Annotated in this window: 44 protein-coding genes (2 of these 44 only partly in view); 7 read left to right on the top strand and 37 right to left on the bottom strand. The window is 68.7% G+C overall.

What is annotated here, in order from left to right:
• Positions 1 to 855 carry the 3' portion of a GAF domain-containing protein gene (locus tag ACFWO8_RS22040; protein WP_378954080.1) on the top strand. Its footprint begins 129 nt before the window's first position, so only the last 855 of its 984 coding nucleotides appear in the window; its start codon lies off the left edge, out of view; it ends in the stop codon at positions 853 to 855.
• On the opposite strand, the gene ACFWO8_RS22035 is transcribed toward ACFWO8_RS22040, so the two are convergent.
• On the bottom strand, positions 856 to 1,662 hold the full coding sequence (locus tag ACFWO8_RS22035; protein ID WP_378954077.1) for an S-methyl-5'-thioadenosine phosphorylase: 807 nt from the start codon (positions 1,660 to 1,662) through the stop codon (positions 856 to 858). It abuts the gene before it with no gap.
• A 134-nt stretch (positions 1,663 to 1,796) separates the two neighbouring features.
• Here ACFWO8_RS22035 and ACFWO8_RS22030 point away from each other — a divergent pair, with 134 nt between their 5' ends.
• Complete coding sequence (locus ACFWO8_RS22030; protein ID WP_063004986.1) at positions 1,797 to 2,132, top strand: metal-sensitive transcriptional regulator; 336 nt, start codon at positions 1,797 to 1,799, stop codon at positions 2,130 to 2,132.
• Positions 2,133 to 2,163: 31 nt separating this feature from the next.
• Here the strand turns inward: ACFWO8_RS22030 and ACFWO8_RS22025 are convergent, their stop codons facing one another.
• The 14 genes from ACFWO8_RS22025 to infA form a co-directional block, all read right to left on the bottom strand.
• On the bottom strand, positions 2,164 to 3,039 hold the full coding sequence (locus ACFWO8_RS22025) for a nitrilase-related carbon-nitrogen hydrolase (RefSeq protein ID WP_378954070.1): 876 nt from the start codon (positions 3,037 to 3,039) through the stop codon (positions 2,164 to 2,166).
• Between the two features lie 110 nt (positions 3,040 to 3,149).
• The gene (locus ACFWO8_RS22020) at positions 3,150 to 4,115 is read right to left on the bottom strand and encodes a helix-turn-helix domain-containing protein (protein WP_378954065.1); all 966 of its coding nucleotides are present in this window, start codon (positions 4,113 to 4,115) and stop codon (positions 3,150 to 3,152) included.
• 217 nt (positions 4,116 to 4,332) lie between these two features.
• Positions 4,333 to 5,283 (bottom strand): nitrilase-related carbon-nitrogen hydrolase, encoded by a 951-nt coding sequence (locus ACFWO8_RS22015; protein ID WP_378954061.1) that lies wholly within the window; start codon positions 5,281 to 5,283, stop codon positions 4,333 to 4,335.
• Positions 5,284 to 5,603: 320 nt separating this feature from the next.
• A complete protein-coding gene (locus ACFWO8_RS22010) occupies positions 5,604 to 6,551 on the bottom strand; it encodes a helix-turn-helix domain-containing protein (RefSeq protein ID WP_378954057.1) in 948 nt (315 codons plus the stop codon).
• A 245-nt stretch (positions 6,552 to 6,796) separates the two neighbouring features.
• On the bottom strand, positions 6,797 to 7,774 hold the full coding sequence (locus ACFWO8_RS22005; RefSeq protein WP_378954053.1) for a helix-turn-helix domain-containing protein: 978 nt from the start codon (positions 7,772 to 7,774) through the stop codon (positions 6,797 to 6,799).
• Positions 7,775 to 7,784: 10 nt separating this feature from the next.
• Positions 7,785 to 7,940, bottom strand: a complete 156-nt coding sequence (locus ACFWO8_RS22000) for a hypothetical protein (RefSeq protein WP_378954050.1) — start codon at positions 7,938 to 7,940, stop codon at positions 7,785 to 7,787.
• A gap of 222 nt (positions 7,941 to 8,162) precedes the next feature.
• On the bottom strand, positions 8,163 to 8,975 hold the full coding sequence (gene truA / locus ACFWO8_RS21995; RefSeq protein WP_378954278.1) for a tRNA pseudouridine(38-40) synthase TruA: 813 nt from the start codon (positions 8,973 to 8,975) through the stop codon (positions 8,163 to 8,165).
• 102 nt (positions 8,976 to 9,077) lie between these two features.
• Positions 9,078 to 9,593: a 50S ribosomal protein L17 gene (gene rplQ, locus ACFWO8_RS21990; RefSeq protein WP_378954046.1), complete on the bottom strand. Its 516-nt coding sequence runs from the start codon at positions 9,591 to 9,593 to the stop codon at positions 9,078 to 9,080.
• A gap of 21 nt (positions 9,594 to 9,614) precedes the next feature.
• Positions 9,615 to 10,673 (bottom strand): DNA-directed RNA polymerase subunit alpha, encoded by a 1,059-nt coding sequence (locus ACFWO8_RS21985; RefSeq protein ID WP_056818293.1) that lies wholly within the window; start codon positions 10,671 to 10,673, stop codon positions 9,615 to 9,617.
• Between the two features lie 91 nt (positions 10,674 to 10,764).
• On the bottom strand, positions 10,765 to 11,370 hold the full coding sequence (gene rpsD / locus ACFWO8_RS21980) for a 30S ribosomal protein S4 (RefSeq protein ID WP_067448178.1): 606 nt from the start codon (positions 11,368 to 11,370) through the stop codon (positions 10,765 to 10,767).
• Between the two features lie 24 nt (positions 11,371 to 11,394).
• Positions 11,395 to 11,808, bottom strand: coding sequence for a 30S ribosomal protein S11 (gene rpsK / locus ACFWO8_RS21975; RefSeq protein ID WP_019045110.1), 414 nt, complete (start codon positions 11,806 to 11,808; stop codon positions 11,395 to 11,397).
• A gap of 9 nt (positions 11,809 to 11,817) precedes the next feature.
• Positions 11,818 to 12,189: a 30S ribosomal protein S13 gene (gene rpsM, locus ACFWO8_RS21970; protein ID WP_378954032.1), complete on the bottom strand. Its 372-nt coding sequence runs from the start codon at positions 12,187 to 12,189 to the stop codon at positions 11,818 to 11,820.
• Between the two features lie 180 nt (positions 12,190 to 12,369).
• On the bottom strand, positions 12,370 to 12,483 hold the full coding sequence (gene rpmJ / locus ACFWO8_RS21965; protein ID WP_056818299.1) for a 50S ribosomal protein L36: 114 nt from the start codon (positions 12,481 to 12,483) through the stop codon (positions 12,370 to 12,372).
• A 145-nt stretch (positions 12,484 to 12,628) separates the two neighbouring features.
• Positions 12,629 to 12,850 carry a translation initiation factor IF-1 gene (gene infA, locus ACFWO8_RS21960; RefSeq protein ID WP_003418601.1) on the bottom strand — a complete coding sequence of 74 codons (222 nt, stop codon included), beginning with the start codon at positions 12,848 to 12,850 and terminating at the stop codon, positions 12,629 to 12,631.
• 367 nt (positions 12,851 to 13,217) lie between these two features.
• On the opposite strand from infA, the gene ACFWO8_RS21955 reads away from it, so the two are divergent.
• Positions 13,218 to 16,859 carry an AAA family ATPase gene (locus tag ACFWO8_RS21955; protein ID WP_378954023.1) on the top strand — a complete coding sequence of 1,214 codons (3,642 nt, stop codon included), beginning with the start codon at positions 13,218 to 13,220 and terminating at the stop codon, positions 16,857 to 16,859.
• 42 nt (positions 16,860 to 16,901) lie between these two features.
• On the opposite strand, the gene ACFWO8_RS21950 is transcribed toward ACFWO8_RS21955, so the two are convergent.
• Positions 16,902 to 17,402, bottom strand: coding sequence for a DUF4254 domain-containing protein (locus ACFWO8_RS21950; protein WP_378954019.1), 501 nt, complete (start codon positions 17,400 to 17,402; stop codon positions 16,902 to 16,904).
• Between the two features lie 173 nt (positions 17,403 to 17,575).
• Here ACFWO8_RS21950 and ACFWO8_RS21945 point away from each other — a divergent pair, with 173 nt between their 5' ends.
• On the top strand, positions 17,576 to 18,385 hold the full coding sequence (locus ACFWO8_RS21945; protein WP_378954015.1) for a GntR family transcriptional regulator: 810 nt from the start codon (positions 17,576 to 17,578) through the stop codon (positions 18,383 to 18,385).
• Complete coding sequence (locus tag ACFWO8_RS21940; RefSeq protein WP_378954010.1) at positions 18,382 to 18,969, top strand: GNAT family N-acetyltransferase; 588 nt, start codon at positions 18,382 to 18,384, stop codon at positions 18,967 to 18,969. Before ACFWO8_RS21945 ends, ACFWO8_RS21940 begins: the two co-directional genes overlap by 4 nt.
• Position 18,970: 1 nt before the next feature.
• Here ACFWO8_RS21940 and eccCa read toward each other — a convergent pair whose 3' ends face one another.
• Genes eccCa through eccD form a run of 3 tightly spaced genes read right to left on the bottom strand, consistent with a single transcriptional unit; the run spans position 18,971 to position 25,910 of the window.
• The gene (eccCa, locus tag ACFWO8_RS21935; protein ID WP_378954004.1) at positions 18,971 to 23,032 is read right to left on the bottom strand and encodes a type VII secretion protein EccCa; all 4,062 of its coding nucleotides are present in this window, start codon (positions 23,030 to 23,032) and stop codon (positions 18,971 to 18,973) included.
• Between the two features lie 11 nt (positions 23,033 to 23,043).
• The gene (gene mycP / locus ACFWO8_RS21930) at positions 23,044 to 24,453 is read right to left on the bottom strand and encodes a type VII secretion-associated serine protease mycosin (protein WP_378953996.1); all 1,410 of its coding nucleotides are present in this window, start codon (positions 24,451 to 24,453) and stop codon (positions 23,044 to 23,046) included.
• Positions 24,450 to 25,910, bottom strand: coding sequence for a type VII secretion integral membrane protein EccD (eccD, locus tag ACFWO8_RS21925; RefSeq protein ID WP_378953991.1), 1,461 nt, complete (start codon positions 25,908 to 25,910; stop codon positions 24,450 to 24,452). Before eccD ends, mycP begins: the two co-directional genes overlap by 4 nt.
• A 157-nt stretch (positions 25,911 to 26,067) precedes the next feature.
• Here eccD and eccA point away from each other — a divergent pair, with 157 nt between their 5' ends.
• A complete protein-coding gene (eccA, locus tag ACFWO8_RS21920) occupies positions 26,068 to 27,894 on the top strand; it encodes a type VII secretion AAA-ATPase EccA (RefSeq protein ID WP_378953985.1) in 1,827 nt (608 codons plus the stop codon).
• A gap of 7 nt (positions 27,895 to 27,901) precedes the next feature.
• Here the strand turns inward: eccA and eccB are convergent, their stop codons facing one another.
• A complete protein-coding gene (eccB, locus tag ACFWO8_RS21915) occupies positions 27,902 to 29,401 on the bottom strand; it encodes a type VII secretion protein EccB (protein ID WP_378953979.1) in 1,500 nt (499 codons plus the stop codon).
• A 117-nt stretch (positions 29,402 to 29,518) separates the two neighbouring features.
• Here eccB and eccE point away from each other — a divergent pair, with 117 nt between their 5' ends.
• Positions 29,519 to 31,345, top strand: a complete 1,827-nt coding sequence (eccE, locus tag ACFWO8_RS21910; protein WP_378953971.1) for a type VII secretion protein EccE — start codon at positions 29,519 to 29,521, stop codon at positions 31,343 to 31,345.
• Positions 31,346 to 31,394: 49 nt separating this feature from the next.
• Here the strand turns inward: eccE and ACFWO8_RS21905 are convergent, their stop codons facing one another.
• From ACFWO8_RS21905 to ACFWO8_RS21825, 17 genes are all read right to left on the bottom strand, one after another.
• Positions 31,395 to 31,688 carry a type VII secretion protein EsxR gene (locus ACFWO8_RS21905; RefSeq protein ID WP_378953967.1) on the bottom strand — a complete coding sequence of 98 codons (294 nt, stop codon included), beginning with the start codon at positions 31,686 to 31,688 and terminating at the stop codon, positions 31,395 to 31,397.
• A 49-nt stretch (positions 31,689 to 31,737) separates the two neighbouring features.
• Entirely contained in the window at positions 31,738 to 32,076 is a 339-nt protein-coding gene (locus ACFWO8_RS21900; protein WP_378953965.1) for a WXG100 family type VII secretion target, read from the bottom strand.
• Positions 32,077 to 32,116: 40 nt separating this feature from the next.
• On the bottom strand, positions 32,117 to 32,908 hold the full coding sequence (locus ACFWO8_RS21895) for an ESX secretion-associated protein EspG (RefSeq protein WP_378953962.1): 792 nt from the start codon (positions 32,906 to 32,908) through the stop codon (positions 32,117 to 32,119).
• Positions 32,905 to 33,879: a PPE domain-containing protein gene (locus tag ACFWO8_RS21890; RefSeq protein ID WP_378953954.1), complete on the bottom strand. Its 975-nt coding sequence runs from the start codon at positions 33,877 to 33,879 to the stop codon at positions 32,905 to 32,907. The genes ACFWO8_RS21895 and ACFWO8_RS21890 overlap by 4 nt, the downstream gene beginning before the upstream one ends.
• Positions 33,879 to 34,181 carry a PE family protein gene (locus ACFWO8_RS21885; RefSeq protein ID WP_378953948.1) on the bottom strand — a complete coding sequence of 101 codons (303 nt, stop codon included), beginning with the start codon at positions 34,179 to 34,181 and terminating at the stop codon, positions 33,879 to 33,881. Before ACFWO8_RS21885 ends, ACFWO8_RS21890 begins: the two co-directional genes overlap by 1 nt.
• Positions 34,182 to 34,195: 14 nt before the next feature.
• Positions 34,196 to 35,539 carry a hypothetical protein gene (locus tag ACFWO8_RS21880; protein WP_378953943.1) on the bottom strand — a complete coding sequence of 448 codons (1,344 nt, stop codon included), beginning with the start codon at positions 35,537 to 35,539 and terminating at the stop codon, positions 34,196 to 34,198.
• Between the two features lie 2 nt (positions 35,540 to 35,541).
• Entirely contained in the window at positions 35,542 to 35,853 is a 312-nt protein-coding gene (locus tag ACFWO8_RS21875; RefSeq protein WP_378953937.1) for a type VII secretion target, read from the bottom strand.
• A 94-nt stretch (positions 35,854 to 35,947) separates the two neighbouring features.
• Positions 35,948 to 36,250 (bottom strand): YbaB/EbfC family nucleoid-associated protein, encoded by a 303-nt coding sequence (locus ACFWO8_RS21870; RefSeq protein WP_378953931.1) that lies wholly within the window; start codon positions 36,248 to 36,250, stop codon positions 35,948 to 35,950.
• 32 nt (positions 36,251 to 36,282) lie between these two features.
• Positions 36,283 to 36,615: a hypothetical protein gene (locus ACFWO8_RS21865; protein WP_266296720.1), complete on the bottom strand. Its 333-nt coding sequence runs from the start codon at positions 36,613 to 36,615 to the stop codon at positions 36,283 to 36,285.
• A gap of 8 nt (positions 36,616 to 36,623) precedes the next feature.
• Complete coding sequence (locus ACFWO8_RS21860) at positions 36,624 to 37,403, bottom strand: ESX secretion-associated protein EspG (RefSeq protein WP_378953922.1); 780 nt, start codon at positions 37,401 to 37,403, stop codon at positions 36,624 to 36,626.
• Positions 37,400 to 39,199 (bottom strand): hypothetical protein, encoded by a 1,800-nt coding sequence (locus tag ACFWO8_RS21855; RefSeq protein ID WP_378953918.1) that lies wholly within the window; start codon positions 39,197 to 39,199, stop codon positions 37,400 to 37,402. Before ACFWO8_RS21855 ends, ACFWO8_RS21860 begins: the two co-directional genes overlap by 4 nt.
• Positions 39,200 to 39,356: 157 nt before the next feature.
• Positions 39,357 to 40,115 carry a toxin-antitoxin system YwqK family antitoxin gene (locus tag ACFWO8_RS21850; protein WP_378953914.1) on the bottom strand — a complete coding sequence of 253 codons (759 nt, stop codon included), beginning with the start codon at positions 40,113 to 40,115 and terminating at the stop codon, positions 39,357 to 39,359.
• Positions 40,112 to 41,254 (bottom strand): hypothetical protein, encoded by a 1,143-nt coding sequence (locus ACFWO8_RS21845; RefSeq protein WP_378953911.1) that lies wholly within the window; start codon positions 41,252 to 41,254, stop codon positions 40,112 to 40,114. Before ACFWO8_RS21845 ends, ACFWO8_RS21850 begins: the two co-directional genes overlap by 4 nt.
• Positions 41,247 to 42,653 (bottom strand): hypothetical protein, encoded by a 1,407-nt coding sequence (locus tag ACFWO8_RS21840; protein ID WP_378953908.1) that lies wholly within the window; start codon positions 42,651 to 42,653, stop codon positions 41,247 to 41,249. The genes ACFWO8_RS21845 and ACFWO8_RS21840 overlap by 8 nt, the downstream gene beginning before the upstream one ends.
• Positions 42,650 to 43,141: a DUF6301 family protein gene (locus tag ACFWO8_RS21835; protein ID WP_378953904.1), complete on the bottom strand. Its 492-nt coding sequence runs from the start codon at positions 43,139 to 43,141 to the stop codon at positions 42,650 to 42,652. Before ACFWO8_RS21835 ends, ACFWO8_RS21840 begins: the two co-directional genes overlap by 4 nt.
• Positions 43,142 to 43,143: 2 nt before the next feature.
• Positions 43,144 to 43,410: a hypothetical protein gene (locus ACFWO8_RS21830; protein ID WP_378953897.1), complete on the bottom strand. Its 267-nt coding sequence runs from the start codon at positions 43,408 to 43,410 to the stop codon at positions 43,144 to 43,146.
• Positions 43,411 to 43,438: 28 nt separating this feature from the next.
• Positions 43,439 to 57,671, bottom strand: partial view of a T3SS effector HopA1 family protein gene (locus ACFWO8_RS21825; protein WP_378953892.1) — the 3' portion only. It continues 1,853 nt past the right edge of the window; the window shows 14,233 of its 16,086 coding nt (coding positions 1,854-16,086); its start codon lies off the right edge, out of view — the gene reads right to left on this strand; the stop codon is at positions 43,439 to 43,441.

Raw genomic sequence — 57,671 nt, 5'->3', positions numbered from 1 at the left:
TTGATCGCGGCCGCGCACGATACCGGCGCACCGGTGGATGAGGTGCTGCCGAAGTCGCGTAATCCGTGGTCGGAGTTGCGGTTTCGCGCTGTGCCGGTGCTGTGGCCCGGATCCCCCGCGCATGCGGTGAAGGTGTGGGTTGGGCCGGAGGTGCCGGCGGACGAACTACGCGTCGCCCCGTTCCAGGTCGACGCGCACGCCCGCGTCATGCGCACCCATCCCGCCGGGCTCGGACCCCATTTCGGTTCCGCACCAGTCGACTACAGCGGTGCCGAGCCGTTCCAGCGTGTCGAGCGGTTCGATCGCGCCCTGGAATTCGTTGCCGCGCTGTACCGTTCGGAACCCCGGAGCCGATGGTCGGGAGTCGCCACCGTGCATTCGGGGATCGGCCCGCGCTCGCTGTTGGTGGCCGCGCGCAACGGCAGCGGCGATCAGCAGCGGTTCGCGTGGCGTGGGGTCGCCGTCGATGTCACCGACAGTATTGCCCCACAACACAAGTCGTTCGAGGCCACGACGCTCGAGTTGCTGCGCGAATCGCGGCCCGGCCTGTATCTGGTCATCCTCGACACCGCGCAGGTCCGCGCGGTGCGGTGGGTCACCGAGCCGATGCCGGGGCTCACGTGGCGCGGGGTCGACGAGCGGACCGTCCCGCACCCCGACGATCGCCCCAGGATCGCCGCGCTGCGCGCCGAGGTACTGGCCGGTGCCACGCACGCCGGGCTGAGCGGGTTGCGGCTGGCGGCCGAGGCGGGCGGCTGGCTCACCGTCGACGTCGAGGTGTCACCGCTGCCCAGCGCCGGCGCGGCCCCTGCCTTCATGCTCGCTCAGTTGCAGGTCACCGCGCCGCCGGGATGATCAGGGCAGTTCGAAGGGCAGCGATACCCCGGCATGCACCTGGCAGCGCTCGCAGGTGTCGGTGCCGTCGACCGCGCTGATCGCGCGCCGCATGAGCTCCTTGAACGGTCCGAGGTTCTTCTTGAACTCGGCGAACACGTCGACCGCGTGCACGCCGGCACCCTCTTCGAGACCGGCGTCCAAGTCGGTGACGAGAGCGACTGCGGCGTAGCACATTTCGAGTTCACGGGCGAGGACGGCTTCGGGATGTCCGGTCATATTGACCAGGTCCCAGCCCTGCGCGGCGAACCAGCGGCTCTCGGCGCGGGTGGAGAAGCGCGGGCCCTGCACCACGACCATCGTGCCGGAATCCTCGACTCGGAGCCCACCCGCCGACTTCACCGCCGCGGCGCGCAGATCGTCGCAGTAGGGATCGGCGAAGGAGACATGGACGCCGCCACCGTCGAAGTAGGTCTGCGGACGACCCGAGGTCCGGTCGACGAGCTGATCCGGCACCGCCACGGTGCCCGGACCCCAATCGGCGCGCAAGCTGCCGACTGCGCACGGCGCGAACACCCGGCGTACCCCGAGTGCCCGCAGCGCCCACATATTCGCCTGGTAGGGCAGGGTGTGCGGGGCGAACTCGTGCTGCTTGCCGTGCCGCGGCAGGAAGGCGACGGCGCGGCCTTCGACCTCCCCGATCGCGACCGGCGCACTCGGCGCGCCATACGGTGTGTCGACCTCGACGTGCACCGCGTCGTGGTCGAAGAAGTCATAGAAACCGCTGCCGCCGATGACGGCGAGTGCGGGCCGGGGAAGCGAACTCATAGCGCCGATTCTTCCGTCCTGGCCGACCGCGCGCAGCACCGGGGACCTGCCATCTGACAATTCCACCGCGGAACTGTACCCTAGGGGGGTATTAGTTCGCCACGCGAGCTACCAGGCAGGCGAGGAGACCTACGGTGACAACACCCACCCCCGACACCGCGACCGGCGACGAGCACGCGGGCCACGCAGGCCACGGCTACATCACCGCCAAGGACGACTACCTCAAGCGATTGCGCCGCATCGAGGGCCAATCGCGCGGGCTCCAGCGGATGGTCGAAGAGGAGAAATACTGCATCGACATCCTCACCCAGGTCTCCGCCATGACCAAGGCGCTGCAGGCCGTCGCGATGGGGCTGCTCGAGGACCACATCTCGCACTGCGTGGTCGATGCCGCGGTGGCCGGTGGACCCGAGGCCGAGGCCAAGATCAAAGAGGCCACCGACGCGATCGCACGGTTGGTCAGGTCCTGAAGCCGGGTAGCACCGAACGCGGGGCGAATCGCTAGCCCGCACGCAGGCAATCCTGTCCGTCGGTCCACGGATTGGCCGCCTCGTCGATGACGAAGTCGGCGAACAGCAGCCCCGACTTGCCCGGCGGCAACGGCCGCACCAGATCACGGCCGTCCGGGCCGAGGATCCTGGCCACCCCACCGCCGCCGCTGAGCAGCAGATGTTGCGGCGAACGCGCGTCGACGACCGACCAGCCCGTCATCGGAACGAGCGCCGTCGGCGCGATCACCACGACCCCACTGTCGCGCGCGTACTGTTCGGCGACCTTGCTGTTCACCGCGAGCACGATGTCGTCGCTGACCTCGTGATACACGGTGAATCCAGAGAACGCGGCAACGTGGACCTGCTCCCGCCACAGGTCCACGCGCCGGTCCGGGCACAGATGATCGGCTCCCCCCAGGACGCCGACCCGGCCCAGTTCAGTGTGGTAAACCTCCGACGGCGCCACACCGTCGGCGAAGACTTCACGTTCCAGTGGCGTCGGCCATTGCTTGCGCGCCACCTGCACCTGCCCCTCCGGGCTCACCATCGCCTGCGACATATAGATTTCGTCGCCGGCCCGCTCGGCGAACCCGAGCACCACCCGCACCTGGGCCCACTGTGCCGCGTCCGCGATGGCAGCCATCTCGGCGCCATCTCTGGTCATCGAGTTGGCGAGATACCGCGACTGGAACTCCGACCCCCAGTCCACCGAGTTCAGCCACAGCCACCAGGGATACCCCGGCAGAAAGACCTCGGGAAACGCGATGAGCTGCGCCCCACCGGCGCCCGCGTCCTCGATGAACCCGATCGTCTGCGCGACACCGGCAGGCAGATGCAGCCACGCAGGTTCGGCCTGCACTGCTGCCGCCCTGATCCGAATCGACATCGTGGATCGCCCCTCGCACCGCACTGTTCCAACGAAATCCAGTGTGATGCAAGAACGATCGTGCTTACAGCCCTACCGCGCCAAGCCGCTGACAATCGGTGCCACGTTGATCACCCGAAGCGCGACTGCCGATATGCACCGGGCGTCATTCCGGTTTCCCGCTGGAACACGCGATAGAAGTGCCGTTCGGAGGCGAATCCCGAGGCGAAAGCGACCGCCGCGGGCTGGTGGCTTCTGCTGCGGGCCAGCAGCTTCTGCGCATGCGCGACTCGCAGTCTGCGCAGGGTAGTGCTGAGGCTGTCGCCGGTGCCGTCGAAGATCCGAAACAGTGTGCGGCGCGAGATGTGGCAGGCTGCCGCAACCTCGTCGACGGTCAATTCCGGTTCGGTGCAATGCTTTCGGAGGTAGACCATGACGTGTTCGCGACTGAGCGCGTCGGCGGGGGCCTCGGTAGGTTCGCTCCCCGAAGCGAGCAGCACCGCCGAGCCGAGGAGGTCGAGCGCGCTTCTGGCCAGGATGTCGGCCTGCGCGGGCGATTGCGCGCGGACCCGGGCGAGCTCACGAAAGTAGGTGGCCACCACACCCGCCGGGCTGTCCGGAGCAATCACGGTGGCGGTCGGTATGCGCACCTCGCCGAGCCCCGGCTGCAGGCGGAGCAGCCGTGTCGGCACTCGCACGCACACCTGCTCGTAGGACACGCTGTCGTGCCAGAGCGAGGGTCGCGCGGTGTCGAGGAACGTCATCTGGCCCGGCTTCAGCAGCACCGAGCGGCCGTCCTGCGTGAGCCTGGCCTGACCGGCGACCTGAATGCTGACCAGCAGGTATTCCTCATCCGCACATGCCACATGGGTCTTGGTGCGCCGGAATTCCTGATTCCCACCCGCGAGCGCGGTCAGCGAGAAGTCGGCGACACCGGGCAGCGCACTGCTGGTGAGCCTGCCGAACGTGGGTGCGTCCAAGGTGGGGTCGAGTGCGAGCGGGAAATAGGTCTGCGTCATCAACGCTTCCCATTGCTCGAACTCCACGCTCCGGGGCGTCGTCGCCGAGAACTCGAGCGTCGTCGGTTCGTTCGCCATCGGCAGCCAACCTCCGCCAGCTCAGACATAGCCGCCTCTACGACATCGGCCAACAATAGCCCCTTCGGCACACCCTCTCAATGGGAACATTTGATGCACGCCACCAGCGAAGATACTTCTGCGAAAGCCCCTTCAGTAACCTGCGATTCGCAGCGATCACGGCGAATATGCCGCTGCGAAACAACCATCGACAATGCGGTACGCCGCGGCCATCGCCTTATGCCCCGGCCAGTCCGGCGCGCACCGGCTCGCGCCGCACGACCCGACCGCTCGACACCCGCATAGGCTGCAAGCGCTCGCCGCGCGGCGCAGCCGCGGTGGCCTTGCGAAGGGCGCGACCGAGATCGAGATCGGCGTAGAGCAGCCCCTCCTCGCCTTCCGCGAGTGGCGTGGCGAGTTCGAGCCCTCCGGGTCCGAAGATCCGCGAGACCCCGCCACCGCCACGGAGCAGGCGCCGCTCGGGCGTGCGCGCGTCGACAACCTCCCAGCCCGCCACCGGCACGACCGCGACGGGCGCGATGACATGGGTTGACCCGTCCATCGCGTAGCGGACACTGGCGGCGGTATTGAGATCGGGCCCCCACTCCTTGCCCTCGCCGTAGTACACGGTGAAGCCCGACCACGCCGACACGTGGATCTGCTCGCGCTGATCGTGCATCTGTCCGCGCAGGTCCGCGCGGAGATGATCGGCGCCGCCGAGCACACCGATCCGGCCGTGCACGGTGTCGCGGACCAGCGGTCCCCCGCCTGGGGAAACGCTGAAGACAGTGCGCTCGAGCCCGGTCGGTTCAGCCTTGCGAGCGACGGCGATGGTGCCGTCGGCATCGATCAAGGCCTGAGACATGAAGACCTCACGGCCGGCCCGCTCGGCGAAGCCGATCGAGACGTGCAGGCCCTTACGGCGGGCCGCGTAGGCGATGGCACGCAGTTCCGGGCCGTCGGCGGTCAGCGCGTTGGCCAGGTATCTGGCCAGGAATTCCTCACCCCAGTCGACCGAATTGAGCCACATCCACCACGGAAATCCGGGCAGGAAGGTCTCCGGAAAAGCGATCAGTTGCGCGCCGCCCCGTTCGGCCGACTCGATATATTCGATTGTCTGTTCGACTCCTGCGGACAGATTCAACCACTTCGGCTCGGCTTGCACCGCTGCCACGCGTACCCGACTCATCGTGCCCCCTTGTCGCTCAACCAGTGAAGATTGTTCAATTCACTCTCTCGCAGAATGGCGCCACACAAACTGTCATCCTGTGCCAGGCAACTGACCGTCTGTGCCAATCCGCCGTTTACGGCCGGAAATCGGTTTCGGCGCACGCCATTGGGTTCGATGCAAACCTCGACATGAGTCTTGCTAAGAGCTTGCCGAAGCGCCGACCATTATTCAAGGGTGCTCGACACCAGCGGACAGTCGAATACCCCTCGCGGCCCGTCGAACCCGTCGACGGAAAGGGCGTGGCGATGGCCAGACGGTCTTGTGAGGAAAAGGCGCGATCAGATAAGCGCACTCGTCGCGATCATGCGGAATTCGCCGGGCGTCATCCCGGTCTCCAGCCGGAAGGCACGGAAGAAGTGGCGTTCGGACGCAAAGCCTGACGCGAGCGCGACGGTCGCTGTCGCCCGGCTGGGATAGCGGGCGAGCAGCGTGCGCGCGCATTCCACCCGCATACGCCGCAGCACGGCGCTGAGCCCGTCCTCCACGTCACCGAACAGCCGGTACAGCGTTCGTCGCGACACCAGACAGGCTCGGGCGATGTCGTCGATCGTCAGGCTCGGATCGGCGCATCTGGTTCGCATGAAAGCGAGCACCTGCTCGCGGGACAACGCCTGCGCGGGCTCACCCGACGGAATGTCCCCCGAGGCCAGCCGGACCGCGGAGGCGAGCAGTTTGACACCGCTGTCGGCCAGCACGGTCGCGTGGCCAGGGGCGCTCTGCTGGACGCGGGCCAGATCGCGGAAGAAGCCGGCGACCACCCCGCCCGCGCTGTCGGCGGTAACCGTCACCGCGGTCGGCAACGGGGAATTGCCGGAGCCCAGTTGCTGGCGCAGGACCTCGAGCGGTGTCTGCACCACGACCTGCGACCACGGTCCGCCGAGATCCCAGTGATACGGGCGAGAGGTGTCATAGAAGACCATGTCGCCGGGCCGCACCAACGCCACCCGATCGTCCTGGTGCAGCAGGCCGGAACCTTCGGTCAGGATGGAGACCAGGAGGAATTCGCCCTCGGTCTTCGCGATTCCGCGAGGGGTGCGGCGGATGCGCTGGGCGCCCGCGCTGACCGTCGACAGATCGAAGCCAGGCTGGCTGGTGCGTTCGATCCGGCCGTGGAAGCCGCCCTCACCTCTCGGGTCGACCATCAGCGGGACATAGCTCTCCGAGAGCAGCGACTCCCATTCGGCAAACGATTCGCTTCCCCCGGCGCGGGTCTCCGCAACCGCCATGCCAACCACCTCGCTCCCTATCCGAACCGAACAGCAAACAGTTGGCGTCGCACAATCGGCGAGCTCGCCCTGAACAGAGCCTGCCAGATCGACCGACTCGTTTCCATCGAAAGTTTCCGAACGGGATGGTTGGACGTCACCCTAAAGGCGTCTATCACTGGCAATTCCAGCGGGTATCCAGTGCGAGTCTTTCAAGGTAAATACTCCATGTGAGGCATGTCACTATACCGGGCGTGGCGCCAGTGTCAGCCGATGTGAGTGCCGGAACGGGCAACTATTCGGTATTCGCCCGGCGTCATGCCCGTCTCCGCCTGGAACGCTCGATAGAACTGTCGCTCGGTGGCGAATCCCGACGCGGTTGCCACTGCCGCCACCGACCGGAAATCGGCGGCCGCGAGTAACACCCGAGCCCGTTCGAGCCGCAAGCCGCGCAGCACAGCCCCGAGTCCGCCCTCGAACTCCGCGACCACCCGATAGAGCGTGCGCCGCGACACCCCACAGGCGTCCGCGATCCGCTCGATCGTCAAACCTGGGTCGGTGAAGTTGGCCCGCAAGAAGTCCAGCACGTGCTGTTCGTTCACCGCCGCGGTCTGCGCCCGGCCGGGTCGCCCGCCCGCCGCGATGGTGGCCGCCGCACCGAGGAGATCGATGCCGCTGCCCGCGAGCACTGCCGCCGCCGCCGGGTCCGTGCTGTGCAACTGTGCGACCCGCTGGAAGAATCTGGCCAGCATGAGCCCGACGCCACCCTCCCCGAGAACCATCCCGGCAGGCAGTACGTCGGCACGAACCCCCAGATAGTCGACGACCTGCTGCCGGGGCACCCGGACGGTGAGATCCTCGATCAGGCCGTCCGAGCGCCACCGGATCGGCTGCGCAGTGTCGTAGAAGATCATCGCGCCCGGCGTCAGCTCGACGCGGTGTCCCGCGTGCTCCACCTGGGCGCGCCCGGCGAGGACGACGCTACCGATGACATGGAAATCGTCGGCCCTGGCGATGTGCCGTCGCGTCCGGCGCAATTCGTGCCCCTCGGCGAGCACTGTGCCCACCGCGACATCACCGAAATCGGCCGACCTGATCCGCCCCTCGAACGCGCGCGGCACGGTTGGCGCGATCGACACCTCGGTGAGCGCGCCGGCAACCAGCTGTTCCCAGTACCCGAACGCGTCCGGCTCGGCGATCTGCGCAGTCGAGCAGATCTCGGGAAAACCCTCGAACGCCGTCATCGCCCGATCGCTATTCCACCGCGACAGGGCGCAGGCTCGCCCGGAGGCGCCTACCGTCGACGAATACGATTTCGCCCGGCCGCAATTCGGCCATTCGGCTGCCCTGCGTGATCCGCCCGCTGCCCGACAGACAGATACCGACGTACAGCACTTCGACACTCGCCATTACCGTTTCCCATTCATCGAATGACGCGGCCGAGGAGGTATCCATCGTCTGAGAGAAACCTAGCATCGCCACCATTCACCACACCGATAAGGTGAGCGCCACCACCGAAGACCAACACAGTTGCAAAGAAGCCGCCTTCTTTCTATCGGCCGGAATTGTAGTGAATAACAATCGAATCGCCACTCGGCCGATGCGATGTCACTGCGAGAACGGATACGGCAATCAATCGCCGCAGCAGCCGCCTTCGGGTGCCGGCACAGTTCTGGTTTCGCGGGTTTGGATGTTGCGGGCGGCGAGGTCGGCGTCGGCGGGGTAGTCGACGGCGATCAGGCTCAGCCCGTGGGCGGGGGCGACGGTGACCGAGCTGGATCGTTCGGTCTCGGCGAGCAGGGCCTTCGTCCATTCAGGCGTTCGGCGGCCTTCGCCGACCGCGAGGACCGCGCCGACGAGGCTGCGAACCATCGACCAGCAGAAGGCGTCGGCGCTGACGTAGGCGGTGAGCAGGTCGCCGTCGCGTTCCCAGTCGAAGCGCTGGAGTTCACGGATGGTGGTCGCGCCCTCGCGGCGGCGGCAGAAAGCGGCGAAGTTGTGCAGGCCCAACAGGTTTCGGGATGCGGCGCGCATGGCCTCGAGGTCTACGCCGGGCTTGCACGGCACCACCCCGCGCGCCTGCAACGGCTGCGCGCCGTAGGGGGCAGCGGTGAGCCGGTAGGCGTAGTGGCGGCGCATCGCGGAGAAGCGCGCGTCGAATTCGGGAGGGGCGGTGCGGATTTCGGTGATCCGCACGTCCTTGGGCAGGAACTTGGCCATGCGGTACATCAACTTGTCGGCGTCGAATTCGGCCACCGTGTCGAAGTGCGCGACCTGACCTTCGGCGTGCACGCCCGCGTCGGTACGTCCGGCGACCGTCAGCGCAAGTGGCTCACGCAACACCTTCGACAGCGACTCCTCGAGCACACCTTGCACCGTGCGCAACCCCGGCTGACGTGCCCAGCCGGTGAAATCGGTGCCGTCGTAACTGATCCCGAGCCGCACCCGAGTCGACGTCTCATCCATGGCATTCTCCTGAATTCGCGCACAGAAAGAACCGAGCCCGCCACCCACGAAGGGTGACGGGCTCGGCAGAACTCCTGAGAATCAGGCGTCCTTCTTGTCCTCGGTGGCCTCGTCGGCGGCCGGGGCATCAGCCACGGTCTCGTCGGCGACGGTCTCCTCGACGACCTCAGCGGCCGGAGCCTCTTCGGTCTTCTGCGAAGCGGCGACACGACGAGCCCGATCGGCCTCGTTGGTCACGGTCTTCTCGCGGACGAGCTCGATGATGGCCATCGGCGCGTTGTCACCCTTGCGCGGCAGCGCCTTGGTGATACGCGTGTAGCCACCCTCGCGACCCTCGAACGAGGGACCGATCTCCGCGAACAGCACGTGGACGATGTCCTTGCTGCGGATGTCCTTCATGACCTCACGACGGTCGGCGAGAGTGCCGCCCTTCGCCTTGGTGATGATCTTCTCGGCATAGGGACGAACCGCCTTGGCCTTGGCCTCGGTGGTCGTGATCCGACCGTGCTCGAAAAGCGCCGTGGCCAGGTTGGCGAAGATCGCCTTCTGGTGCGACGCCGAGCCGCCGAACCGGCGGCCCTTCTTGGGCTTGGGCATTGTGGGTTTCTCCTGGGCGTATTAAAGCTGTTCGGTTTCGGCGTAGTCCTGCTCGCCGCCGTCGGTATCACTGAACGTGCCGCTGTCGCTCCACGTTCCGGTGCTCGCGTCGTAACCCACCACGGAGGACGGGTCGAACGACGCCGGGCTGTCCTTGAGCGAGAGGCCCAGCGTGTGCAGCTTGACCTTCACCTCGTCGATGGACTTCTGGCCGAAGTTGCGGATGTCGAGCAGGTCCGACTCGGTACGGGCGACAAGCTCGCCCACCGTGTGCACACCCTCGCGCTTGAGGCAGTTGTAGGACCGGACGGTGAGGTCCAGGTCCTCGATCGGCAGGCCGAACGAGGCGATGTGATCTGCCTCGGCCGGGCTGGGGCCGATCTCGATGCCCTCGGCTTCGACGTTGAGCTCACGGGCCAGGCCGAAGAGCTCGACCAGGGTCTTACCCGCCGAAGCGAGCGCGTCCCGGGCCGTGATGGAGTTCTTGGTCTCCACGTCGAGGATGAGACGGTCGAAGTCGGTGCGCTGCTCGACACGGGTGGCCTCGACCTTGTAGGTCACCTTGAGCACCGGGGAGTAGATCGAATCCACCGGGATCCGGCCGATTTCCGCGCCGGTCGCCTTGTTCTGCACGGCGGGCACGTAACCGCGACCCCGCTCGACGACGAGCTCGATCTCGAGCTTGCCCTTGTCGTTGAGGGTGGCGATGTGCATGTCCGGGTTGTGCACGATGACGCCGGCAGGCGGGACGATGTCACCAGCGGTGACGGTGCCCGGGCCCTGCTTGCGCACGTACATGGTGACCGGCTCGTCCTCTTCGGAGGACACGACCAGACCCTTGAGGTTCAGGATGATGTCGGTGACATCTTCCTTCACGCCGGGGACGGTGGTGAACTCGTGCAGGACGCCGTCGATGCGGATGCTCGTGACCGCGGCCCCCGGGATGGAGGACAGCAGGGTACGACGCAGCGAGTTGCCGAGGGTGTAACCGAAGCCCGGCTCGAGGGGTTCGATGGTGAACTTCGAGCGGTTCTCCGCCACAACCTCTTCGGTCAGTGTCGGACGCTGGGAAATCAGCATGAGGATCTACTTCCTGTTCAGGGCATCCGCTATTTGATGCCTCGTCAGTGATTGCGGGGGCCGCCGCGTGACGGCCCCCACCGTTAAGCGATTACTTCGAGTAGTACTCGACGATGAGCTGTTCCTGCAGCGGCACATCGATCTGCGCGCGCTCGGGCAGCTGGTGCACCAGGATGCGCAGGCGGCCGGGGACGACCTGCAGCCAACCGGGAACCGGACGGTCGCCGACGGTCTCGCGAGCCACCTGGAACGGCAGCGTCGGGAGCGACTTCTCCTTGACATCGATGATGTCGTACTGGGAGACCTGGTAGCTGGGGACGTTCACCTTGACACCGTTGACGATGAAGTGACCGTGGCTGACCAGCTGACGGGCCTGACGACGGGTACGGGCCAGACCGGCGCGGTACACGACGTTGTCCAGACGAGCCTCGAGCAGACGGAGCAGGTTGTCGCCGGTCTTACCCTTGAGGCGGTTGGCCTCTTCGTAGTAACGACGGAACTGCTTCTCCATGACGCCGTACGAGAAGCGAGCCTTCTGCTTCTCCTGCAGCTGCATGAGGTACTCGGATTCCTTGATCCGCGCGCGGCCGTGCTGGCCGGGCGGGTAAGGACGACGCTCGAACGCCTGGTCGCCTCCGACGAGGTCGACGCGCAGACGACGCGACTTGCGGGTGATGGGGCCTGTATAACGTGCCATTTTAAGCTTTTTCCTTTCCCGCTGTTAGACGCGACGCCGCTTGGGCGGACGGCAGCCGTTGTGCGGCTGGGGAGTGACATCGGAGATCGAGCCGACCTCCAGGCCAGCGGCCTGCAGCGAACGGATCGCGGTCTCGCGGCCCGAACCCGGACCCTTCACGAACACGTCGACCTTCTTGACGCCGTTCTCCTGCGCCTTGCGGGCAGCGTTCTCGGCAGCGAGCTGCGCGGCGAACGGGGTGCTCTTACGCGAACCCTTGAAACCGACGTGACCCGACGACGCCCACGAGATGACATTGCCCTCGGGGTCGGTGATCGAGACGATCGTGTTGTTGAACGTGCTCTTGATGTGCGCGTGGCCGTGCGGGATGTTCTTCTTATCCCGGCGACGCGACTTCTGAGTCTTCTTCGGGCCAGCGGCCCGGCTCTTCGGAGGCATACGCTATCCCTACTTCTTCTTGCCGGCGACGGTCTTCTTCGGACCCTTGCGCGTACGCGCGTTGGTCTTGGTGCGCTGACCACGAACGGGCAGGCCACGACGGTGGCGGATGCCCTGGTAGCAGCCGATCTCGATCTTGCGGCGAATATCGGCCTGAACCTCGCGGCGCAGGTCACCTTCGACCTTGTAGTCGGTGCCCTCGATGTAATCGCGGAGCTTCGACAGGTCGTCGTCGCTGAGATCCTTGGAGCGCAGGTCCGGGCTGACGCCCGTCTCGGCCAGGATCTGAGTGGCGCGGGTGCGCCCGATTCCGAAAATGTAGGTCAGCGCGATCTCCATGCGCTTTTCGCGCGGGAGATCAACGCCCATCAGACGTGCCATGTGGCAGGTTCCTTAATGGTTGCGGAGGTCTGCTCCCCGTCCGTCCCCCCGTCTTCACCAAAGTGGGGGCACCGGCCTCCGTGCCGGTGGATGGCGCGCACAAGTACGTGCGTGCTGGAGCTGGGAGTGCTTCTTTCGGTCAGTCCGATCAAACGATCGGTGCCCGGTGGTGAGGCTGGATCAGCCCTGGCGCTGCTTGTGGCGCAGGTTGTCGCAAATCACCATGACCCGACCATGACGGCGGATCACCTTGCACTTCTCGCAGATCTTCTTGACGCTCGGATTAACCTTCACGTCAGTCCAATCTTTTGTTGGTCCACACAGGTGGTGTGAACACAGTTTTTCCCCAGCCAGAGGACTGGGGAAGTCTGGGGTGCGTCCCGGTGCCGGGACACTGTGCGACGCCGCGCGCCGGTAGGGCTCGCGACGCCGTCAGGCATCACTTGTAGCGGTAGACAATCCGGCCGCGTGAGAGGTCGTACGGCGACAGCTCGACGACCACGCGGTCTTCCGGAAGGATACGAATGTAGTGCTGCCGCATCTTTCCGCTGATGTGCGCGAGAACCTTGTGACCGTTCTCGAGCTCGATCCGGAACATCGCATTGGGCAGCGGCTCGACAACTCGACCCTCGACCTCGATGGCCCCGTCTTTCTTCGCCATATCCTCCGCGATCCCGGTTACGCTCAACCTGAGTTTGGATTACTCGTGCTGTTCACACACGAGGCGTCGACGACGAACGGTCGACATGCATGCGAACAGGCGGCGCATAGGTGCACCGCCGCTCAAGCTTACCGGGCCGGGCGGCCAGAGGCAAAAGTGCCCCGCACGGTACACCCCGATCGGGCCTTACACCGCGCTATCGGGCTGGCTTGTCCCCCCAGAGATCTGGGGGTTGACGGTGGGCGATCAGAGGTTCGGCCACAGAGATGAGGCGCCCACCACGGTGTCGGGGTTGTCGCGTAAACTCCACGGCGTCGGAGAAGTGGGTCGATCAGAATCGGGGGACCCTGGTGAGCGAGGCGTGCCGGTGAGCCGCAACAACGACAGCCTCCCCATGCTGCCGCCGTGGCTGTCGGAGAGCGACGTCACACAGGTCGGTTACGAGGCTCCGGTCGAGAACCTGCCCCAGGACGACGAGATCGATGAGGCACCCAAACGCCGCCGCTTCATGGGCCGTGGTGACGATGCTCCGCGTAAGGACAAGGGCAGGCGCCGCCGTAAGGACCGTGAGTCCGAGGAAGAGGCCCCCGCCCAGCAGTCCGCCCGGCCGGCCGAACCCCACGACCAGCGACGCCCTGCCGAGCCGACTCATCAGTCCGGTTCCGGCTGGTCCACCGCCCAGCAGCCCGCGAACCCACTGATTCCCGGCCCGTCCCATCAGCAGCCGCGCGGCGAAGAACAGCCGCGTCAGCAGCCCACCTACGACCAGCCGCCGCACCAGGCAGGCCGCGACTATCCGCAGTCGCCGAGCCGCGAGCAGCAGGCCGCACAGGCGCAGGGCTCTTACCAGCCCACCCAGGCGCAGGAGTCGTACCAGCAGCCCGCTCAGGGGTCGTACCAGCAGCCCGCGCAGGGGCAGGGGTCGTACCAGCAGCCCGCGCAGGGGCAGGCGCCATCCCCGCAGCCAACCCGCGAGCAGCCCCCACACCAGCAGGCAAGCCGCGAGCCGCAGGCGGGCCGCGATGGGTCGCAGTATCAGCAGCCACACCAGCAGGCTGTGCCCGAGCAGCCGAACACCGGCTGGCAGGCTGGGCCGAACCCGCTGACGCCGCCGACCAGCGCACCGCCGGCATCGACCGATCCTGCGCCGCGGCCGGACGCCCACGGTTCGTCGCCCATCCCGGGGCCTTCGGCTGCGGACCCGGCCCCGTGGGCCGGCGGCCAGGCATCGTCGACCAGCTCGGCTCCTTGGCCGACGGCGCAGCCACCAGCAGATCCCGCGTTGTCCTCCACCGGCGCGCCTCCTTCGCTCCCGCCTTCGCCGACCAGCGGGCATCCGCACGCGGGCCCGGCCACGCCCGCGCCGAACACCGAGGCGGCCGATCACGCCGCGAACGCACTCCCGACGCGTACCCCCGCAGCGCCGTCGACCGGCTTCACCCCGCTCGGCCCGAACCAGCAGCGCCCCGACCTCCCGCCGCCCCCTCCCCTGCCGGACCCGCCTGCGCGGCCGACCCAGGCCCCACCACGTCTGACCGTCCCGCCACAGCCGACCACCGCCGAGCAGCTGCCGGTCGCCGCGGACCGGGAAGTCGAGCAGGCAGGCCACGCGGCACCCCAACCGGTGCCGCCACGCGAGGAAGCCGGACAACCCAGCACCGACTCGCAGTCGACCTCCGCGCGAGCGGCCGAGCGGGAAACACGACCGGCGCCGTCGTTCCAGGAGGCCGAGCAGGCCACGCCGGCTCGCCAGGCTGGCAACGATGCGCCCGAATCAGCCACGGCGACAACATCATCGCCCGCCGCGGAGTCGCCGGCATCGCAGACGACCGGTGCGCCTCATGCGTCCGGCGGATGGGCGATGCCCGGCGAGGACGCACCAGCGAACACCGTCGCCGCCGAAAACGCCGCGCAGCCGACCGCGGCCGAACCGCAGGCAGCCTGGGACTCGTTCGCCGATCACACGCAGTCGCCGACAACGGCAGACCGTGTCGCGTCCGAGCCTCGGCCCCACGGACCGTCGACGACCTCCGCGACTCCCGATCCGCTAGCGGAAGCCGCGCAGGCAGGCTCCCGATCCCCGCAGGCTGCAAGCGATTCCGCAGCGCAGCGCCACGCGGCGCAGACGCCGCCGGACTACTCGACTCCCGAAACATCCTCGGAAGCCGGGCGTTCGGATGCCCGATCCCCGCACGCCGCAAGCGAATCCGCGCCGCAGCACGGATCGCCGTACAGCTCCGGTGAATCCGTGGCTCCGCAGCGGCCACCGGCTACCGAGCAGCGGTCGCCGTATGCGTCGGGCGAGAATGTGCCGCCTCCGGCTTATCCTGCGACGCAATACAATTCGGTTCCCGGTGATCCCACGCCGGTCGTACCGACGCATGCGCCGGATGGGCGGACCGAGGTCTTCCGGTCCGATGATCCTCGACTACAGACCCGTCCGCCTGGCGTCGATGCGAGCGGGCAGGGTGGCGCGAACGCGGCGGAACAGGCACGCGCCGCGCAAACCGGTTATCGCTCGGGTGAATTCGTGCAGGCGGCCGATACCGCGTCGCCGTATCCCCGCCCGGACGGCACCCCGGCCCAGCACCAGCAGCCCGACGGTCTGCCCACCTACGGTCCCGATGGCGTCGCCCAGCGATCCGACGGCGCAGCACCGCAGTATCGGCCCGATGCCGCTCCGGCGCAGCACCAGCACCCCGACGGCACTCCCGCGCCGCAGTATCGGCCCGACGGCTCCCCGGCTCCGCAGTACCAACAGCCGAATCAGGGGACGCAGCAACAGTTTCCCCCGAACGGCCCGGCCCAGCAGTTCCAGCCGGATGGCTCTCCTGCGCAGCAGTACAACCAGCCCAACGGACCCGGCCAGCAGTTCCAGCCCAACGGACCCGGCCAGCAGTACCAGCCCGACGGCACGCCCGCGCAGCAGTACAACCAGCCCAACGGACCTGGCCAGCAGTACCAGCCCGACGGCACGCCCGCGCAGTACCAGCAGCCCAATGCGGCCCCGCAGCAGTACCAGCAGCCCAGCCAGGGCCAGCAGCCCCACGGCCAACCTGGTTGGGGCGCACAGCCACAGGGCTACCAGCCCTCGCTCGACAACGTCCCGGTCAAGCGTGCCAAGAAGGCCCCGGGCAGTGGTTGGCGCAAGGCGGTGCATCACGCGTCCGGTGGCGCGATCAATCCCGGCATGTCCGCCGAGGAACTGCGCCTGCAGGAACTCGTTGCCCGTATCCGTCAACCCGTGCGCGGCGACTACCGGATCGCGGTCCTCTCGCTCAAGGGTGGCGTCGGCAAGACGACCACAACGACCGGTATCGGCTCGATCTTCGCCTCGATCCGCGGTGACCGAGTCATCGCCGTCGACGCCAACCCCGACTTCGGCACCCTGTCGCAGCGAGTAGCCATCCAAACCCGCTCGACAGTGCGCGACCTGCTGCTCGACCCGTCGATCCAGCGATACTCCGATGTTCGCAGGCACACCTCTCAGGGCTCGAGCCGCCTGGAAGTCCTTGCCAGCGAACGTGATCCCGCCGCATCGGAAGCGTTCAACGACGAGGAGTACCGGGCCGTAGCCCGGATCCTGCAGCGCTTCTACAACATCATCCTCACCGACTGCGGCACCGGTCTGATGCACTCGGCGATGAGCGGCGTCCTCGACCTGGCCCACTCCCTGGTGCTGATCTCCTCCGCCGCCATCGACGGTGCCCGCAGCGCCGCCGCGACCCTGGACTGGCTGTCGCTGCACGGCCACGACCACCTGGTCCGCAACGCGGTGGTCGTGATCAACCTGCCCCGCGAGGGCTCACCCAACGTCGGCATCCAGCAGCTGCGCGAGTACTTCCTCTCCCGCTGCCGCGCCGTCCACATCATCCCCTTCGACGAACACCTCTCCGAGGGCGCCGAAATCGACCTACACCGCCTCCACAAATCAACCAAGCGCGCCTACGTGGAACTGGCGGCCACGGTGGCCGACGAGTTCGGCGTCGACCACCGCCGCATCGGCTGAGCCCGCGCGCTGCGGCGGTGCGGCTGCCACGGCGGAGCTAGCTCACCACTCCGGCAACCTGCGCCGCCCGGCCAGCACGTCACGCACCAGATCGTCGTAGGCATCGGCCAGTTCGGCCAGATGGTGCCACGCGCAGTGCAGCATCTCGTCGTGTGCGGCCAGGGTCATCAGCGCATGGTGCGCTCGCACGGAAGCCTCGGCCATGCGGTCGATGACCGAGCCGACGGTCTCCGTGTGCAGTGTCGCGCCGAGGCGGTGCTGCGGTATTGCCCGCAGCACCCAGTCATCGATCGCCAGCACCAGTTCACTACGGCGACAGTCTATTTCGCGCAGGACCACCGGATCGGTGTCGACCCGTCCGCCGCGCCCGACAATGCGTTTCTCGTGCAGCACCGCCAGATCGCGCGCGAACCACAACAGCGGCCCACCGACCACCCGATGTCCGCGACACGCCCGGACGAGAATGTCGGAGAGGGGTAACAGACCGGTAGCAGCCGGGGGCCCGGCGGTATCGACACACCGCATGGTGTCGGGGAAAGCCATTACAACTGTTGAACTCTCCGAACCAGCCACGTTGCCTCGCCGTCATCGCCGCAGAGCACCGGATCAGGACGTTCATTACAATAAACCTCGCAAGCTCTCTGTCAAGCATTACTCGGCCGTAGGTAACCGATACGAGTACACTTCGTTACCTGCACGACCTACCGAGGAGCATGATGGCGGACGGTCCGACCTATCTCCGGATCGCGAACCTTCTCCGTGAGGAGATCCGTGCGGGCACTTGGAAACCGGGCGATCGACTGCCGAGTCACTCCGAGCTCGCCACCCAGATGCAGGTCTCGATCACCACCTCGCGCAACGCGATTCAGGTGCTCGTCGCTGAAAATCTTGTCTACACAGCGACTTCCCGCGGCACCATCGTGCGAAACCAGGAAGTACTGGAATCGGTGGTCACCGACCACATCCGTCGCGATCGGCCGAAGTCGGCGCACGACATCTTCTCCGAGATCGCGCGCGCGGCCAACCGCGAACCGTCCAAGCAATTCAGCACCAGGATGGAACCCGCGAGCGCCGAGGTCGCGCGCTGGCTCGGTGTCACCGCCGACTCCTGGGTGCTTGCCCGCACGGTCGTGCAGTACCTCGACCACGAACCGTGGTCGTGGGAGGTGAGCTTCTACCCCCGCGACCTCGCCGAAGCCGCCGGCATCGACTCCCCCCGCGATATCCCCGAGGGCACCACCCGGCGTCTGGCCGACCGCGGCTACGGCGAGACCGCCCACCGCGATACCGTGCTGGCCCGTGCCGCCACCGCCGAAGAAGCGGCGGTACTCGGCGTCGCCACCGGCACCGTCCTGCTCGACCACCTGCGCATCGGCGCCAACCACGAACGCGTCACCCGCGCCACCCGCCACCGGTCTCTGGCTGGCCGCAATCAGCTGGCCTACCAGCTCGGCGACACCACGGGCACCGACGTGATCGCCCGCACCCTCGGCATCGCACCCGGGTTGGCCGTCGCGGTGCCATGACGGTGCGCCTGCGCCCGGCCACCCTGGGCGATCTGCCGCTGATCTGCCGCCTGCGCGTCCAGCGCACGTCGTGGCTGACGGCACGCGGGTCGGATCAGTGGACGGTGGCCGGACGCGGCAGGCCGATCGAGATCTTCGCCGGGGCGGTGGGGCGGGCGCTGGACCGGGGCGAGACGTGGATCGCGGAGGTTGACGGTGAGTCCGCGGGGACGATCACGGTCAACCATCGTTCGGATCCGGGTCTGTGGTCGGCATGGGAGCTGGCCGAGTCGGTGATCGTGCATTTCATGATCGTCGATCTGCGGTTCGCGGGGCGACGAGTGGGCGATCACATGTTGGCCCATGCGGCGCAGCTCGCCGACTGTGAACACCGGCCGTGGGTCCGCTTGGATGCGTGGACGACCAACGCCGGACTCCACAACTATTACCGCCGTGCGGGTTTCGCCCTGGCGCGGATCGCGGGTCCGGTGGCCTCCGGTCCGTCGACGGCCCTGTTCGAACGACAAACGTGCACCTGGCCACCCCGGCTGCCGCCGAGATTCACCGCACAGCGGAGATTCTCGGCGGCTTCGATCCGGGACTGACTCACACCGGCGGCAGGTCGGCGATGTGGACCATCTCGACACCGCGACTGCGCGAGATCAAGGTGCCGCGACCGGGCGGCAGCTTGCTCGGGCGGACCTCGCCGATGAGCTTGCCCTCGTCGCGCGAACCGCTCATGATCAGCGTCTGCACCGACAGGTTCTTCATCGCGCCGAGGATCGGGTCGTAGAGCGCCCTGGACGCGCCGCCGATGCGTCGCGCGGCCACCACGTGCAGACCGATGTCCCTGGCCTGCGGCAGATACTCGATCAGTGGCGCGAACGGGTTGATCGAGCTGGTGGCGACCATGTCGTAGTCGTCGATGACGACATAGATCTCCGGACCCGACCACCAGCTGCGTTCGCGGAGCTGCTGCTGGGTGATGTCGGCGCCGGGGATCCGCTTGGACAGGTAGGTGGCGACCTCGGAGATCATCGGCCCGCAGGTCTGCGACGAGGTGGAGTAGCCTGCCAGCTGTTTGCCGTCGAGCACGCCGAGCATGGTGCGCCGGTAGTCGATGAGGATCACCCGCGCCTCGTCGGAGTTCGACTGCTCGGTGATGCCCATGACGATATTGCGCAGCAGCGTCGTCTTGCCGGATTCCACGTCCGCGAAGGCCATGAAGTGCGGCTCGATCCCGAAATCGAGGACGAGGGGCTGCAGTTCGGACTCGTCGAGACCGACCACGACCTTGGTGCCGTTGAGCACGGTGCCCTGCTCGCGGGCCGTAGCCAGCACCTGCTCGCGCGGGAACCGCAGCGGCAGCATGCGCACCTCGGGCGCGCGGCGACCCTGGTAGAGCTCGGCGAGGCCCTCTTTGGCGCGGGTGACGCCGTCGGCGATGGAGGCCGGGTCGGAGTCGGAATCCAAGCGCGGCAACGCGATCAGCAGATGCAGATGTTCGGCGTTGAGGCCACGGCCCGGCCTGCCGACCGGAACCTGGTGCGCGACCCGGCGACCCATCTCGGAGTCGGACGGGTCACCGAGGCGGAGCTCGATCTTCGTACCGATCTGGTCCTTCACCACCGGCCTGATCTCGGCCCAGCGCGACGCGCCGATCATCAGGTGGATGCCGAACGACAGACCCTGGGTGGCGATGGCGTTGATCTGCGCTTCGAGCATGTCGAATTCCTCGCGGATCGCCGACCACCCGTCGATCACCAGGAACACATCGCCGAACCGATCGGCGGCCAGCGGGTCGCCGGGGGCCGCGGTGGTGCCGTTGATCTGCCGCGCTTCGAACGCGGAGAACTTGCGCCTGCGGAACTCGATCATCGATTCGATGCCGAGCTCGGCGAAGCGTTCCTCGCGCTGTCGCATCAGCGTGGTCAGTTCGGCGACCGTGCGGCGCACCCGGTCGCCGTCGAGGCGACCGGCGACCGAACCGACATGCGGGATGCCGACCATGCCCGCCATGCTGCCGCCACCGAAATCGAGGCAGTAGAACTGCACCTGTTCGGGGGTGTGGGTGGCGGCCGCGGCCATGATGATGGTGCGCAGGGTGGTCGACTTGCCCGACTGCGGACCGCCGACCACGGCGGTATTGCCCAGCGCGCCCGCGAGATTGATCGTGAGCACATCGCGGCGCTGCTCGTAGGGCTTGTCGATGACGCCGATCGGCATCCAGAGCTGACCGTGCCGGTTGACGGGCGAGCGCCAGTCCGGATCCGGGAGCAGCATGTCGGCGGTCGGCGATTCCTCCAGTGGCGGCAACCACACCTCGTGTGCCGGCCTGCCGTGGCCGTTGAGCCGCTTCACGACGACATCGAGCAGCGAGTCCGGAACGCCCTCTTCGACAACGGGTCCGGTGGGCGGCGGCGGTGGCAGCTCCGGCCTGCCGCGCACGGCGGTGTCCTCGACCGGAGCCTGCTCCGGTTCGGTGACCTCCACCGGTGCCGCGGTGAAGACCAGCGGCCGCTGCCCCGCGACGGGCGCGCCGTCGTCATCGATGACGGTGCCCGCGGGTGCCACGTACGGCCCCGACACATAGCTGGCGTTGAACCGCAACGGTTCGGAGGCATCGCTTTTCAGGTAGCCGGCGCCGGGGACGCTGGGCAGGTGGTACGCGTCGGTGATACCGAGCACGGCACGGGATTCGTTGGCGGAGAAGGTCCGCAGACCGATGCGGTAGGACAGGTGCGATTCCAGACCGCGCAGCTTGTTCTCCTCCAGGCGCTGCGAGGCGAGCAACAGGTGGACGTGCAGCGACCGGCCGAGGCGGCCGATCATCACGAACAGTTCGGCGAAATCTGGCTTCTGCGAGAGCAATTCGGAGAACTCGTCGACCACGACGAACAACGCCGGTAGCGGATCGAGCGGAACGCCGGCGGCCCTGGCCTTCTCGTAGTCGGTGACATTGGCGTAGTTGCCCGACGAGCGCAGCAGTTCCTGGCGCCGGTTCATCTCGCCCGCCAGCGCGTCCTTCATGCGGTCGACGAGCGAGAGCTCCTCCTCCAGGTTGGTGATCACGGCCGCGACGTGCGGCAGCGAATCCAGACCGAGGAAGGTCGCGCCACCCTTGAAGTCGACGAGCACCAGGTTCAAGGCGTCCGGCGAATGCGTGGTGACCATGGAAAGCACCAGGGTGCGCAGGAATTCGGACTTGCCGGAACCGGTGGCACCGATGCACAGCCCGTGCGGGCCCATGCCGTTCTCGGCCGATTCCTTGATGTCGATGTCGACGGGGGTGCCGTCGGGAGTGACGCCGATCGGCACCCGCAGGCGTTCACGCGCGGTGCGCGGGCGCCACACGCGGGCCGGATCGATCTGTGCCGCATCGGGAATGCGCAGCAGCGCCATCAGCCCCGGATCGGTGGTGGTGCCCTCCCCCAGGCTGACGATCTGCGCGGCCGTCGCCAGCCGATACCGTGCCAGGTCGCGGGCGAAGGACTCCGCCTCGGCCAGGCTGACCTCGTCGGCGGTGGCGAATCGCTCCACCCCGGCCGCGCTGCGCGCCGACACCGCGCCGTCGCTGACCACCAGTTGCAGCCCGCGCCGAGCCGCCAGACCGTCGGCGGGGGCGGTGAGGTCGAGCACGGTGACCGAGTCGAGGCCGGATTCGCTGATGATGCGCTCGTTGCCGCTGATGTAACCGTCGTCGATCACCACCACCAGGTGCAGACGCCCCTGGGTCGGCTGCGGATTGCGCATGAAGCGACCGCGTTCGAGCAGTTCGACCTGCAGGGCCGATTCGAGCTCACCGAGAGAGGTGTACAGCATCCTGGCGGTGCCGAGGCCGTCGCGCTGGCTCGGATGCTGCAGGTGCGGAAGCCATTTGGTCCAGGCCCAGTGCGCGTCGGGGTCGGCGCACACGATCGCGACCGCGAGGTGGTCGGGCCCGTGGAAGGTGGCCAGCTCCATCACCATGCCGCGAACGAGCTCGCGGGACTGCTCGATGTCGCCGCCGATATTGATCGCCGGGAACGCGCGCGCCGAGACCGCGGTCGGCAGTTCGTGCACGACCGAATGGGTGCGAACGAAGCGGCGCAGTGCGACGGTAGAGACCGGTTCGAGGTCCTCCAGCGGACCGGTCTCGGGCCTGGCCAGCTTGGTGGCGAGGCGATGGCTGCCGATGCCGACGCGCACGTGCCCGAAGTCGGGATCGTTCGGGCGACGCTCCCACATCCGCCTGCTGCCGATCAGCGAGGCCAGGTCGGCCGGCTCGGGATGGCTCCAGCGCAACGTCTCCAGTTGCTTGATGCCGGTGCCGCGCACATCTTTTCGCACCTGGTCCAGGTAGCGGAAGTAGTCCTTGCGTTCCTCGTTGAGCTCGACGGCGCGCTTGGGGCCACCGCCGCGCATGCCCGCCATCATGCCGACCATCGACATCAGCATCATCATCGGGAACATCATCGACATCGGGTTCGACAGCAGGTTGCGGCCCATCGTCGCCATCATCGCGATCATGCCGACCACCGCCACGACCATGATCACCGGCATGATCTTCATCATCAGCGGTGCCGGAATCGCGCGGTCGATCTCCGGCGGCGGGGTGAGCGCGACTTCACCGCCGGGGGCGCGCGGTGGCGCGATCCGGGGACGTCGGACGAAACCTTCGGTAGCCATCGTTGCCTCTACTACTCGAATTCCGAATTCAGGTCAGCCCGCCGTGCGCGGAACGGAAAGCCTAGTGCGGCACCGACTCCGAGCACGGTGAGCAAGGTCAAGGAGCCGATGATCGCCACCTGTCGTGGGCGTGGATCCGGTTCGGCGGGTGCCGCTGGCGCCGCGATCGGGTGACCGCTGTCCGCGCCGGTGCTCACCGGATCGGTGGGCAGCGGTGCGGTGAGCGCGGCCAGCGGATCGATCAGGCCCGCGCCGATCGCGTCGTCGCGGCCACGGCCCGGCGCGTGTGCGGTGCGGGTGATCCGGTCGATCACCTGCTGGGCATTGAGCTCGGGGAACTCGGCGCGCACCAGCGCGGCCAGACCCGCCACATACGGTGCGGCGAAACTGGTTCCGTCGACCGGTTGCACGCCCTGCGCGGTCTGCACGCCGTCGACCAGTCCGCTCCCGCCCGGCTTGCTGTCGAGCGAGACGATATTGCGCCCGATCGCGGCCACCCCGATCCACGGCCCGCGCAACGACAGCGCCGACGGTGCGCCGTTGGCGTCCACCGAGGCCACCGACAGCACGTACGGGGTGAACCACGCCGGAGTCGGGACGGTCGCCACCGCACCCCACCCGGAACCCTCGTTCTGGGTCTGGCACGCGCCACCCTGCTCGACATTGCCCGCGGCGGCGACCACCACCACATTGCGTTCGTAGGCGTACTTCACCGCGGCGCCGAGCGCGCTGTCGGCGGTGTCCGAACCGGCGGTGGTGCAGGCGACTTCGGAGATGTTGATGACCGTGGCACCCATGTCGACCGCGCGCACCACGGCCGCGGCGAGGGTGAGCACGCTGCCGTAACCGTCGCTGCGCAGCTCGCCAACGGGCTTCTCCGCGCCCTTACGGTCCTTCGGTTCGTAGGCGAGGCTGAGCTGGCGGATCGAGAGGATCTCGGCCTCCGGCGCCACCCCGACGAAGGCATCGTCGGGCGACGGCCTGGCGGCGATGATGCCTGCCACCAGGGTGCCGTGCCCGTCACAGTCGACGGTGCCGTCGGTGTCGCTGACGTAATCACCGCCCGGCTGCAGATCGGGCAGGCGATGGTGGCGGTTCACGCCGGTGTCGATGACGGCGACCTTCTGCCCCGCACCGCGATTGAACTGCCACGCCGAGGGCAGATCGAGCACCTGCTGGGCCATCGGCGGCTCGCTCGGCGCGCTCCCGCGCAACACCGGCTCGGCGCACAGCTCTCGCTGCTCGGTGGGTTCCAACGGGGCCGGTCGGGTGCTGAGCACCACTGCCGCCTCGAGCGCACCCGAGTCCACCTTGGGTGGGGCGATCGCGACCGCGGGCACGGGCACCCCCGCCACGGCCGCGAGGATCGCCGCCGCGCAGGCCGATCGGATCACGGTGTGCCGCCGGGATATCCGGCTCATATGTTGCGAGCGGTCGCGTACACGTCCATTACCCACAGCGCCAGCGGGATCAGGGCGATGATCAGCAGGTACTCGAAGATCTCGACCATCCGCCTCGTCACCGGTGTCACCTCGACGTGCGGGCCGACCACCCCGAAACCGACCACCCCGAGCGCGATCACCAACAGCATCGCGATCGCACCGAATTCGAGCGATCCGTGCCCGAGACCCAATCCGAGGACCACGGTGATCAGCGTCAGCGCACCGCCTGCGATCAGGGTCGCGGCCTGTCCGAGATCGGCGTACGAGCGCCCGCGCAGGCACAGGATGATCGCCGTGACCACCGCCAGCGCGACCCCGCCCGAATGGATCGGGCCGAACGGGTTCGCCGCACCGAATGCCCCGAGGCCGGCGGTCACCGCGCAGGCGGCGACCAGGCCGGTCTGGATCTGGTTCGCCACCCGCGCCCGTTCACCGAGGCCGGCGGCCGAGGGCAGGGCGATCGCACCGATCGCACCGATCCCCTCGATGGTCGGACGCTGTTCGTGGTCGGCCGGGTCGATCGCACCGCCCGCGGTGGGCACCGGTGGAATGGGCAGGCGCGCGGTCACCGCCGCCAAGCGCGGCACCGAGGACAACAGTATGATCCCGATGACCAGCACCCCGGCGAACAGCTTCGGCAGCGCGGGCTCCCAGATCAGCGACACCGTCGCCGATCCGGCCGCGATCACGCTCATCGCGATCGCCCCGGCGAACAACCCGGCCCCGATCCCGGTGAGCCGAAAGCCCGCGATCGCGGCGACGAGCACCACCACGCTGCCGAGCAGCACATGCGCGGCACCGAGCGAGCCGGGCACCAGCAAGGCGCCGCCCCCGAACAACAGCAGCAGCGCGTCGAGCGACAACCAGTTCCCGGTGATCTGGTCGAGGTATTTGCGGGCCGCGATCGCCGCCGCGGCCGAACAGACGATCCCGGTTCCGAGCAGTACGAACGCGGGGGCGAGCGGGTCACCCGTCGCGCGCGAGACAACGAGCAGCGCGAGCGCGGCGACGATGGCGACGGTGGCGAGCACCAGGCCGGTCCAGCGCGCGGCGGAACCCGACCAACCGCGGAACTCACCTGCGGTGAGCCGGGATACGGCGTCGATCACATCGTCGAACAGCGCGGGCGATTCCTTGCGCGTCACCGGGCTCAGTACCAGCAACTCGCCGTCGTAGACCTCGGCCTCGGTGAGCGTGCGGCTCGGCGCGAGCGGATCCTGTCCGAGCCGGGCCAGCGTCCAGTGCTGGGCCCGCACCGGCGTCGAATCCTCGTCGCCGTCGGGCAGTCGCGGAGCACGCGAGCGGATCAGCGAGACCAGATCGCCGATGAAGCCGGCGATCGGCACGGTGGCGGGCAGTCCGATGTCGAGCTGCGTATCCCCCCCGATCACCGAAACACGGCATAGTTCGGGTTCATTGCCTAACAACGTCGACACCAGTGATGAACTCTCAGTCGTAGCTGACTACTTCCGTTGCAACCACCCGGCAGCGTTACCTAATCTAACGGACAGGGCAAGCCGGCGCGATCGAAGCTTCGTCGCCAGGGTTGAACGTAATGCACACACCAGACGAAGATTTCGGGGTTCGCACCATATGCCAGACATTCGCCAAGCCCAGCGTGCCTTCGACGCAGGTGTTCTGTCGCTCGGCCTGTCCATCGACGGCCAGGAGTCCGCGCGCGACAGCGAGTACGCCAAACTCGCCTTTCAACGCGCCACCGAATGGGATCCGTCGATGTGCGACGCGTGGCTCGGCCGCGCGGCCGCTGGCGAGGTAACCAACGAGGTGCTGTTCAATCTGCACCGGACCAGCCTGGACTCGCTCGGGCGTGAACAGCGCAGGCTCGGCCTCGCCCCGCGTGCGATGGCGGGCCGGTTCCTGCCCGGTCTCTACATCGACTACCCGCTCGCCGGGCTCACCGAGATCTGGTTGGCCTGGGCCGCGCGCCAGATCGAGGACAAGAACTACGAGCAGGCCGAGCAGCTGCTCGACGAGCTCGCCGCCCTGCGCAGGGCCCGATCCGAGGACCCGGACAAGGAGATCGACGACCGGATCAGCACCTACATTCGCGGTGTCCTGCACTACAACACGCAGCGCTGGTCGGACGTGATGACGGTGCTGGCGGGCTCCGCCGAGTGGAAGGATCCGTTCCTGGCGACCGGCGCCCACGTGATGGTGGGCACAGCCTGCGCTCAGCTCGGCCTGTTCGGCGAGGCGATCCGGCGGATGGAAGCCGCTGAGGCAGGACCGATTCCGTCGGCGCGGTTCACCGCCATGTACAACCGCGGGCTGTGCCTGCGCGAGGCGGGCAACGAGGGCGAGGCCCAGGCGCTGTTCGAGCAGGTCTACTCCCAGCTGCCCGATTTCACCGCCAATACGACAGCGATGCGCGACCGCACTTTCCGAATCCTGGTCACCAGCCGCGAATCCATCGACGCCAGAACGAACAAGTGGGATCCGGCCTCGGCGCCCACGATGGCGCAGATGGACGAGGCCGATGCCGAGGATCGCGCCAAGACCGTGCTCGCGGCGGCCCGCGCCGAACTCGACAAACAGGTCGGCCTCACCTCGGTGAAGACCCAGGTCGCCAAGCTGCAGTCCTCGGCGCAGCTGGCCAAGATCCGCGCCGAGAAGGGGCTGTCGAGCCAATCACGCGGCCAGCACCTGGCTTTCACCGGACCGCCGGGAACGGGCAAGACCACCATCGCCAGGGTGGTCGCCAAGATCTACTGCGGGGTCGGGCTGCTCAAGACCGACAAGGTGGTCGAAGCCAAGCGGGTCGACTTCGTCAGTCAGAACCTCGGTGGCACCGCGATCAAATCCGAGAAGCTGATCGACAGCGCGATGGACGGCGTGCTGTTCATCGACGAGGCCTACACCCTGATCCAGACCGGCCTGTCCGGCGGTGACGCGTTCGGTCGCGAAGCCGTCGACACCTTGCTGGCGAGGATGGAGAACGACCGCGATCGCCTCGTGGTCATCATCGCGGGCTACGACGGCGAGATCGATCGACTGCTCACCGCCAATGACGGTCTGGCATCACGCTTTTCCAAGCGGCTGCAGTTCCCGTCGTACACCCCCGAGGAGCTCGGGCAGATCGGCGAGATCATCGCGGGCAGCCGCGATTCCCAGCTCTCCGAGGCGGCGGTGGCCGCACTGATCGAATCGTGCACCTACCTGTACAACCTGGAGAGCACCGATCAGAGTGGGCAGCCGCGGCGCGGTGTCGACCTCGCGGGCAACGGGCGCTTCATCCGCAATGTCATCGAGGCGGCCGAGGAGGAACGCGAGTTCCGGCTGGCCAACGACATCGACGTCGATCTGTCCGAGATCGACGACGACGTGCTGATGCGGGTCGAGGAATCCGACATGCGGACAGCCCTGGAAGCCATCATCGCGACCCTGAACGTGGGTCGCTAGGCGAGCGCTATTTGACGGCGGGCAGCGAATCGAAGCTGGTGAGAGCGTCCTTGGCCGACAGCGTCGGTCCCGGGACCAGCTGACCGACGATCGCCCACGGTGCCAGCCGCGGCTTGTCGCCCAGACCAAGGACGGCGGCGGTCGCGGCATCCGGCACGCCGTAGCGAACCCCGTTGTCGGCCACATAGAACAGGGATTCGCGGCGCTGGCTTCCCGGCTCGGTACCGGTGACCTGGACCAACTCGCCCGAGCCCGGCGACAGGTACACCGCGTCCATGCGGTCGCCGGTGCCGTCGGCGCTCGACAGCACGACCGGTGCCGCCGACCGCGCCAATGGCAGCTCGGCACCGGTCAGCAGCGTGCGGGCGGCCCGCTCGGCCGGGCCGTCCACCGACTTGCCCTGCGCGACAGCGGCACCCGGCGTCTTCGACCAGCTCACACAGGCCACCGGCGCGTCCTCGGCGCTGACCAGGCGCGGCGTGCGTTCGGGGAAATCGTCGATCGGCAGGACGCGCAGCACCGGCATCCCGGCGAGTGCGTCCGGCGCGACGACGGCGATCTCGCGCATGCCGCGTGAGTCGGCGTTGCGCAGCAACTGCGCGGTGAACTCCGAGACCGGCTGGACGCCGTCCGCCAGCACCACGTACAGGACTTCCTGACGGTCGGTGCCGGGCACCGAGATGATCCCGCCCACCGGCACACTCGACAGCTTGCCCGGACCGGGCGAACCCGCCTGCGGAATCGCCGGCACCACCAGCGGTGGCACCTCGGTGGTGGCGCCGAGGAATCCGGTGCCCATCGGTCGCGGCCTCTGGCTCGACAGCCCCAGGGTCCGCGCGATCACCGAATCGTTGGGGTCGATCTCGGCCCTGGTGCCCTGGTAGACCAGGTAGGTCTTGTCGCCGCGCCGCACCAGCAGCGCGTCGTCGGCGCGCGCGGCCCCGATCCGATCGCTCAGTTCCGGCTTGCCGACCAGCACGGTGGTGAGGCCACCCGTCGCTCCCGACGCGCTGCCGCTCGACGAGAGCTTGGTGGTCTCGCACAGTGTCCAGTCCGAACTCGCACCCTGGCCGGAGCCTGGCAGTGCCAGTGGGGCACCCGGGATTCCGAGCATCGGCCCGCGCGGCAAGGCGCCGAGCTTGGCGTCCTTGACCGAGTTCGGGGACTCGGCGGCGCCCGCGATCAACCGGGCCGACGCCAGATTCAGCACCGGGTGCAGGGTTTTCGTGCCGTCCTTGGCTGCCACGACCACATACATCGCGCCGCTCTGCTTGCCCGTGACGATCAGCGAGTCACCGATCGCGCCCTGCGGCTTCAGGAAACCGAGAATGGCGGCACCGGCGACGACGATCAGGCCGAGTACCGCGCCCACCCACATCGACCGGCTCTGCGAACGCATCGGATCGTGCAACATCCGCACGTCACGGCGGATCAGCGCGTGGTCGAGTCTGCGCAGGAGAAACCGATAACCGTTGACCTGGGCCTTGGTTGTCAGCTGTGCCGGCACGCGTTCTCCATTGCTGCGATGATCACGTTCTCGCTCGACACGGTACCGTAATTCCGGAATTGCCTTTCACCATGATTCGACGTATGCCAGCCAGGGACAACGATTTTGAACAATGGGATGAACGCCGGGCAAACCGGTGGCGACAACGTTTACGACACCTTGCGTGATCCGGAATTCTGGCTCTTCCGCATCTTTCCGCTGCGGGCCTGCGTGCCCGTGGCGGTGCTCGCCGCGATCGTGGCCTGGATCGTCCTCGCGACGACCCGATCGGTGCCGGGCGCGATCGGCGCCGCGGTGGCGGTGCTGCTGATCGGGCTGGTCCCGATCCGGCGGCGCACCCCCGCGGTCCGGCTCGGCGGGTGGATCGGTCGCAGGCTGGCAGGCCACACCGACACCATCGACCGCGCGCCCGCCTTCGACGTGCCGCTGGCCGAAGGCGGTGGCTGTGGAATGCGCTGGGACGGCGATCTGCTGCTGACCATGCTGCGCATCGACCCGCCGCCGGACTCCCTGACGCTGCTGCGCAGCGGTTCGCTCAGCGCCGACCAACTGTTGCCGATCACCGAGATCGCGCGCTGTCTGGATCAATTCGATGTTCAGCTCGTGAGCATCGATGTGATCGCGACCGGTGCGCGGACCGCGGGGATCGGCGCGGCGGCGCAGCTCTACGACCGCATCCTCGGTCCGCTGCCCGCCATCGCGCACCGCACCTGCTGGCTGGTGCTGCGCCTTGAACCGGTCGCCAACGCCAACGCGGTCAGCAAGCGCGGTGGTGGCGCCGAGGGCGCGCTGCGCACGATGATCATCGCCACCCGCCGGGTCGCCAATCGCCTCGCCACCCACGGCATCGACGCGGCCGTACTCACCGCCACCGAGATGAACAGCGCGCTGCGCGAGCTCACCCATGGGTTCGATCCGCTGCGGCTCACCGAGTCGGCCCACGGGCTGGCCACCGAACAGCGGAATCGGCCCGAGCGCACCGCGTCGCTGCGTGCGCAGGTCACCGGGCAGCGCGAGCAGCCCGAGCACATCGAGCCGGAGACCGCGCCGCGTCATCTCACGCACTACCAGCTCACCGCGCCGATGATCGCCACCTTCGGCTTCGCCGAGATCTGGTCCACGCCGAGCCTGTCGACCACGGTGACCCTGCGCCTGCACCCGGGTGCGCGGCGCACCGACCGCCGCGACGATAAGGCCGACACGGTGGTGCTCAACGCCGTCGTCCGCTTCGACACCGCCGCACCGCTGGACCACAAGCCGCTGGCCGGACTGCGGGAACTGCCGGGCAGTCAGGGCCGGATCCTGCTGGACACCTTGCCGATCGGCGCCGCCGAGGACCTCGGCGGACGTGACGGTTACCGCGGCACCCTCGTCGCGCTCACCGACATCGCCGTGCCGACCACCGGCTGCGGGCAACTCATCGGCGCCGACGCGACCGGTCAGGGGATCGCCGTGCCGCTGATCGGTGAAGGCACCCGCCACGTCGACGTCATCGGCAATCTCGACCTCGCCCAGCAGGTGATCCTGCGGGCGACCGCGCTCGGCGCACACGCTGTCGTGCACACCGCCCGACCGCAGGCCTGGCAGTCGATGGTCGCCAATCTGGCTATGCCCCAGCTACTCTCGATCGCACCCCGCGCCGCGGGCGCCACGCCGCAACCGCAACTCGGACCGCCCCCGATGCCCGCGGCGCCGTACCCGGCCACCACCGTCCTGGTGTACGACGGCATCGCGCCGACCAGCCACCTCGGTGGCGCCACAGTGGTCGAAGTGCGCACCGCCGAACGCGACCCCGACGACTTCGCCCCGGATGTCACGCTGACCCAGGACCCCCACTCCCCCAACCGGATCACCGTGCGCACCAGCACCGGCACCGCGACCGTCACCATGGTCACGACCCCCGACGAGATGCACTACATCGGCGAATCACTGGCCGCCCGCTGACACGACGAAGGCCGACCGGTGAGACCGGTCGGCCTTCGCGACGAGCGGATCAGAAATCCGCGAAACCGTCGCCGACCTTGCCGTCGGCCTCGAGGGCGCGGTTGAGCGCCGATTCGACCGCTGCGGCCAGGTTGTCGAGCCTTTCGAGGGTGTCCCCCAGCTCGGCCTTCAGGTCACCGTCCGCCTTCTCGAAATTGATGTGCGCGTTCTCACCCTGCAGAGCGGCCTTGAAGTTGGTCGCGGCGGTCTCCAGTTCGGAGATCTGACCGCGCATCTTGCCACCGAACTCCTGCAGGTCGCTGAACAATTCGTTCATCGCCTTGGGATCGTAAAGAATGGTCATGCTCTAGTTCCTTGTCGTATCGATGCCGATGTCGATCGTGAAGAAATGATCAGGTGTGGAGAGTGGTGGCCGGCGCCGCGCCGCCGCCGCCGCCCGAACCGGCGCCGAAACCGGCCTGGTCCATGTTCACGATGGTGCTCTTGCCGGATTCGATGGCGTCGTTGAACCGGTCGAACTTGGCGTTCAGGTCAGCGGCCTCTTTGTTCCAGATCTCGGCGACCTCGACGAACTTGTCGTGCGAGTCACCCTTCCAGCCTCTGACGACGGCCTGAGCGGAGCCGTCGATCTCGTTCACCGAACGACGAAGTGTGCCGATCGCTTCCTGCAGCAACGTCACAACATTGTCTACGCCGCCGGCTTCTACGCCTACTGGTCCCTGAGGGGGCATTGTCGAACCTTTCCTTCTTGATGGGTGACACGGGAGTTGGCTATTCGGAACGCCACCCCCCACCGGGAAGCCCCTCGAGGAGCGCACCGATCGCCTGGGTGAGGCGGTGGTCGGTGCCCGGCGTGATGGTGGACCACATCTGGCCGTCGGGCGCCGTCATCGGCGCCACGACGATCCGGCCGCGCGCGGTGTCGTACACCGCGACCGCGCCAGGAGCCTGGGTGGTCAGCCCGTCGTGGTGGACGGAGGCTGTGATCTCGGTGTACCCGCGGCAGGAGCCGAAGGCCGCGCCGAGCACTGTCGCCTCGTGCGCGTCGATACCGAGCGCGTACATCGCGTCCACGTAGTCGGAGGTGGTATCGGCGGCGTCGAGGCGCCGCGACAGGTCGTCGGCCGCGACGCTGACCGTGGAGATCTCGGCCTGCGGGCAGGCAGGCAGCGCGGCGAGCAGCAACCGGGTGAGTTCGCGGTCGGATCCGTCGATTCCCGGCGCCACGACCTCGAACGAGGATCCGGTTCGCGAGGCGACGGCATGCTGGGAACCGCGGCGCGCCAGACAGATTCGACGTTTGCCGTCCTCGCCGTAACAGCGCGCGACCAGTTCCGCGTCGGGGGCGGCGAGGGTGAACATGGCCTCGGCCAGGCCCGGTTCGACATCGCCGTAGCTGTCGAAGACGCCACCCGCGGTGAGTTCGGCGACGGCACCGTCGCGCGCGGCCTGCCAGGCCTCGATCGTGTCCTGCTGCGGCCCGACGGCGAGCACCAGCGGCAAGGTCTGCACGCCGAGGCGTTCGGCGACCGCGAGCAGCGAATCGTTGGTCAGTGTTGTCATCCCGCACCGCCGGCCTGCGCGGATCCGGACTGCGGCGCCGAGCGCTCGGCGACACCGAGAACAGCGGGGGCAGCCTGGATTTCGCCCTCTGCCACCAGTTGGTCGGCTTCCTCGTAGGCCAGGCCCGCACGGGGGAAGCGCGCCGCATCCTGCCCGCCCGCGGCGGTCGCCATCGGGCCGGGCGCGATGGGTGTGGTGTGTCCGGCCGGGGTAGCCACCGGCGCCGGCTGCGCGGCCGGTGCGACAGCTGCCGCGGTCTGCGCGAACACCGGTGCACGATAGGCGGTTTGGACCGGTGCGGGCATGGCGGGCAGGCCGCCGAGTCCCAGCATGCCCATCCCCGGCAGCGCCGACGCCGTCGCCGCCGATGCGGCCTGTCCACCTGTTTGCTCCGCCGCCAGCGCGGTCTCGGGCACGATCGGCGGTGGCGGCACATGCAGCCACGGCGTGGCCAGCGGCTCGGTGGCCGCCTCGTAGCTGCGCATCACCCGGGAGGCAACGGCTTTGGCCACATCGGCTTCGGCGTCGTTGTGCGCGGCGACGGCTTTGATCGGCGCGCCGAGCACGGCGCCGATCGCTTCCAGTGCCTTCTGCATCTCGGCGATCGCGGCGATATCGGCGGTATTGGGCATCGCCAGCGCCGCCACTTCGTAGGCCAGCACCTGCGCGTGCATCCTGGCCGCGTTGGCGGTGGCGGCGGCGGCTGTCTCGACCAGCCAGTCGCGCAACGTGGAAACCCGTTGCCACACTTCATCACTGCGCCCGGACTGCCAGGCACCGCGAAGTGTCGCCAGCACCTGCTCGTAGTCGAGCACGGCCGCGCCGAAGGCCGCGGCCAGCCGCGTCCAGGCGGCGGCCGCGTCGACCATCGGCATCGGTCCGGAACCGGTGGTGAGTTCGGTGGCCAGCCGTTGCGGCTCGCGCGCCTCCCACACCACACCGGTGAATCCCGGCTGTGGTGGTTCGATCATCAGCCGCCGAAGCCGGTGGTGTTGTCGGATTCCATCCGATCGAACTCGGCGACCTGCGAGCGCAGCGTGGCGGCGAACTTGCTCATCTCGCGCGCACCAGACTGGGCTCCGGTCAGATAGTCGTCGGCGACACCATTGGCGGTGACCGCGGCGCGCGCGGACACCTCGTCGGCACCCGCGGGTGCGACATGCAGCGCGGGTGCGACCGCGGTCAGCTCGGTGGAGAGCCGATCGACGATGGCGTCGAGCGCCGACGCGGCCTTACCTGCTGCGGCGGAATCGAATTCGAAGGTGTTGGTCATGGCCACTCCTGTCGTCACAGTTCGAGTTCTTTGTCCGGTGGTGCTTCGGTGGTCACGGTCTCGGCACCGCCGACCACCGGCATCGAGACTCCGTCGATCGCGCCGACGACCTCGTCACCGTGCTGGCCGGTGACGAGCTGGGTGTGCACGGCGTCGTTGCCGCCCCCTTCGGCTGCCCGCGCCATCGGCATGCCCGCGCCCGCCGCGCCGCCGCCCATCGGCATGTAGCCGGGAGCCGACGAACTGGTCGCGGTCGTGGCGTTGCCGCCCACCGCGCCGGTGCCTGCCCCGAGGCCACCGACACCCATGGTGGAAAGGCCACTGCCGCGACCGCCCTGCCAGGGACTCAGCGGCGTGGCCGCGGCAGCCGCGCCGCCGATGCCACCGCCGATCATGCCGCCGCCACCGCCGCCGAACCCGCCGGCGGTCGCGGCCGATTCCTCGGCGGCTATCGCGTCGCCCGTGGTCCCGGAATCGGTTTTCGCCGTGTTCGCGGTGGACGCCGACAACGAGTTCACCTGCTCGGCCAGCGTTCCGAACGACGAGGCCGCGGTGGTGGCGGTACTGATCAACGGCGTGATCATGCTCATCAACTGGGACAACGATTCCGACGAGTCGACGCCGGTCGGCGCGTTGGTGATCTCGACCTTCTCGCCCGCCTGCGTCATCTGCGCGCTGTGCCCGAGCAGCTGCACTTTGGTTTCCGCGGTGATCGCGAGCGCCTCGGTCATCGCCTCGACCGTCGCCGCGACCAGCACACCCTGCCCGACCGGGGTCAGCGCGTAGAGCGGCGCCAGCGCCACGGTGGCCGAATAGCGCGCGATCACCGCGGCCAACTGGGTCGCACCGGTCGCCACACTGCCCGCCGCGCCGGTGAGTACCGCCTTCTCCTGCGTACTCTGCGTGGCCAGCTTCGCCCCATCGGCCTGTGCGGCGGTCGCTTTCGTCGTCGCCTCCGACGCCGCCGCGCTCTGCCACAGCGACATCACCGTCTGCAGCGCCGTCGAACCGAGCGAGGTCACCGTGCTCAGCACCGAGTTGATGTTCGACAGCATCTCGGTGGGATCGACGGAGGTGTCGGTACCGGAACTGGTGGCGCCGAGCTGCCCGGTGCCGAACGCCGACGCCAGCTGGGTGAGCGGCTGCATCAGTGCGGTCAGATCGATCGTCGGCAACGGCGGCATCTCCGGCAGCTGCACGAACTGCGGAAGTTGCGGAAGCTGTGGCAGACCCATCGAACTCAGCGCCTGGCTCACCGGCTGGTCGAGCATCGGCGCCAGCGCGCTGCCGCGCATCAGCTCGAGCACCGTCGGATCCGGCGCCGCGCCGCTCGCCGGAACTCCCCCTGGATAGGACATGGCTACTTGCCGACCGCCGCGATACCGAGGCCGGCCGCGGCGTCGGCACCCTCGTAGGTGGTCGCCGCCTGCGACGCGGTGAGAGCCGTGCCCGCGTGTACGCCTGCCAGCTGCGCCACCGAGGTCAGGTGGTTGGCTTGCGCGTACGCGAACGACATCAGGAACTCCTGGCCGATCAGGCCGAACACCGGCACCACCGCGCCGACTGTCGCCGCCTGATCGATGGCGCCCGCTTGGGCGACACCGGCCGCCATGGTGGCCGACGCACCGGCGTAGGCACGAACCGCATCGGGAACTACCGCGACCTGATTCATAGCAATCGTCCAATCTCGAAACAGCCCATGGTGTTTCGTTACTCTATCTACCAGTGGAAGACCAGCGCTACGCGTAGCGCCGGTAAAATTTCGTTTAACCGCAGGTGTTCGCTTCGTTGAACGCCGTGATGGCACCGGCCCGATCGGCGTAGGCGCGCGCGAGGGCCGCGCGCGCGGTGTCGACCAGTACCCGCTCGAAATCCGCCGGGGTGAGTTTGCTGATCGCCGCCGAGAACTCCAGCCCGACCAGTGCGCCGGTGCCGTCGACGGTTACCGTCACCGCGCCGTCGGGTGAGGTCTCCTGGGCCCGAATCCCCTGCGTCGTCTCGCTCAGATCCTGCAACCGGTACAGCTGACCCTGCACCCGCGCGATGAGCTCGTCCATGGTCTCGACCATCGGCGGCTACCTCCTTCTGCTTCGGCGGTGACTCATACCGACCGCAACCAACTGTCGGGCTCGGTGTCGTAGTCCTGCTCCTCGACGATCTCGGCCGCCGCGACCTCGGCCTCGGTCGGGAGCCCGGTGGCGGCGAGCAGACCCGGATCGAACCCGGCCTCCGCCAGCTGATTTCGCCGCGCCAGCCCGGCCCGCTTCGCCGACTTCCGGCACAACCGCAGTACCTCGGCCGCCAAGGCACTCGGGTCGCCGCGCAGCTGATCGGCATCGAGGGTGATCCCCACCGGCAGCCCCTGCTCCGTGGTACGCACCTCGATCCCGCCCGTCAGCGACGCGGCGGTGAACTCGGTCGGAAATTCCCCCATGTGCCCTCCTACGCCCGATCATCCTTGATGGCTCTGACAATTTCGGCGATCTGCGTGTTGATCAGCGAGACCAGCCGCCTGCGATCGGCAGGTACCACCCGCGCGGGCGAACCCGGCACGATCACATACCGCCCGTCGCCGACCACGTCGCGCCACACCAGATACAGCCGGCGGACACCGCGCGGGCCGAATCGCGACCAGCCCTGTTCGATCTCGATCGTCCCGGCGAGGTCGTCGGGTTCGCCCAGAAACCTCGCGCTTTCGGCCGCGCCATCGTCGCCGGTGTCGTGGACGAGGGAGCGACGCATCGAGAAGTCGACATCCGGGGCCGTGGTGTCGATCAGCTCGAACTCACGGAGTCCGCCCGCGGCGGCCTCGGGGAACAGCGACGCCACCACATCGCCGAGAGCCAGCGCGTCATGCCGGGTCACGGTGAAACCGGCGGAGTCGGACATGGTCGCACCGGGTTTCTGGCGCACCACGAACGCGTTGTCGCCCTTGCGGACGGCGAGCACGCGCAGTGACCGCGTCGGATTCTCCGGTTCGCGCCCGTCGATTCCCCGCGCGATCACCCGGATATCGGGACGGGTGAGCGCATCGGTGAGCACCTCGAGCTCCCCGTTCGACCGGCGCCGAAGTGCCTGCCAGGCCTCGTGTTTGACCCGCACGCTCTCGGCGTAGGTCTGCGCCGCGCCACGATAGCTGAGCGGCTCGGGCAGACGTCCCTCCTTGAGTTCGTCGTACATCGCGGCGAACTCCACCGGCGTGAACTCCACAACGGCCGTCATTGTTCGATGACCGGTCTCGCCACGATCGGCGCGTCGCCGAGCGCCTCGTCGAGATGATCGACCGAGTCGAGGTAGTCGGCGCGCTTGTGTTCTTTCTGCTGCCCGCCGCCCGCGCCCGCCCCGGCGCCGCCCATCGGCATACCGCCCATCGGCATGCCGGAACCGGCGCCCGCGAGGCCGGCCCGGCTCGCCATGGCATCGAGACCGGCCACGCCGACGCTGGCCCGGGGGAACAGACTCGACGAGTTCTGCAGGCTCGGTCCGGACAGCCCGGCACCCGCACCACCGCCACCCGAGCCACCGCCGCCACCACCGCTCTTGGCCGCCGCGGTCATCTTCTTCGCCTGGTCCTCCAGCGAGGAGCTCAGACCCGCCAAGCCGGGGACCGACGACAGCGCGCTCTGGTCCGCCCCTGACGCTGCCGAACTCGCCTGCTCCAAGGCAGACTGCGCGGCCGAACTCGCCTGCTCCATACCGGAAGTCAACGCCGAGGCAGCCTGCTCCAGCCCCGAGGACGACGCCGCCGCGGCCTCTTCGGCGGCCTTCGCCGCCTGCTCCGCCGCGGCCCTCGCGGCGGCCTTCGCCGCATCGCTGGCCGCTGCCTTGGCCGCGGTCTGTGCCGCCGTTTGCAACGCGGACATCCCGCTCTGGAATCCGGAGGAGAGGCCGGCGGCGCCCGAGCCACCACCTGATCCCGAACCGCCACCGGATCCCGAACCGCCGCCGGTACCCGTCCCGTCCCCCGCCGGGTTACTGCCCGTCGTCGGCGGGATCGGGTCGGGAAGCAGGGCGATCTTGTTCGCGGTGTGATCGACACCGGGCACATAGGTTGCTTCCAGCGCCGCGGCGTAGCGCGCCTCGTGGGCCAGCTTCTTGCGCGTCTCATAGGCCCGCACCGACTCCGGTGACAGATATTCGACGTCGGTAGAGGCCACGGCCTGCATCGAGAGTCTGGTCGCGTAGATCCACTCGGCGACGAACTGCAGGAGCTCGCCGAGCGAATTCATGCTGTCGACGAGTTGCTGATTTCCCGTGCCGTACGCCGAGATCGCCTTCCGCGCGCGGTCGGCGCCACCACCTTGACCCGGGCTGGTCCAGCTGTTCTCGCTGGCGATCATCTTGTTCGACAGGCCTTCGAACTTTTCGTTCAGTCTGCCCGCCAGGAACGTCCAGCTCGACCCGGCGTTCGCCACCTTGGTTTCCATGTTCGGGCTGGTCATGGACTCGACGATCTTCACGTACTCGTCGTAGTTGAACTGGGTCGGGTCCTCGGATCTGACGATCATCTCGTTGTCGTAGGTGATGCCCTTGGATGGCGTGAGCAAGCTGTCCGGCATTCCACCGTCGGTCTTCTTGAGGATCGAGATGTCTATGCAACGCACGAAGGGCTCGGGGCGGGTGCCGAGGCTCTCGGTCTTGCCCTTGTCCGAATCCATCCGTTGCCGCAGGGCAGCCAGATCCGCTTTGCCGCCCTCGTCGCCGCCCTTGTACGCCTTCCCGGAGGCGAGGAAGGTATCGCCCATGTCGTCGAGGATCTTGCTGTGGTTGTCGAGGATTCCTCGCAGGTCGCGCCCCTTGGCCGAGAACCGGCTCGCCAGCCCCGCCGCGGACGGGATCACCGCGGCGAACGAGGCGAGGTTATCGACCCGGTCCAGCTCAGCTTTCACCGAATTCACCCGGATCCGGACGTCGATCGCCTCGTTGACGAGGCCTTCGATGACCTTCGGTTGCAACTCCAGCGCACCGCTGAGCGACTCAGCACGCAGCCCACTCCACGGATTGGGTGTCTCAGCCATACGGGACTGTCCTCCTCGTCACCGCGCAGGCTGTCCCTGCGACGAGACCTGCCTGCGCGATCGATTCCTTCGGCGTAGCAACGATTCTAATGTCGCGGATGTGAATCCCGCATGTACAGCACGGATCTCACCGGTGGCAGCGCATCGACAATCGGGCTCAGCGGTGGCGCTCGGTCGCCGCACGGAAGGCCGGGTCGCGGCGATCGAAAGATGCTGGGAGATAACCGTTCTCCCGGATATAGTCGAGAAAATCCGCAGGCAGGGCCAGTGCGTGTTCGGCGTAGTACTCGATGAAATCGGTGCGCCAGATCCACACGCCGTCCGAGTGCAGCGAGGGCCCGCCGGGGATCCACCCCTGCCCTGCCAGCAGGTTCGGTACCGCCGACATCACATCGAAGACGCCGGGAGCCGTGCGGAGATAGCCGAGGACTCTGGCGTGCTCGGCGCCGCGATCCGGGATCAGCGCGTCCCGGATCGAGGGCAGCTCGTCGCGTTCGCCGTTGTACATCTCGCGATACATCCCGAGCGGCTTCAGCTCGGTGACCGCACCGGCCTCCAGTCGGTGTTCGACCAACCTGCCGTGTTCGTCCCAGCGCTTGCGCAGGCGCAGCGAGCCGGGACCGGCGTACAGGTCGAGCGTGGCGAGGGTTCCGTCGCGACGCCACTCCCGCCATTCACCGACCGGCATCCCCCGCTGCGTGGTGCCCGCCGACGCGGGGGAACCGTCCTCGTACCAAGCCTGACTCGGCCCGTCGTCGGCTCCGTCGACGAAATGCCATCGCGCGGCGATCGCGCCGCCCGGATGGAGTTCGACCGCCTCGCCCGTGTACGGCTCGCCCCGGTAGCGGGTCGGCTCGTCGCCGGAACTCAGCGCGAACTCCGGATCGTTGACATCGAGCACGGGACCGTCGGTCATCTGCTCGTCTCCTTTCCTGTCGCGCCCGCCATCATGAGTTCGAACAACGCGCTATCGATGTCGAAACCCGCTGCATCGCTGAACAATTCGACGAGTGCGGTGCGGGTGACCTCGCCCTCCTCCGCCGCGGTGACGAACCGGGCGACGGCCTCGAGCCGGTAGCCGGTCGCGCCGACGACATCGGCCACGACATCGATGACGGTCTGCGAGGTCCAGATGGCGGGGACGGCGGGGGCCAGTTCCGCCGATTCGGGCGACTCGGCGCGATGCCACGCACCGTCGTCCCACCAGTAGCAGAACGACAACAGACCGTCGGCCGCGCGGCCGTTGAGCACCGGCTCGGCGACCCAGGACGGCGCACCCGCGTAGAGGTCGGGCAGCGCGGCGTCGTCCTGGTAAGCCGCGCGCAATCGCGGCGCGTTCCACACTCCGCCCGAGAGCACCGCGCGCCCGCCGGGCAACGCGCACAGCGTCGCACCGCTGCGCCGCGCGCCTTCGAATTCGCCCACGCCCGGCGACATCCGTGGGCCCAGCGGCGATCCGACCGCAACGAAGGCCGCGGCCAGCGCGCCCCAGCGCCGGGCGATCAGTGGAAACGCCGGGAAGTCCTGGTCGGGCTCGGAGCGAAGCGCCTGCGTGCCCCGCACGCGGTCGCGACGTGCCTGATCGGCAGCGTGGCGCGGCGAGCGCACCTGCCGACCGCCGTGGCCGAGATAGGCGGCCAACCACACCGGCAGCGACGGACGCGGATAGATCTCGAGGTCGCTGCGATAGGAAGCGGCGTCGAAGAGCTGGCCATCGGGAAACGGGTCGGCGCCGTAGTCGTAGTCGACTTCCATCTTGCCGTCGGCGGTGAGCTCGAGCAGGTATCGCCACCATGGTTCGGGGTCGCGCTGAGCCGACAGCCTGCGGTGTTCACGCACCAGGGCGAGCAGGTCCTCCGCGGGGAACGCCCGGATCGCGCGGCCCCGCTCATCGGCGAACAGCACCGATGCCGATTCGGCGGTCACCGTCATCGCGAACGCCGCGGTGAGCCGGAACCACCCCGGCGGCCCCAGCTCGGCGAGCTCGAGGCCGATCCGGTAACTCAGTGCCGACATCTGCTCCGCTACCGGTGCTTCGATGGTCTGCTCAGCCATGCCGCTCCTGGAAACGCCGCTCGAAGGCGTCGATGTAGATCGAGGGCGCCACCGACGACGAAGACCGTTCCAGCACACCGTCATCGGCGACGTAGTAGATGGCCCGGCCGATCGCGATCTCGCCGGGTTCGACCGGCAGGTAGACCATCCAGCCCATCGACAATCGGTCCGCCCGCAGCAGCGCGGATGGGTAGTGGGTGGTGTCGATGTTCGCGGCGAGCAGGTGTTCGCGGACCCGGTCGAGCGCCTCCGCACGTGGCATCGGCGCCACGCCTTCGCTCGTCGTCACGCCGGCGAGGACGAGGTGGAACAGGGCGCCGTCGATATCGAAGAATCCTTCGTCGTCGAAGAGTTCGACCAGCGTGCCCCGGGTGACGAGACCGGCCTCGGCCGCGGTGACCAGGGTCGTGGCGGCGGTGCGCACCTGTTCGCTCGGGTCCTCGTCGATCAGGGCGGCGACCGCGTGTGCGGTGGCCGCCGCCGACCACACGTTCGGCAGTGCGATCGCGATGGTCTCGGCGGCAGGCGATTCGCCCTGATACCAGTGCCCGTCCTCCCACCAGTAGCAGAAGGACAGCAGGCCGGCTGCCGCGCGACGGTCGAGCATCGGGGTGGCCACCCAGGCGGGGGCGCCATCGTACAGCTGGGGCAGCGGCGCGTCCGCGTTGTAGGCGGCGTCCAGCGCGGGCGCGTTCCAGACACCGCCGGAGAGCACGGCTCGACCGTCGAGCTGGACGAGTGAGCTGCCGTGCCGCTCACTGGTGTCGAAGCGGGCGACCGAGGGCTGCCATCGTGGCCCCCAGGTGGTGCCGACCGCGACCGCGACACCGGCCAGTACGCCCCACCTCGCCACGAGCAGCGGCAGCGGTGGGAGCCCGTCCGCTCGGACCGGCGCCGAATCCGCCGCACGGTCGGCGCGCGCCTGGACCGCCGCGGTCGCCGCTGAGCGCAACTGCCGATCGTCGTGGTTCAGGTAGGCCGTCAGCCAGCAGGGCAGGCGGGTGCGGGGGAATGCCGTGAGGTCGGCCTGATAGGCCATCGGCGGGAACAGGTGGTCGACCGGGAACGGGTCGTCGCCGTAGTCGTAGTCGACCTCGATATGGCCCGAGGGGGTCAGGCCAAGGGTCAACCGCCACCACGGTCCGTCACCGAGTTGGGCCGAGCGCTCGCGGTGTGTCCTGATCAGCGCGAGTACCTCGGCGCAGGGGCGCAGTCTGGTCACCCGCTGCTCGTCGTCGGTGTAGACCGCAAGCACGATCTCGGCGGTCACCGTCAGCGCGAAGACCGCGTCGACCCGGCGCCAACCGGTCGGTCCCTGGCTCGCCAGCGCGCGGGCGGCGCGATGCATCAGGTCGCGGGTCTGCTCGCCGATATCGGCGGCGTGGCTGCCGTCGGTCACCGCGGATTTCGCTTCTCGAACTCGACATTGCGATCGTCGGCGGCTAGCCGGGCATTGGTCACCAGGTAGAGCACGACCGACACCGGCGACCGCACCAGGACCACGGTCCGTGCCGGGCCTGCCCAGCGAATCTGGGGCCACTGTCCCGGAATTCGCGCGGTGGGGTGGCCGAGTACCTCGGTGAGGACATCGGTGATCTCGTCGAACGTCGTGTGCAGGTCTTGCGCACCGGCCGCGTCTTCTTCGACGAACTCGGTCAGCCGGGTTTCGATGCGCACGGCCTTGCCGTCCTCGCCGTGCACCTTTCCACTGCCGGCCCCGAGGCCGGTGTCGAGGATGACCCAGTCCGGTCGGCTCACCACCGCGCGCCAGCCGAACTCGGCCAGCAGGTCCGGTACATCGTTGAGCTCCCACGACCAGTCCAGGTCGCGCAGGCGGGTCGCGAGACCGGCCAGCTCGGTGGTCGACGGCTCGTGCTGTTCGGTCACGCCTACACCCCGCCGTCGAGTCTGCGGGCCAGCGCGGCCTGACGTGCCCGCCTGTGCGAGCCGTCGAGTTGCGCGGCGAACTCGGCGCGGGCGGCGGTCACCAGGTCCTCCGGCACGTTCGGGTAGACCCGGGAGATCGCCCAGAGCGCGTTCTCGGTCTCGTTGTCCAGGCCGGTTTCGGTGCGCAGACCACCGCCACCGCACACCGAGGCGAGCATCTGCTCGAAATTGGCCCGCATCTCGTCCTCGGTCGGGTAGTCGGTGCGCATGCTCGCCTGCTCCTAGTCGTCTCGGTCGTCATCGGGGAGCGAAGATTTCGGCTCGATGGGCCGGGTTCGCCAGCACCTGCGCGATATGCGCGCCCAGATCCATCTCGCGCGGCAGCGATCGGTAGAACAACTCGCAGATCACGGTGCCCGCGTGGACCACCGCGAACCGCGTGTGCCTGCGATCGGCCGGGCCGTGCTCGATGCCGACCGGACCGTCGAGGTCGATCATACGATCGCTGACCCGCAGCGCGAGACTGGCGCCGTCCCGATAGAAAACCACCTGAACACCGCCCACATCACCGTAGACACCACCCACCCCACCGGCGTCCGGCGCGGCGGCCCGCAGCGCGCCGCTGGACGGGTCGAACTCCGCGCGCACACCGTAACCGACGAACGGGCGCACGAGAATCTCCCCACTCGAGGCCCCCGGTGCCTGCCCGTGCCCATTCCGGAACCGGCGTCCGCGCTGGTCGTGTCGCTCCTGCGCGGCGTACCCGCCCGGCGCGGAGGGTGGCATCGGCGAGAACGGCATGGGTGTGCCGGAGTCTGCCGGATATGCCTGCGGCACAACGGGATATGACCCGGTTCCGGGTGAAGTGACGGGGATGCCCATCGGTGGTGTCGGCAGGTCGGGAGTCGACACCGGTGGTTGCGGTAACCACGGCGGAGGCGGGATCGATGGTGGCGAAGGCTCCGTGGGTGACTGCCACGGGGGAACCGGATTCGACGGTGTCGGTTGTTCCGGGGTCGACGGCGGGGTCGGCAGCGCTGGCCAAGGTTCCGTTGGCGTCGGCCACGGCGGTGCCGGATTCGACGGAGCCGGCGATTCCGGGGCCGGCACAGGCATAGGCGACGTGGGCCAAGGGTCGGTAGGCGTCGGCCATGGCGGAACCGGATTCGACGGGTCAGGAGGCCCGGGCATCGACGGCGGCATCGGCCCGGGCTGCGTAGGAGTCGGCGGCGTCGGCCACGACGGCACCGGATTCGACGGGGCCGGCGATTCCGGGGTCGGCACAGGTGTCGGCGACGCGGGCCAAGGTTCGGTAGGCATCGGCCATGGCGGCACCGGGTTCGAGGGATCAGGAGGCCCGGGGATCTGCGGCGGGGTCGGCGCAGGCTGCGCGGGCCAAGGCTGCGTAGGCGTCGGCCACGGCGGCACCGGATTCGACGGGTCAGGAGGCCCGGGGATCTGCGGCGGGGTCGGCGCAGGCTGCGCGGGCCAAGGCTGCGTAGGCGCCGGCCACGGCGGCACCGGATTCGACGGGTCAGGAGGCCCGGGGATCTGCGGCGGGGTCGGCACAGGCGGCACAGGCGGCACAGGCGGCACGGGCGGCACAGGCCAAGGTTCCGTTGGCGTCGGCCACGGCGGAACGGGGTTCGGCGGAACCGTAGGCGGGGTTGGGATCGGCGTCGGCGGGGTCGGCCAAGGTTGCGGAGGTGTCGGCCACGGAGGGACCGGAGGTGGCGTTGGGGTGGGTGTCGGCCATGGAGGAGTCGGCGGCGTCGGGTTCGGCGGCGTCGGGTTCGGCGGCGTCGGGTTCGGCGGCGTCGGGTTCGGCGGCGTCGGGTTCGGCGGCGTCGGGTTCGGCGGAACAGGCGGCTCGGGCTGACGTGGCGGCTCGGGCTGACGTGGCGGCTCGGGCTGAGTCGGCGGCTCGGGCTGGGTCGGCGGCTCGGGCTCGCCTGGGTCGGTGGGGGTCAGGTCGAGGTCTGGCCAGCGGATCCGGTCGACGTGCATCAGGTCTGGGAATTCTGGGTCGAATTCCCTTGGGGGGTGCGGGATATGCGAGCGGAAGGTGGGGGCCGATGGCGGTGGGGTCCGCCGGGGGGCCGTGGTGGTGTTCGGCGATTCAGGGGTTCCGTCGTCGCCGGGCGAGTTGGGAGTTGGCCGGGCAGGGTCCGCCTCACCGGGCGAGGTCGCGGGCGGGGCAGATTTCGCCTCACCAGACGAGTTGGCAGTAGGCCGAGCAGGATTCGCTTCTCCGGGCGAGGTGGCAGGCCGAGCAGGATTCGCCTCACCAGGCGAAGTGACGGGCCGGGCAGGGTTCCCCTCATCAGACGAATTTGCAGTAGGCCGAGCAGGATTCGCTTCTCCGGGCGAAGTAGTGGGCCGGGCAGCGTCCGCCTCGCCAGGCGACGTCGTTGGCCGGGCCCGGTTCGCCTCGACAGACGAGTTGGCGGGCGGGGCAGGGTTCCCCTCATCAGACGAATTGGCGGTAGGCCGAGCAGGATTCGCTTCTCCGGGCGAAGCGGTGGGCCGGGCAGCGTCCGCCTCGCCAGGCGACGTCGTTGGCCGGGCCCGGTTCGCCTCGACAGTCGAATTGGCGGGCCGAGCAGGGTTCGTCTCGCCAGACACGTTGGTGGGCCGGGCAGGATTCGCTTCGCCGGGGGTAGGCAGCGGGTGGGTTGTCGTCGAGTCGGGGGCGGGTCGGTTGTTCGTGGCTGCGTTGTCGAATGCGGCGAGGGCTTCTTCCCTGGCCTGTTCGAGGTCGTTCAGCGCGCGGACGTAGTCGGCGTGCGCCTCGATGTCTCCGTCGACCCGGTCCAGATCGTCGATAACCCGATCGTGGTCGGCAGCCGACTCTTCATCGGCGCGGGTGAACGCCTCGTCCACCGCTGCGGTCTCGCGCTGGCGGGCAGCTTCGATCTGCGCCAACGGGTTCGGTGTGGGCTCTGGGCCGGAAGGCGGGGTGGTGGGACCGTTGTTCGGCGTTCCGGTCTCGGGGGCGGGGAGTGTGTGGGGTTCGGTGGCAGGTAGTTGTTCGGCGCGCACGGCCAGGTCCAGTTCGGCGAGCAGGCGGGCCAGGGTGTCGATCTGATCGGCGCGCAAGCGGATCTCGCCGCGCAGTGCGGCGAGCTCGGCGACCAGCTGGTCGGGGGTCAGGCCCTCGTGACGCTCGATCCGGCCGTCGCGGTACGCCTCGTACACCTTGGCGAAGGTGGCGTCGTCGGCGTCGGTGATGTCGACGCCGACGATCCTGGCCCAGTCTCGGTTCGCGCTCGGCCGGTGCGCCTGATCGGTGGTCGGCAGTGGACCGCTGTCGGGTCGGGCCGCCGCTTCGGCCACCGCGGTGGCGAAGTCGACCTCGCCGCGACCGCGCATCGCATCGGCGACGACATCGCGCACGCTGTACACGGCATCGGGATCGTGCATCGGCAATCTGCCGTCCACCACGCGCGGATCGGCGGACTCGTCGCCGCGCGGCACCTCGGAGTAGACGTCGACTTCCTGCAGCGCACTCGCGTATTCGGTGAGCGCGTCGCGCACAAGGTCGTGTTGCCCGTCGCGTTCGAGCATCCGCAGCAGCTTGCGCAGCTTCTTGGCCGAGAGCCCGCTCGCGCTAACCGCGTAGACCCGTTTGCCGTTCGGGCCATCGACGAATCCCGGTGGCAGCAACGCCATGATCCGGGGATCGATGTTCACCCGGGCGATGAACCGCTTCGGCACCAACCTGCGCGCCCGCTCCTCGGAGACGAGCCGCTGCGCGAGCTGGTTCCGCGCGGCGTCGACGGCAACCGGGTCGATCTCGCGCAGTTGCTTGGCGTAGGCGACCAGGTCGCCGACCTGTTGCACGCGAAGCGCTTTCGCCGTCGAGGTGTCGGTGAGTGCGGCCACCAGGGTTTCCGGGGTGAGCGCGGCCTGGGTGAGCCCGAGCCGCGTCGCGAGGTGACTGCGAGCGTCGCCGACCTCGTGGAAAGTCTGAATATCGTTGGCGGAGCGCGTGAAATCGCTCAGCGCCTCGATCTGAGTGGCCCGTACGGCATTGTCGAGCCGCAGATCCGGCACCAGCGCTTCGAGCTGGGACGGGTCGAGGCCGAGCGGGTTCAAGCCCAGATCGCGCACCACCCGCACCAGATCGGTCAGTACGGCGGTGGGCGAGCGCGGCGCGGTGGTGGACAAGGTGGGAGTGAGTTCGTCGGCATTGAGCACCGCCCGCCACGGACCGTCGCCGTCACGCAGCAATGTCACGGCCAGTTCGCGGCCGTCGACAACCTCGCGCCGATGCCGGACATCCGGGGTGTCGACGGCTTCGAGCCGAACATTGCCCGACCAATCCGTCTGTGCCACACGGTAATCGACAATCAGCTTACGCCGAGCGAGCTGGCCGGCGAGGTCGGAGTCGGCGGCCAGTAGCCCGGCCAGGACGTGGTCGCGCTGGGCGAGACCGTCGACGATGACCAACCGGTCGGGCCCGATCGCGTACGGCACCAGCGCCGCCTGATCGCCGTACCTGGTATCGACCGGCGTACCGCCCTCGTCACCGTCCGGGAAGAGCAACCGCTCGGCCGCCGCCGTGAACTCGGCGACCCGGGCCGACCTGGCGATGCTCTCGGCCCGCAGCCGTTCGAGCAGCGCGTCGGCATCGGCCCTGGTCGACACCTGATCGATGCCCACATCGCGACTTGCCGCCCAGGTGGCCAGCTCGTCGCGAAGCTGATCACGACGCAGCGCGTGCTCGAAGAACTTGCGCAGGCCCTCGTCGCGACCGAGCTCGTCGGCATCGCCCCACTCCGGCAGCGGCTCGGCGCCATTGCCGATCGGGGTGACATTGAGCAGCCCCGGATCGTGGCCGAAGGCCCGGAGGAATTCGTCGCGCAGCCGGCCGAGCGGGTTCTGGTCGATGAAGCTCACCTCACCGCCCATCGGCACGGGCCGAGGGGTGGGATCGGGATCGTCGTGTCGACCGCGCCGCGGCGGCGACGCTTCGTCGAAGTCGTCGTCATCATCGAGATAGCCGTCGTCATCACGGTATTCATCGATGGCGGCTGGTTCGCGCCGACCGGGCAGCCCCGCCGAATCCGGCCGGGTGCCATCGCCGAGATCGGCCCCGTAAGGCAGCGTCTGCTCTTCGATGAACCGCGCCACCGCGGCGGACAGCCCTTCGATCGAGCCGACCATCCGCATCGCGCGATACTGCTGCTCGTCGATGACTCGGCGCAGCGTTTCCGGCGACTCGTCCGGCAGCTCGATATCGAGCAGCCTGCGCGCGGCCTCGGTCAGCGTCTCCCCGTCCGGCGCGGGCGCGACAGGTTCGGGCAGTTGTGGTGCGGCAGGCGGCTCGTCCGCGAGCCGGTCCGCCGCCTCGGGCGAGATCAGGTCGTGCTCGAGCAAGGCGTCGATGATCCGATCACGCGCTGCGCCATCGGCATTGGCGAACGCAAGCAGCAGCCCCTCGCGCGCCTCGTCGGGTGTGGTGCGGCCGACTTCGAGGTCGCCGGTCACCTGGGCGCGCACATCGTCGGGGTCCACGTCGGTGTACCAGGGCTGGTACACCGACCCGTCCGGCAGCCGCATCGGCAGGTGTTCGCCCGCCGTATCGCGCATCCGGGCCGAGAGTTGGCCCAGCAGCGGGATCTTCTCCCGGTTGGCGATCCAGATCGGCAACTGCTGCGCGATCCGCAGGAAGGTCGGATCCGGCCCACCGGCCTCCGGCGGGGCCTGGATCACCGGTATGTCCGGGTTCGCCGGCGGGGTCACCGGCGCGGGCGCCGCCCCGCCCGACTCGACGAGATCGGCGAGGCCGCTGATGCCGTCGGCGATGGCGGCCTGCCCCTTGGAATCGCCGACCGGCGAGCCGGACGGATACTTGATCTGCTCCACATGCTGCGGCATGGAGTCGCGGATGAACTGCCATTCCCGGCGCAGCCGGGAGGTCGGTTCCGCGTCGGCCAACGGCGCGTTCTCCCCAACCACCAGCCACCGATCGTCGCCGTCCGGGCGGACATGCAACGGCACCTGCTCGCCGTCGACATCGATGACCACCTTCGGCGGGTGGCCGACGGCGGCAGGCTCGATCGGCTGGTGGGTCTCATCGCGCGCGGGCTCACGCGGGCTCTCGGGCTCCTCGCCCTCACGGGCGGGCTCACGCGTGCTGTCCGGCTCATCGCCCATGAGGTCCAGCGGCCGATCGACCTGCTCGCGAGGACGATTCGACGCGTCCGCCCGATCACCCGGATCGTCGGCGACCGGCAGGAGGTCTCCGGGATGGAGATCGGGGTCCGCGGCGTACCGCATCAGCAGTTCGTACAGCGCGCGGACGGGCGGGGGCACCTCGTCCACACCACGGAAGACCACGTGGGCGAACGCCTCGGCCAGCGCCTCGCCCGACCGGAGCATCTGATCCTGGTCGAGGCTGTAGCGGCTGAGCATGCCCAACCAGTCGCCGAAGTCGGCGTCGGGGTCGCGCTTGCTGAGCTCGAGCAGATAGGCCTCGGCGAGCATCCGGGCGTTCATCTGCCCCGCGGTGTCGAGGACGTGCCCGAACTCGTGCGCCACCACGTAGTAGACGGGCCGCGACAGCGCGGACGGGTAGAACAGGCCGGTGTCGACCGCGTCGCGAACCTGCTGGTGGAAGTCGTACGCGCTCGTCGCGTGGTCGTAATTGAGCGCGACTTCCTTGCTGTGGTAGCGGCCGGATTCGATGGGGCCACGCTCGGTTTCCCCGAGCACACCGAAGGGCATCGACCGAATCGCGACGCTGCGCAGATCGACGTCCGGGTGCTGTCTCGCCATATCGACCGCGCCCCTGGCGAATTCCTGCACCACCGACCAATTGAGGCCGGGCAGATCGAATCCGATCGCCGCCATGTCGGGATAGTCGAGGATGCGGGCGAGTTCGTCGCGCAGCCGCACGCCGACCTCGGCGGGACTCAGACCGGTCCATTCGTCGGCACCGGGCACCCCGAGCAACCGATTGTTGTCGGCTTCGAAGGAATCGATGTCCTCGCTGGGCGGGCGCAACGGCTCGATGCCATCGCCCATCCGGTCGACACCGGGCCGGTGTGAGGACTCCCCCGTCGCGGCCTGGTCGACGATCGGCAACGGGACATCGGCGAGGACGTTCACGCCGTCGCGCACCAGCAGCAGCTCGGTCACCGTCACCTCGCCGCGCGCGGAAGCGTGCACCAGGTGGTACTCGACCCGCAGTGTCTCGTCCCCGGTGGCCTCGCGCAGTTCGCGCACCGCATCGATCAAGGCTCGGCCCGCGTCGCTGTCGGGATCGAGACCGCGCGCCGCCATCTGGGCCGGGGTCTCGTTGAGGATCCTGGCCAGGTTCTGATCGATCGCCAGGGTGCGCCGCAGGTATTCCGGCGAACCCTGTTGCGCGTGTGCGGTTTTCGAGCCACCGAGGGCCGAGCCGACGCCCTTGGCCTCGACGACGATCAGTGTCGTCGGCGCACCGTCGACCGCCCGCGTCATCGACGCGATATCGACGGTGTTCGCGCCGTCGAAGGAACCGTCGAACGGGGACAACAGGATCGCGCCCGGCCTGGCCTGCGGGTCGAGGGCGAACGCCCGCCCCGCCAGCTCGCCGAGCTGCTTGGAGACCTCGACCATCTTCGGACCGAGGTCGTTGTATTTCGTCGCCGCGGCCTCCAACTCGGCGAGGGCGGTGAGCTCGGCCACCAGGTCGGCATCGGTGAGCGACGAATCGGCGGCGAGCCGAGCCTGCTGCCGCTGGATCTCGGGTCCAAGGCGGTCGGTCGTCAGATCGCTGAGCCGCTCGATCTCGAACCGGCCCATGAGCTGATCCATGGTGGCGCGGACCGCGTCCCGCTCGTCTTGTAGCGCCAAGCGGTCGGCGGACGCGTCGCGCAATTGCTGGGCGAGGTCGGGATCGCGCACCTCGTAGGTGTGCGACTCGCCCTTCTGCGCGAGGTAGTCGTAGTCCGCGGCGGTGAGGTGATCGTCGATGAACTGGTTGTTCGTGTTCCGGTAGCCGAAGTTGGCGTCGCGGTGGGTATTCGGCGCGTCGTCGCCGTGATGCAACGTGCCGTCGGGATCGCGGTAGCTGTCGGCGCGCGGATCGGGGCCCTCGCCCATCAGATCCAGCGGACGGCTGCGCGGTGGGGTATCCGGCTCCCCCGCACCGATTTCCGGCTTCGTCCCCTCGGGCCTCGGCGTCGGGTTCTCCGGTGCGGGCGCTTCGAACGGGACGTTCGCGCGGTCACCGGTGAGCGGGGTGCGGTGACCGTCCCAGTGCTCGCCCGGCATGCGCGAGACCCGGTCCTGGATTTCCTCCCAGGTGAGGTTGTAGTCATCGTCTTCGTAGCTGCGGCGCCGCTGCTCGGACCACTCCCACGCATCGCGCATCAACAGCAGGTCGCCCGGCTCCGGCTCGCCCCGGCTCAGTCGATCCCACGCCTCGGCCACATGGGCCAGCCGGTCTAGCGGACGCCAGCGCGGCTGACCGGAATCCGGGTCGGTCAGCAGGATCTCGTCCTGCATGAGCAGCCGCTTGATCTGGCGCACATTGTCCGGAGTGAGGTCCGGGACCCGGCTCGGCAGCTGGTGGGCGACCGTGTCGGCGATGACGTGCGGTGGCACACCCGCGTCCAGCCAGTCGTACACCTGCCGCAGTACTTCGCGGCGCGCGTCAGCCTCCGGATCCTTGCGGCTGAATCGGAGTTCGGGGTCGGCGAGCTGGGCCCTGACCTCGTCGATCAACGCCCGGCGTCGGGTATCGGCGTCGCCGGGCAGGCGGGCGGCCGCGTCGTCGAGGGCGTCCTCGAGGGCGCCGACCATCTCCCGAGCCTGCGTCCGCTGATCCGCCACACGCTGATCCCGCACGGCTTGCGCGATCGCATCGGCATCGCTGTCGGTGCGCAGGAACCGCTCGTATTGATCGTTCGCCCAGCTCTGTACCTCGGCCCAGGCGGCCCGGCGAGCATCGCGGCGATCGCGCATCTGCGCCGAATCGTTCGGGTTGGCGACCACGTCGGCACGGTCAGGCGCGTTGACGAACGGCTGCTCCGGCGAGCTGAATCGGCGGAGCAGCCGCTTCCGCTTGAAGCCGGGGCTGATCCGGTGCGGATTGTCCGAATCCGAGAACCACGACCAGCCCGAGAACTTCACCAGTTCCACCGTGAGCCGCAGCAGGTTGGACGCCGCTTCGGGCACCGGATTCGCGTGACTCTCCAGGCCGGGGTCCAGTGGCGGACCACCGGGCAACCTCGGCAGGAAGCCCTCGTTGATGCCGGGGCCGGGCGTACCACCGAAGAACCCGTCCGTGACGGCCGCCTGAGTCGGACTGACGCCGACACTGCTCACGCCTTCGGGCAGCGGCCTGCCTTCGAACTGCTCGGGGCGGTCGTCGGAGCCGCGCCGATTCTCCCACCGGGCGCCTTCCGGGTTGACGCTGTGCCAGGTCCCGTCGGACGAACGCCACTGCACGACATCCAGATGCGTGCGCTCGCCCCGGCCGTCCCGGTTCGTGAAATCGATGGTGGTGCGCCGCACCTGTGGTCCGTCGTCGGGCATGGCATCGACGCGCGCATTGCCCTCGCGGTCGGCGGTGATCCTGCGGAACTCCACCGTGGCGCGGTCGCTGGTGAGGGCCCTGACCACCGCGTCGCTGGTGCTCAGCGCGTGTTGCAGGGCGGCATCGTGGTCGGTGAGCCCGCCGTCACGCGGCATATAACCCAACTGATCGCGCGGGCCGTAGACGATGATGCGCGGCGGTTCGCCGTCCACGAGCCCGACGTCTCTGGTGTGCATCCGGCCACCTTTGCCCTCGATGTCGGTGCGGGCCGCACCGGCCACCAGCGCCATCTCATCCTGCAGGCGGCCGATCCGATTGTGTGCCTCGTTCACATCGCGGGCGGCGGTGGCGAGGGTGTTGATCTCGTCGGCGCGACGCCCGGGTTGGCTGTCACGCAGCTCGTCGATCGTGGCGGCGAGGTTCTCCGGGCTCAGCGCGGCCTCGTTGATCGCGCCGTCGGCGTCGACCAGGCCGAAGCGCTGCGCCAGGTCGTCGCGCATCGCGCGGTGCGGCTTGATCCGCAGCAATTCGGCGGCGCGGCGACGGGCCAGCCGATCCAGTTCGGCGGCGGCCTCAGCCCTCGGCGGCCGACCGTCGATGGCGCCGCTGGCCTCGAGTCCGGCGATCTGACGGTCGACGGCGGCGAGGTCTTCGCGCAGGTCGATGACTCGGCGAGCGGCATCGTCGAGCTTGGCGGCGGCCTCACGCCGATGCGCCTGGTCGGCCTGCGAGCGCCGCTCGTTGACCTGCCCGCCTGCTTCCTCGCCGATCGCCGCGACCCGGGTGGACTGCGACGCCGCCTCGTCCGCCAGCCTGCGCATCGTCTGCGCGAGGTCGGCCCGGGTACCGACGGCCCGTTCGGCATCGACGATCCCCATCAGTCGCGTGACCCGATCGTCGCGCTTGGCCCGCCAGAACTCGGTCTCCCGCGCCAACTGGTTCCGCTCGGCCATCAGCCGGTCGTACTCGGCCTTGGCCCACGCGTCGGCCGCGGCGATATCCGGTTGCGACGCAGGAGGATCCATCATCCACGCCGCACGCGGATCGGTCGGCGACGGATCGGTCGGCGATGCCGGGTCATCCATCATCCAGGCACGACGCGGATCCGTCGGCGACGCCGGATCGTCCATCATCCAGGCACGACGCGGATCTACTGGCGGCGAATCAGACTGCGACGCAGCATCATCGGCCATCCAGGCCAGACGGGGGTCAATGGGAGGCGAATCCGACTGCGACGCCGGATCATCCAACATCCACGCACGACGCGGGTCCACTGGCGGCGAATCAGACTGCGACGCAGCATCATCGGCCATCCAGGCCAGACGAGGGTCAACGGGAGGCGAATCCGACTGCGATGCCTGGTCGCCCAGCATCCACCCGCGACGTGGATCGATCGGCGGCGAGGCAGGATCATCGACCATCCACGCTCGCCGTGGGTCCACCGGCGGTGTGACAGGGTCATCCGATGTCCGCCCACGGCCCGGGTCCAACGGCGACGAATCCAATTGCGACGCCGGATCACCCAGCATCCACCCACGACGCGGATCCGTCGGCGACGAATCCGAGCGCGAAGCAGGGTCCATCATCCAGCTCACGCGTGGATCCGGGATGGGGCGGCCGGGGTTGTCCTCGCCCATCAGGTCGAGCCCCCGGCGATTCGGCGATTCGGGGTCCGGGCGAAGGTGCGGGTATTCCGGCGATGCCCCCTTCTCGGGCAGCGTGCGTAGTACTTCGGCATGGAACGCGGCGAAGTCACCGCCGTTGGCGAGGGTGGCCACCAGCGCCGCGTGGATCGCGTCCGAGCGCACGAACCCGAAACTGTTGCCCGAAGGATGTGCGCCGAAGCCGACACCCTCCAGTACCTGCCGCGTCATCGGCGGGGCATCCCAGAGGAAGACGTCCCCCGCTTGATCGCGATAGTTGCGCAACCACTCGGTCACCCGGTCCACGTCGCCGAGATCGCGCACGTAGACCACGACGGCGTCGGGCCGGGTGGCCAGCGGGCCCGCCACCTTCGCGGTTTTGACGCCAGGGTGGTCGTCATCGAGGATCAAGTCGCGCACGAGGTTTCGCATCAGCTCGGGCGCGGCATCCATGCGGGGGTTCACGTACACCCGGTACCCCGGCGAGAAGTCGGCACCCGGTCGGCTGAAGTGCAGGAAGTGGAAATCCTGCCCGACGGAATCGACGTCTTCGGGCAGGAGCATCCCGCGCCGATCCGGCGCCTGGATATACGCGTACCGAAGCTCGGGATTGTTCACCAGCAGGTCGGTGATGGCACGCAGGTAGCCGGCGGGGTCGGAGGTCACATTGGGCGCGTGCGCGAGCGCGTACTGGTTGTACACATCCATGGCGTTGCGCACCGAGTCCCGGCGGTCCCAGACTTCCCGGACGAAGGCGTCGAGGCTCTCGCGCGACAGGCTCGGCGGTTCGAGACCTGCCTGCTGATACAGCGCGTCGCGCAGCTCGAGCAGTTCCTCGAACGACAGATCGGGCCGGTCGGCGCGCAACTCGTCGAGCGAACGCGGCGGCCCGCCGGCATCCGGGCTCTCGCCCAGCGCGATCCCGTCGACAACAGGCCCGAACGGAGCGTCACGCGGGAGATCGGGATTGCGCCCGGCCTCGTATGCCTCATCGGGACTATAGAACCGCGGCTCCTGCGCGGGCTGACGCGGATCTGGTTGCCGCCCTGGCGATTCCGCCGAGTTACGCGGATCCGGCTGCGGCCCCGGCGATTCCGCCGAGTTACGCGGATCTGGTTGCCGCCCCGGCGACTCCACCAAGCCACGCGGATCCGACTGCCGCCCCGGCGACTCCACCACGCCACGCGGATCAGGCTGCCGCCCCGGCGACTCCGCCGAGTCATGCGGGCCGGGCTGCCGCGCGTGCGGCTGCCCCGGATTGCGCGAGTCAGGTTGCTGTGCAGGTGATTCCGGCAGGCTGTGCGGGGCGGGTGCGGGGTTGTCGGTACGTGGTGTGGGTCCAGCGCTGTTCGGGTCAGCGGATGACCATTGCAGGCGGGGGTCAGCGGCGCGCGGCGGCACGACGTTGCCCTGGGAATCCATCAGGAGGGCCGAGACCGAGCGCAGGTCCGGTGGGGTGGGGCGCGGATAAGGGTGGCGCGCACCGGTTTCGGGGTCGAGTATCTCGACGCGGTGCTGGCCGGTCGCCGGATCGAGGCCGACGACCATGGCGTAGGGCGCGCCGCCGACGACGAGCCCTTGGCCGGGGCTCACGAACTGGTCGACCACGAAGGCGCGCGGACCGGCGCCGCGGGCGATGTCGGCGGGATCGGTGTCGCGGGCCATCCGCATCAGCTCGTCGACGATCCCCTGGTGCCGTGGCCGACCGGCGCCCGGGTCGGCGTAGTCGTGCAGCGGGCCGCCGAGGGCAGCCTCCAGATCCGCGCGTGACCGGCCGTCCTCGCCCATCCGGTCCGTGCGCAGGTCGCCGAAGTCGCGGGGTGCTCGCGGCGGGTCCGCAGGCTGATGCGCGCCGTCGGCGACCGGTCCGGTGGTGTTGCCGGGCCGGAATTCCTTCCATTTGCCACCGACCAATTCGGCGGGCTCGTCGGGTTCTGGATAGACACCGACTTCCTTGGTCGGCGCGTGCACCTTCGCACCGAGCAGGTCGGCGAGTGCCTTCGCGAAGCTGCCGTCGGCACCGCTGTGGCAGGAGAGCAGCCGCACCGGCGTGCCGCGAACGTATTTCGGGTTGCTCAGGATCGCCTGGGCGATCAGCTCCACATCGACCCGACCCGCCTTGCCCGGAATCGGGTGCCCGTCCATGCTTCCGTGCAGGACAACGTCGTGCGCACCCTCATTGCGCACGTTGTCGCGCACATTGTGCGTCTTGGTGTCGTTGCCGATGGACGTGGCGGTCGGCGTGTGGACCACGCCCTGACCGTTGGGCAGCAAGTACGCGTAATCGGTTCTGCCGTCAGCGATTCCGTCGTCAGCCTCGCTGCTCCGGTCGGCACCGTCACCGCGACCGGCATCGTTGCCGCGACCCGCATCGTTGCCGCGGTCAGCACCATCACCGCGGCCCGCATCATCACCGCGGCCCGCATCATCACCGCGGCCCGCATCGTTACTGCGGTCGGCGCCGTCACCGCGACCGACGCCATCGGCAGGCGCACCCGGATCGCCGATCGGAACGCGGGCGCGTCGACGCGCGGGATTCGACGGCGCGTTCTCTCCGGGAACGAGCGGCACGATCGGCGCCACCGCCTCATCGATAGGCGCGGCCCGCCCCGTTTCCCCGTTGTCCGCACCATCGCGCGATTTCGTCGCCACGTCGTCCGCACCCTCGGCGCGCACGGCGGGCTGGTTGTCCGCACCATCGCGCGAGCTCGTCACCACGTCGTCCGCACCCCCGGCGCGCACGGCGGGCTGATCATCCGCACCATCGCGCGAGCTCGTCACCGCATTCTCGGCACGATCGGCGCGCACGGCGGGCTGATCATCCGCACCATCGCGCGAGCTCGTCGCCACGTCGTCCGCACCCTCGGCGCGCACGGCGGGCTGATCATCCGCACCATCGCGCGCGCTCGTCACCGCATTCTCGGCACGATCGGCACGCGCGGCAGGCTGATCATCCGCACCATCGCGCGCGCTCGTCACCGCATTCTCGGCACGATCGGCGCGCACGGCAGGCTGATTGTCCGCACCGGTCAGCCCCTCGTCGGCGAGCCCCGCGCGACTGTCGGGGTGGCCAGCCGCATCGTCGGCACCGGCTCGTGACGCCGACGATTCTCCGGTCACCGGCATCGAGTCGGGGGTGGGGCCGACGATCCCCGCACCCGAGAGGCCATCCGCCCCGGCACCTTGAATCAGATCCCCGGCCGAACCCCGACTCGGAGTGGAAGAGGTTGGCGCACTTCGTGGTTCGCCGCCAGTTGCAGCCTGGGAGGCGGGCGCTTGGTTACCCGGCGCAGCAGGATTCGGACTGCCCGCCGTCGGCGCCGAGCTGCCGACGGCCGGAGTCGCACTGCCCACC

It is taken from the genome of Nocardia sp. NPDC058480 (genome assembly GCF_042720495.1).
Lineage (GTDB): Bacteria > Actinomycetota > Actinomycetes > Mycobacteriales > Mycobacteriaceae > Nocardia.
The sequence above is the reverse complement of the archived record's forward strand: the minus strand, read 5'-3'. Positions and strand labels throughout refer to the sequence as shown.

What these genes read in the sequence shown, in the direction of transcription:
- ACFWO8_RS22035 (WP_378954077.1), bottom strand. Translation starts at nt 1,662, where the DNA reads ATGAGTTCGCTTCCCCGGCCCGCACTCGCCGTCATCGGCGGCAGCGGT.
- ACFWO8_RS22025 (WP_378954070.1), bottom strand. Translation starts at nt 3,039, where the DNA reads ATGTCGATTCGGATCAGGGCGGCAGCAGTGCAGGCCGAACCTGCGTGG.
- ACFWO8_RS22020 (WP_378954065.1), bottom strand. Translation starts at nt 4,115, where the DNA reads ATGGCGAACGAACCGACGACGCTCGAGTTCTCGGCGACGACGCCCCGG.
- ACFWO8_RS22015 (WP_378954061.1), bottom strand. Translation starts at nt 5,283, where the DNA reads ATGAGTCGGGTACGCGTGGCAGCGGTGCAAGCCGAGCCGAAGTGGTTG.
- ACFWO8_RS22010 (WP_378954057.1), bottom strand. Translation starts at nt 6,551, where the DNA reads ATGGCGGTTGCGGAGACCCGCGCCGGGGGAAGCGAATCGTTTGCCGAA.
- ACFWO8_RS22005 (WP_378954053.1), bottom strand. Translation starts at nt 7,774, where the DNA reads ATGACGGCGTTCGAGGGTTTTCCCGAGATCTGCTCGACTGCGCAGATC.
- ACFWO8_RS22000 (WP_378954050.1), bottom strand. Translation starts at nt 7,940, where the DNA reads ATGGCGAGTGTCGAAGTGCTGTACGTCGGTATCTGTCTGTCGGGCAGC.
- rplQ (WP_378954046.1), bottom strand. Translation starts at nt 9,593, where the DNA reads ATGCCCAAGCCCAAGAAGGGCCGCCGGTTCGGCGGCTCGGCGTCGCAC.
- ACFWO8_RS21985 (WP_056818293.1), bottom strand. Translation starts at nt 10,673, where the DNA reads ATGCTGATTTCCCAGCGTCCGACACTGACCGAAGAGGTTGTGGCGGAG.
- rpsD (WP_067448178.1), bottom strand. Translation starts at nt 11,370, where the DNA reads ATGGCACGTTATACAGGCCCCATCACCCGCAAGTCGCGTCGTCTGCGC.
- rpsK (WP_019045110.1), bottom strand. Translation starts at nt 11,808, where the DNA reads ATGCCTCCGAAGAGCCGGGCCGCTGGCCCGAAGAAGACTCAGAAGTCG.
- rpsM (WP_378954032.1), bottom strand. Translation starts at nt 12,189, where the DNA reads ATGGCACGTCTGATGGGCGTTGATCTCCCGCGCGAAAAGCGCATGGAG.
- infA (WP_003418601.1), bottom strand. Translation starts at nt 12,850, where the DNA reads ATGGCGAAGAAAGACGGGGCCATCGAGGTCGAGGGTCGAGTTGTCGAG.
- ACFWO8_RS21950 (WP_378954019.1), bottom strand. Translation starts at nt 17,402, where the DNA reads ATGGCTTTCCCCGACACCATGCGGTGTGTCGATACCGCCGGGCCCCCG.
- ACFWO8_RS21945 (WP_378954015.1), top strand. Translation starts at nt 17,576, where the DNA reads ATGGCGGACGGTCCGACCTATCTCCGGATCGCGAACCTTCTCCGTGAG.
- ACFWO8_RS21940 (WP_378954010.1), top strand. Translation starts at nt 18,382, where the DNA reads ATGACGGTGCGCCTGCGCCCGGCCACCCTGGGCGATCTGCCGCTGATC.
- eccCa (WP_378954004.1), bottom strand. Translation starts at nt 23,032, where the DNA reads ATGGCTACCGAAGGTTTCGTCCGACGTCCCCGGATCGCGCCACCGCGC.
- mycP (WP_378953996.1), bottom strand. Translation starts at nt 24,453, where the DNA reads ATGAGCCGGATATCCCGGCGGCACACCGTGATCCGATCGGCCTGCGCG.
- eccA (WP_378953985.1), top strand. Translation starts at nt 26,068, where the DNA reads ATGCCAGACATTCGCCAAGCCCAGCGTGCCTTCGACGCAGGTGTTCTG.
- eccE (WP_378953971.1), top strand. Translation starts at nt 29,519, where the DNA reads ATGAACGCCGGGCAAACCGGTGGCGACAACGTTTACGACACCTTGCGT.
- ACFWO8_RS21905 (WP_378953967.1), bottom strand. Translation starts at nt 31,688, where the DNA reads ATGACCATTCTTTACGATCCCAAGGCGATGAACGAATTGTTCAGCGAC.
- ACFWO8_RS21900 (WP_378953965.1), bottom strand. Translation starts at nt 32,076, where the DNA reads ATGCCCCCTCAGGGACCAGTAGGCGTAGAAGCCGGCGGCGTAGACAAT.
- ACFWO8_RS21895 (WP_378953962.1), bottom strand. Translation starts at nt 32,908, where the DNA reads ATGACAACACTGACCAACGATTCGCTGCTCGCGGTCGCCGAACGCCTC.
- ACFWO8_RS21890 (WP_378953954.1), bottom strand. Translation starts at nt 33,879, where the DNA reads ATGATCGAACCACCACAGCCGGGATTCACCGGTGTGGTGTGGGAGGCG.
- ACFWO8_RS21885 (WP_378953948.1), bottom strand. Translation starts at nt 34,181, where the DNA reads ATGACCAACACCTTCGAATTCGATTCCGCCGCAGCAGGTAAGGCCGCG.
- ACFWO8_RS21880 (WP_378953943.1), bottom strand. Translation starts at nt 35,539, where the DNA reads ATGTCCTATCCAGGGGGAGTTCCGGCGAGCGGCGCGGCGCCGGATCCG.
- ACFWO8_RS21875 (WP_378953937.1), bottom strand. Translation starts at nt 35,853, where the DNA reads ATGAATCAGGTCGCGGTAGTTCCCGATGCGGTTCGTGCCTACGCCGGT.
- ACFWO8_RS21870 (WP_378953931.1), bottom strand. Translation starts at nt 36,250, where the DNA reads ATGGTCGAGACCATGGACGAGCTCATCGCGCGGGTGCAGGGTCAGCTG.
- ACFWO8_RS21865 (WP_266296720.1), bottom strand. Translation starts at nt 36,615, where the DNA reads ATGGGGGAATTTCCGACCGAGTTCACCGCCGCGTCGCTGACGGGCGGG.
- ACFWO8_RS21860 (WP_378953922.1), bottom strand. Translation starts at nt 37,403, where the DNA reads ATGACGGCCGTTGTGGAGTTCACGCCGGTGGAGTTCGCCGCGATGTAC.
- ACFWO8_RS21855 (WP_378953918.1), bottom strand. Translation starts at nt 39,199, where the DNA reads ATGGCTGAGACACCCAATCCGTGGAGTGGGCTGCGTGCTGAGTCGCTC.
- ACFWO8_RS21850 (WP_378953914.1), bottom strand. Translation starts at nt 40,115, where the DNA reads ATGACCGACGGTCCCGTGCTCGATGTCAACGATCCGGAGTTCGCGCTG.
- ACFWO8_RS21845 (WP_378953911.1), bottom strand. Translation starts at nt 41,254, where the DNA reads ATGGCTGAGCAGACCATCGAAGCACCGGTAGCGGAGCAGATGTCGGCA.
- ACFWO8_RS21830 (WP_378953897.1), bottom strand. Translation starts at nt 43,410, where the DNA reads ATGCGCACCGACTACCCGACCGAGGACGAGATGCGGGCCAATTTCGAG.